The organism is Sphingobium sp., from assembly GCF_036170395.1.
GTDB lineage: Bacteria > Pseudomonadota > Alphaproteobacteria > Sphingomonadales > Sphingomonadaceae > Sphingobium.
Genome location: NZ_JAVHPD010000005.1, coordinates 55,939 through 105,334 on the forward strand (window position 1 = coordinate 55,939; position 49,396 = coordinate 105,334).

The following is a 49,396-nucleotide window of genomic DNA, read 5'->3' on the forward strand; positions in this document are numbered from 1 at the left end:
CGTCCGCGCTGTGACGGCAGGTATTGCAGGCCACGATGGCGGGGCCATCCTCCACTTGTTTCAGCATGGTCTTCTTGTCCTTCGGTAGGGGGTCATCGCTCGAACACCCGGTCGCTCCACGGTTCGCGGGACTGCCATCCGCGCCGTTCCAGTTCGGGTGTGTCGGATTCTGCTGCCGGGTAGCCGATGCACAGCAGCGCGATCAGCGACCATTCGGCGGGCACGTCCAGCAGGGCCTGGACGGTCCGCGGATCGAGGATCGACACCCAGCCGAGGCCAATGCCCCGCAGGCGCGCGGCCAGCCACAGATTGTGGATCGCCAGCACACAGGAGTAGCGGAGCATCTCGGGCATGGTGGCAATGCCGAGGCCGTGCCCGGCGCCAGTTCGTTCGTCACAGAACACCGTCAGCAGTTCGGGAGCCTCGCGCAAACCGTGCAGCTTGAGCGAAACATAGTGATCGTACCGGGCCTGCCCGGCGTAGCGCTCCGCAGCGCGCGCGCCCTGCGTATCGACATGGGCGGCGAGCGCATCGCGAATACCGGGCGAGCGCAGGCGCACGAAGCGCCACGGCTGCGCATTGCCGACCGACGGCGCGAAAGAGGCGCAGGCCAGCAGCGCGCGCATGTCCTCCTCCGCCACGGTGCGGCAATCGAAATGCCGGACATCGCGGCGCCAGCGCAGCAATTGCGTGAAACCCGCCGCGAATTCCGCATCGAACAGAGGGGGGGCCTCGCTCAGAATTCGATCCCCTTCTGCGCCTTGACCCCAGAGCGGAAGGGGTGCTTGACCATGGTCATCTCGGTGACGAGGTCGGCCGCCTCGATCAGCGCCTCGGGCGCGTTGCGGCCGGTAACGATGACATGCTTCATCTCGTCGCGCGTGGTCAGAACGCTGAGAACTTCGTCGAGCGGCAGATACTCATAGCGCAGGGCGATATTCAGCTCATCGGCCAGCACCATGTGGTAGGCCGGGTCCGCAATCATGCGCCGGACCTCATCGAGCGCGGCGCGCGCCGCCCCGATGTCACGCGCACGATCCTGTGTGTCCCAGGTGAAACCCTCGCCCATCGGCTTAAATTCGACATTGCCAGGAAAGGCGTCGAACACGGTCTTTTCGCCCGTCGACATCGCGCCCTTGACGAATTGGACCACGCCCACCTTCATGCCATGGCCGATCGCGCGGATCACCATGCCGAGCGCCGCGCTGGTCTTGCCCTTGCCCTTGCCGGTATGAACGATCAGCAAACCCTGTTCGCGGGTCTTGTTGGCCATGATCTTGGCCTGCGCCGCTTGTTTCTTCCGCATCTTTTCGGCGTGGCGGGCATCGCCGGCCAACGCTTCCACTTCGCTGTCAGCTTCCATCGATTTGCTCCCTTCGCATGAGATAGACATCCATGATCCAGCCGTGGCGCTCGCGCAGTTCGGCCCGGTGCGCGGCGATCCTGGGGCCGGCTTCGGCCAGCGGCCCCTGGTCCAGCGCTTCCTGAGCCATGCCCAGATATGCGCCCCACCAGATGGTGATGCCCTCCGGCTCCAGCACCTCGAAGGCGCAGCCGCTGTCGAGCATGACGACGAGCGTGTCCGCTCCATCGGGCCAGCCATGCGCGCGCAGCATCCGTCCGGTGGTGACCGTCACCGGCCCGGCCAGCGGGTTCAATGGTATGGCATGGGCCGCGGTCAGCGCCTGGATACTGGTGATGCCGGGCACGACCCGGACCCGAATATCCATGCCTCCGTCCTTCAGCCGTCCGGCGATCCGCAAGCTGCTGTCGTAGAGCGAGGGATCGCCCCAGACGAGCAGCGCCAGCCTGCCGCCATCCGGCAGATGCATGGCGATCTGCGTGGCCAAGGCGGCGGCTATGGCCGCGTGCCAGTCATTGACGGCATCCAGATAGACCGCATCCGCATCACGAACGGGCAGATCGAACTCGACGATCCGGACGGGCCCGGTCAGCGCCTCCGCACAGATGGCGCGGCGCAGGTCGATCAGGTCGGACTTGGCGCGACCCTTGCGCGGCAGCAAGATGAGGTCGGCGCTGTTCATCGCCCGAACCGCCTCGGCCGTCAGGTGGTCGGGGTTACCCGTGCCGATGCCAATGAGGTGCAGGTCGATCATTGAGACTCTCCCCTCGAAACGGGGGCGATCAGGTGAAAATAGGTTCCGGTCACCTGGCCGCGATGCGATCCGGTTTCGGCGACCTCCGAGCCGTCGGCATCGGTCACGCGGGCAAGCGGCGCGTCGGTCTGTTCGACAATGGTCGAATAGTGGAACTCGTGGCCGCGCAGCCTTGTCCCGGCGGCAAGGCCCGATACCGGCGCCAGCAGCTCGGCATGACGATAGCCGAGATGCATCCGGCGCTGGGCATGGCTGGTGACGAGCCCGAGCAGGCCCGCCATGCGGTGCCGCTCGCCGTTCTTGTCGACCAACGCTTCGCCCAGCACCATATAACCGCCGCACTCGCCATGGACGGGCCGCGTCTCGGCATGATGGCGCAGGCCGGACAGGAAGTTCTCCGCGGCGGCGATGGTCCCGGCGTGGAGTTCCGGATAGCCGCCCGGGAGCCAGACCAGATCCGCGTGCGCCGCAGGCGCTTCATCCGCCAGCGGCGAAAACGGCAATATCTCCGCCCCGGCGCGCCGCCAGCCTTCGAGCAGATGTGGATAGACAAAAGAAAAAGCGGCATCGCGGGCAATGGCGATGCGCTGGGCTGGAGGGAGAGGGAGCCGCCCGCCGCCGGACAAGACCGCCGGCGCACTCCCGCCGGCCGCGCTGCGGATCGCATCGAGATCGGCATGGGCGCGAAGGAACGCCGCATAGTCGGCAATCGCCCGGTCGAGGTGCGGGTGCTCGACCGCCTGCACCAGCCCCAGATGCCGTTCGGGCAAGGTCAGATCTCCCCGCCTGGGCAGCGCACCCAGCACGGGGATACCGGCCGTCTCCAGCCCCTTGCGCACCAGCCGCTCATGGCGCGGACTGGCCACGCGGTTGAGGATCACCCCCGCGAACGGCACGTGCGGATCCAGGCTCCTGAACCCCAGCGCGGTGGCGGCGGCGGACTGCGCCTGGCCCGACACGTCCAGCACAAGCACCACGGGCCAGCCCATGCGGCGAGCCATGTCGGCGCTGGCGCCATTGCCCGAGGCGCCCATGCTGGCAACGCCATCGTAGAGCCCCATCGACCCTTCGGCGAGCACCATGTCCGCTCCTGCCGCCTCGGCCACGATAGCGTCGAGCAGCCCGCCGTCCATCGCCCAGCTGTCGAGGTTGAACGAAGCCCGGCCGCAGGCGGCACGGTGAAAGGCCGGATCGATATAGTCCGGCCCACTCTTGAACGGCTGCACCGTCAATCCGTCCTCGCTCAGCGCGCGGAGTAGGCCCAGCATCACGGTGGTCTTGCCTGTCCCCGATGCCGGGGCGGCAATGATCAAGCCCAAAGTCGAATTGCGCACGCTCATTCGGAGACCTCCGAAAAGCGTGAAGTGGCGTCCTGGGGCCGGAAGCGGCGGTCATAGCCGGGTGCGTAGAGGCTGCTTTCGGCAAAATCCTGGGCCGCCAGCACGCGCCCAACAAGGATCAGGGCGGTGCGCTCCATGCTGCCCGCGACGGCTTGCTCGCAGGTTTCGAGTGTGGCGCGGACGATCCGCTGGTCGGGCCAGCTGGCTCGCCAGACCACGGCGACGGGGCAATCCGCGCCATAGGCCGGGGTCAGGTCCGCCACCACGCGCGCTAGATTGTGGACCGAGAGGTGAATGGCCAGCGTCGCGCCGGTGACGGCGAAATTGGCGAGGCTTTCGGCTGGCGGCATGGTGCTTGCGCGGCCAGGTGTACGGGTGAGCACCAGCGATTGCGCCAGCTCCGGCAAGGTCAGTTCTGCTTCAAGCGCTGCGGCGGCGGCAGCGAAGGCAGGAACGCCGGGCGTGATCGTGAAGGGAATATCCATCGCACGCAGGCGGCGCAGTTGCTCCCCCATCGCCGACCAGACCGAAAGATCGCCCGAATGGAGCCGCACCACGTCCTGGCCAGCGGCATGAGCCGCCGCAATCTCGGCCATGATCTCATCCAGTTCCAGCGGCGCTGTGTTGACGATCCGGGCGCCGGGCGGACAATGCTCGAGCACCGCCGCCGGGATCAGCGACCCGGCATAGAGGCACACCGGGCTATCCGCGATCAGATCGCGCCCGCGCAGGGTCAGAAGGTCGGGCGCGCCGGGGCCGGCACCGATGAAATGGACGGTCATGTCGAAGATCCTTGGGCGATGGCGCAGGTCGCCATGCGATCGGGGGAGATGTGGCGCGGCCCCAGCAGGCGCCCGCCCGCGCCAGCGCCCGCCAGGGCGGACGCTTCCGCGACGCTGCCGACATCGCGCGCCGCCAGACTGGCGACGGAGCGCGTGGCGGTTGGGACCGCGGCCAATGCCTCGGGCGCCACGCCGGTCAGCGGCAGGCCCAGTGCTTCGGCGAGCGGAACCAGCGCCGCAACCTTGTCCTGCACCGTGGCAAGATGCGTGACCGGAGGTTGGCCCTGCTGCGCCCGGGCGAGAGCCCCACGCAGCGAGGACAGGCCGGCGCCCGACCGAAAGCCGAAACCCGCGACGATCACAGCACCGCGCTCCATTGCACCACGGGATAGCGTGCGCGCCAGCCATGCCGGTTCCCCAGCGGCGCGGCGTCGGCCAGTTCGATGCGGAGGAGACTGCCTCCTTTTTGACCATGCCAACGCGTCAGCAAGGCTTCCGATTCCAGCGTCACTGCATTGGCGACCAGCCGCGTTCCGGCGGGCAACCGCGCCCACAGCGTTTCCAGCAAGGCATCCGATAGTCCACCGCCGATGAACACGGCATCGGGCAGGGGCACTCCCGGCAAGACATCCGGGGCGATCCCGACGACGACCTCCAGCCGATCAACGCCCAACGCGGCGGCGTTGGCACACGCGCGATCAGCACGCACCGGATCGGCCTCGACCGCGCAGGCCCGGTTCGCCGGATGGGCCAGCAGCCATTCGATCCCGATCGATCCCGACCCCGCGCCAATGTCCCACAGCAGTTCGCCCGGACGCGGGGCGAGCGCCGCCAGCGTGAGCGCACGGACCGGGCGCTTGGTGATCTGCCCGTCGGAGGCAAACCAGTCATCCGGTAGCCCCGCCGTGACGGGCAATGTTCTGCCCTGTCCGGCGCAGTCGATCCCGACCGCTACCGGATGGACGATGTCGGTCAATGCCAGCGCGTCAGCGGGTACACGGCGCACGCGTTCGCGCGGACCGCCCAGCGCCTCCATCACATGCAGCGTCGAGGGGCCGAAGCCCTCCCGCACCAGATAGTGCGCTAGCGTAGTGACCGCCTCGCCGTCACGCAGCAGTGCCAGCACACGCCGACCCGGTACGAGATGGGGCCTCAACCGTTCCAGCGGTGCGGCATGGAGCCCGAGGCAGGGCGTCTCCTGCAGGGGCCAACCCAGTCGCGCGGCGGCCAGGGCGAAAGTCGACGACGCGGGATACGCCAGCCACTCGCCCGGATCGAGAAGCTGCGTCACGCTGGTCCCCGCGCCGAACCAGAAGGGATCTCCCGAAGCCAGCATCACCACGCGCCGCCCGCGATGTTCCATCAGGGGCGCGATCCCGTCGGTGAAGGGTACTGGCCATTCGATGGTGGGGCAGGTAATCGCGGGCAGCAGAGTGAGGTGCCGGGCCGGTCCCATGACCAGTTCGGCCTCAGCCAGCGCGGCGCGCGCAGCGGGGCCGAGGCCATCCGCCCCGTCCTCGCCGACGCCGATGATCGTCAACCACGGCCTATGCCGAAACTGGGGAGCCGCGTCAGCCATGCCGAATGTCCTCCTGCTGGGCGGCACGACCGAGGCGAGCGCCCTCGCCCGCCTGCTCGCGGCACAGGGCGTCGCGGCGACGCTCAGCTATGCGGGCCGCACGGAGACTCCCCGCGCGCAGCCGGTGCCGGTGCGTGTCGGAGGCTTCGGCGGCGTTACGGGGCTGGCCGATTATCTGCGCCGCCATCGCGTGACCCATCTGGTTGACGCGACACACCCCTTCGCCGCGACGATGAGCGTTCATGCCGTGGATGCGGCCCGGCTGGCCGGCGTCGCCCATGTCGCGCTGACCCGTCCGGCCTGGGAGCCGGTCACCGGTGACAGTTGGATGCATGTTCCGGACATCGACGGCGCGGTGGCGGCGCTGAACGGGCCGGCCCGCCGCATCATGCTGGCGCTGGGGCGGATGCATGTGGAAATGTTCGCTGCCCAGCCGCAGCACCATTATCTGTTGCGCTTCGTGGACACTCCGGAACGCCCGCCCGCTCTTCCCCATCATAGCCTGATCGTCGATCGCGGTCCCTTCACGGTCGTAGGGGACAGCAACCTGATGCAGCGCCATGCCATCGACCTGGTGGTGTGCAAGAACTCCGGCGGTCAGGGGGCCGAAGCCAAAGTGCTCGCCGCGCGACAACTCGGCTTGCCGGTGCTGATGATAGATCGCCCCGCCATTCCAGACCGGACAGAGGTCTCTCGCCCTGAGGATGTCCTCGCATGGTTGGTCCATGGACTCGGTCACGATGCCGGCCCGGACGCTGAACGCGGCGTATAGAGGATCGGGCCGATCGCCCGTTCGATCACGCGGGTCAGGCTCGATCCGACGATGACCATGGTGCGCATGTCGGCCATGTCGGCAGTGGCCTGGCCCAACGGCACGATCCGCAATTGCTCTTCCGGCGTCGACACGGCGCGCGCGAACAGGACCGGGCGATCATCGCCGCACACCCCGCGCAGCAGGTCCAGCACCCGCGCGAAACCCTCCGGCCGCGCTTTCGACCTCGGGTTGTAGAAAGCCATGGCGAAATCGGCCTCCGCCGCCAGTCGCAACCGCTTTTCGATCAGGGACCAGGGCTTGAGGTTGTCCGACAAATTGATGGCGCAGAAATCATGCCCCAGCGGCGCACCCGCCCGGGCGCTGGCCGCCAGCATGGCGGTAATGCCGGGCAGCACCCGGATGTCGATATCGCGCCAATTGGTCGGACCGGCCTCCAGTGCCTCGAAGACGGCTGCCGCCATCGCGAAAACGCCAGGATCGCCGGAGGACACCACGACCACGTGCCGCCCCCGCGCCGCCAGTTCGAGCGCATGGGCCGCCCGGTCCAGTTCCACGCGGTTGTCAGACGGGTGAAGCGTCAGCCCCTCGCGCGGAGCAACACGGGCGACATAGGGGATATATCCGATGACATCGCTCGCCCCGGCCAGAGCGGTGGTGACTTCGGGCGTGACCAGTGCCTCGTCCCCCGGCCCCAGACCGGCGATGGCAATCCAGCCGCTCATGGCCGGCGGCCCTGGCCATGGATCAGCAGGATCGAGAAATAAGGCGTGACGCTTGTCGCTTCGACGAGCCGGGTGACACGCTGGCCGGGCATGGCGGCATGTTCGACCAGCCAGGCCGCGTCCTCGCGTCCTGCCGTCGCCACTGCGCGGCGCAGTTTGGGCAGGTTGCGGCCGATCTTCATAACCACCAGCGCATCGGTGTCACGGATGCGCCGGGCCAGTTCCTCCTCGGGAAGGGTAGCCATCGCCACCGTCAGCACGTCGTCGCCCCAGGTAATGGGGACACCCGTCGCGTTCCAGGCTCCGGCCATGCCGGTGATGCCCGGCACCACCGCCACCGGGACCATGCCCGCCAAACGGGCATGAAGATGCATGAACGAGCCGTAGAAGAACGGATCGCCTTCACATAGGACGACGACATCCTCGCCGGCCTGCGCCAGCTCGGCCAATCGCTCCGTGCATTCGGCGTAAAAGGCGGACAGACAGGCGTTGTAACGCGGATCGGATACCGGGATCTCGGTCGTCACCGGGTATTCCATCGGGATTTCGATCGCGTCGGCGCGCAGCATTCCTTCGGCAATGCGCCGGGCCTGCCCCGGGCGCCCCACCTTGCGGAAATAGGCGACATGACGGGCGCCGCGCACCAGCCGGTCGGCGCGCACGCTCAGCAGATCGGGCGCGCCGGGGCCCAGACCAACGCCATGAATCGTTCCGCAAGACATGACCGTGCTCATTCGGCGCGGCTCGCCAAAGCGTTGATCGCGGCGACCGTGATCGCGCTGCCGCCAAGGCGACCCTCGACGATACAGCAAGGCGCAGGCGGCGCAGCCCACAGCGCGGCTTTGGATTCGGCCGCACCGACGAAGCCCACCGGACAGCCGATGATCGCCGCCGGGTGCGGACAATCGGGATCTTCCAGCATATCGAGCAGATGGAAAAGAGCGGTCGGCGCATTGCCGATAGCCACCACCGCGCCCGCCAGATGCGGCCGCCACAGTTCCAGCGCGGCGGCGGAACGGGTGTTGCCCATCGTCCGCGCCATGGCCGGCACTTGGGTATCGCCCAGGGTGCAGATAATCGGATTGGCGGCGGGCAGACGCGCGCGCGTGATCCCTTCCGACACCATCCGGGCATCGCAGAGGATCGGAGCGCCATCGGCGAGCGCCGCACGCGCCGCGCCTGCGAAACCGGGCGAGAAGCGGATATGCGCCGCCAGGTCCACCATCCCGGCGGCGTGGATCATGCGGACCGCCACCGGCTCCTCATCGAGCGAAAAGTTCGCAAGATCGGCCTCGGCGCGGATCGTGGCAAAGGACTGGCGATAGATTGCCGCACCATCGGTTTCATAAACATGGGGCATCAGGCAGCTCCGAAATGGGCAAGTATCTCGGCCGGGCCGAGGGCAGAACGAAGCGAAGGCCCGCCAGCGGGGGCATTCCGGCACAGATCGAACAGGCCTTCCCGGCCGGTCAGCGTGACATCGGCGGCGCGCGGGTGGGCGCAGCCCTTGGCGCAGCCGGAGACATGCAGCCGTCCCTCGACATGCGGGGCAAGGCGCCAGGCAAGGTCGCGGGTTTCGACCGTAGCCTGGGGGCAATAAGGTGCGCCGGGACAAGCCTCTGCCCGCAGCAGCGGATCGGCAGGATCGCAGAGCAGACCTTCGCGGCGCGCAGCAGGCGCGCCCTCGAGGAGCAGCACGCGCCAGGGTGTGAGCCGTATAGCCCCGGCTGGCGGCGTTTCCATCATCCCGGCCAGAAACCGTGCCTTCACCCGGCCGAACGGCAGGCCATAGGCCGAACCCAAATCGTGCCGGCCTGGCGGGATGCGGGCAATGGGCGGCGCGGGCAGAATATCGCCCTCGGCCCAATCCGGCAGGACAGCCTGGTGCCGAACCATGCGTCCGGCATCTGCGCCGCCGCTTTCGCCGAACCAGTTGGCGAGCGCGATCAGCGCATCCGCTTCCTTGCCCGGTGCGACGGCAACGCCGGCAGGGCGACCGTCAGCGCGCAGGATGAGGTTACCTTTTTCGCCGCGCTCGATACGGAAATCGCCCGCCTCGCCGCAAAGGGCCGTGGCCTGCCCCGCATCGATGACAAATCCGACCTTACTAGACAGACCCGGCAGTTCACCCAACCGTTCCTGCAATTCGCTGGCGATGCGGTGGCTGTCGTCCCCGGTCCGCCAGTCCGGAGCGACCAGAATGTTGCGTCGCTTTTCGATGGCGGGATCGGCGTCCACCAGGTTCAGGGCCAGCAGCCGGTCCAGCACCGCCTGCCAGCCGGCTTCACGCACCCCGCGGATCTGGAGATTGGCGCGGCGGGTCATGTCGATCAGCCCATTGCCATGCGTCATGGCGGCATCGCACAGGCCCAGCACCTGCTCGCGCGTCAGGCGGCCAAGCCGTGGCTTCACCCGAACCAACAGGCCATCGCCCGCCATCATCGGGTGCCATGCATCGGGACACCAACCCTGGACTGCAAAATCGCTCATGCCCCGTCTTTCGGGCCGGAGGAAATCGGCAGTCCGGCGAGGATCGAATTGCGCCGCGTCCGCCACAACCCGGCGGCGTGAAGCGCGGCGAAGCGGCTTTCCATCGCCGCCAGCGCGCCGGGGTTCTCGCGTTCAAGAAACGCGCAGACCTCCGGCTGGCCCAGCGTGGCATCATGATAGAGGTCGAACAGGTGCGCGGACACGCTGCCCGATAGATGCGCGAACATGCCCATATGATCGAGCGTGGCCGCCAGTTCGGCAGCCCCGCGAAAGCCGTGGCGCATCATGCCGGCAACCCAGCCTGGATGCGCGGCGCGGGCGCGAACGACGCGGGCAATCTCTTCGGCAAGGGTGCGAGCCACAGGACTGACCGGATCGCGATTGTCGAGGTGATAGAGCGCCGCCGTGCCGCCCGCGAGCATCTTGGCGGCGGCAAAGCCCGCCTCGTGCGCGGCATAGTCGGCGGCCAGCAGCAGATCGGTTTCGGGCAGGTCCTGAAGATGGACGAAGGCATCGGCCGCCACCACACGCTGGCGCAGGCCCCCAGTGTCTGCGTCGGAGTCGGCAGGGGCGCCGGCCGGATCGCAGATCGTGTCCAGCGCATGGTCCGATGCCGCCAGCCATGCTTCTCCGGCAGCGCGCCGGGCATCGTCGGTATAGACTTCGGCCGTATCGCCCATTCCCAGGCCGTAGCGGCCAGGTCGTGGGCCATAGACGCGCGGGGCCACGGGCTTGCCCGCGAAGGGATTCCAGTCCGCCGGTTCGTCCCGCGCGCCTAGCGCCCGCACCGCCTGCCCGAACAGCGCCGGCAAGGTCGGAAAGGCGTCGCGGAACAGTCCGGAAACGCGCAGAGTTACGTCAATGCGCGGTCGGTCCAGCAGGGCGAGCGGCAGGATCTCGATCCCTATCACCCGTTCGGACGCCATGTCCCACAGCGGTTTGGCGCCCAGCAGGTGCAGCGCCATGGCAAATTCCTCTCCCGCCGTGCGCATCGTTGCCGAGCCCCAGAGATCGACCAGCAGCCCGCGCGGATAGTCGCCATGATCCTGCAAGTGCCGCCGGATCAGTTCCTCCGCCAGGCAAACCCCTTGCGCATAGGCGGCACGGGTCGGCACCGCGCGCGGGTCGATCGTGTAGAGGTTACGCCCCGTCGGCAGCACATCGCTGCGCCCGCGATAGGGTGAACCGGAAGGACCGGGCGCCACGCGCCTCCCGTCCAGCGCCGCCAGCAACCCGGCCCGTTCCGCCGCGCCATGCTCAGTCCGGCCAAAGACATGCAGCCCGTCGCCGAACTGGCTGGCCTTCACATCGCAGACGAAGCGGTCGATGCGCGTGATCGCCTCGACCAATGTGGTCGCGCTATCCAAGCCCAGCTCGGCCTCCAGGCCCAGCGCGCGCGCTTCCTCGCGAATGGCATCCTGGAGCCGGTCGCGGCGGGCCGGATCCAGCCCATCGGCATTGGAAAATTCATCGAGCAGCGCCTCGATGCGGGTAAGGCCCGCACCGCTGCCGGTCTGCGTCAGGGGTGGCGGGACGTGACCGATGGTGACCGCGCCGATGCGGCGCTTGGCCTGCGCCGCCTCGCCCGGGTCATTGACGATGAAGGGGTAGATCACCGGCATGGCGCCCACGAGCGCCTCCGGCCAGCACGCATCCGACAGGGCGACCGCCTTGCCGGGCAGCCACTCCAGCGTGCCGTGCGCGCCGATATGGACCAATGCGTCCACGCCCTGTTCGCGCAGCCACAGGTAGAAGGCGACATAAGCATGGCGCGGACAGCGCGAGAGGTCGTGATAATCCTCCGCGCGGCTGGCGCTGATACCCCGCTCGGGCTGCAAGGCGACGATGGCCTTGCCGGCCGCGACCGCGGGAAAGCAGAATGCGCCGTCCCACACCGCCGGATCGCTTTCCGGATCGCCCCAGGCAGCGGCAAGATCGGCGCGCAGCCCCTCGGGCAAGGCAGCCAGCGCCCTACGATAGTCGGCTAGAGGCCAGCGCAAGTGCTCGCACTGGAGCGCTGTCGGCAAATCCGCGCGGGGAAGCACCTGGTATCCCGCCTGCGCAAGGTCGGCCAGAATCGCCTCGGTGGAGGCAAAAGTGTCCAGCCCCACGGCATGGGCCATCTGGTAGGCCTTGCCGGGATATGTGGAGAGGGCAAGCGCCACGCGCCGATCGCCAAGAGGCTTTCGGGCCAGCGCGGTCCAGCCGGCCACGCGGGCGACGATCGCCTCGATCCGCTGCGGATCGGCGCGATGGAGGCTGCGGGAAAATTCCAGCGCGGGATCGCGCGTCCCCGCTTCCTTGAAACTGGCGACACCGGCAAAGACGCGGCCATCCAGTTCGGGCAACACGACATGCATCGCGAGATCGGCGGGCGACAGCCCACGCGCTGCGCCTGCCCAGGCGGCGCGGCCCGATGTGGCGAGCGCCAGTTGGAACACGGGCACGCCCGCGCCGTCGAGCGGCGTGTCGATCCCATCGCCGCGGGCAGAGAAGGCGGTGGCGTTGATGATGGCGACCGGAGCAAGGGCACGGACCCAATGATCGACCTGGCCGCGCACCAGAGGCGCCTTCAGCGACGGGACGAAAATCGACAATGTGTCGAACCCCCGCTGCTCGAACGCGGCGTGAAGGGCGGCGAAGGGGTCCAGATCGTGGGCCGCCAGGTAGGAGCGATAGAATACCAGCAATACGAGGGGCCGGCCCGAATCGCGCGCGAAGGCTTCCGGGCAGACGACGCCATGTTCGGGATGCCAGCCGCCCGCTTCCGGCAATGCTTCGCTGGCCGACGCGGGCAAATCGACCAGCCGCGCGGCCCGCGCCAGTTCGACCAGCGCCGCCCGTGCCGCTCGCTCGCCGCCGGTATCGCACAGCCGCGCAAGCTCTCGCAGGACAGGCACGGGCAAGGTCGATACCGCATCCAGGCGTTCGTCGGGCCGACCGTCTCCAGGCAGGACGGCCAGCGCGATCCGATGCTCGCGGGCCAACGCCTCGACCTGCTGCAGTCCGTAGCTCCAATAAGGCATGCCGCCGATCAGCCGGATCAGGATCGCCTTGGCGCCGGACAGCGTGCGCTCGACATAAGTATCGACCGACAAGGGATGCATGAGCGCCGACAGATTGGCGAGCCTGAGCGAGGGTACATCTTCATTGACTGCGCGCGCGCCGTGCCATGCGGCCGCGAATGCTCCCAGGTCGCTGTCCGAAAAGGACAGCACCACCAGATCCGCAGGCTGCTGCCCCAGATCCTGCGGGACGGCAGTTTCCTCCATCCCATGGGTTTCGCGGAAGATGACGTGCATCGGCGGCGTTCAGCCTTCCAGCACCGCGCGCAGGACGCCATGATCAATAGCGTCATGCTCGGCGATGGCGACCAGCGTGGTGCGACGCGGCTCGTCCGGCCGCCACGGGCGATCGTAGTGATGACGCACCCGCGCACCCACGGCCTGCACCAGCAGGCGCATCGGCTTGCCGGTCACGGCGGCATAGCCCTTCACCCGCAGGATCCGGTGATCGCGCGCCAGCGTTTCGATCCGGTCCACGAGGTCGGCCGGATCGGCGATCTCACTGAGCGCGATCACCGTGCTGTTGAAATCCTCGTGCTCATGCTCGTCTTCGCCGTCGTGGTGCGAGGGGCGCGCGGCGATATCGTCCTCGGCGGCGGCTCCGAGGCCCAGGATCACACGCGGATCGACCACGCCTTCGGTGAGTTCGATCACCGGCACCGGACGCGGCGCTTCTCGTAGGATTACGGCGCGCGCGGCAGCCACGCCTTCGGGTCCGGCCAGATCGACCTTGGTGAGCAAAACCATGTCGGCGCAGGCCAGTTGATCCTCGAACACCTCCGACAGCGGTGTCTCATGATCGACGCTCGGATCGGCGGCGCGCTGCGCATCCAGCGCGGCTACGTCGGGTGCAAACCGACCGGCAGCGACAGCCTCGGCATCGGCCAGGGCCAGCACGCCATCGACGGTGATCCGGCTGCGGATCGCCGGCCAGTCGAACGCCTTGAGCAGCGGCTTGGGGAGCGCCAGGCCCGATGTCTCGATCAGGATGTGATCCGGGCGCGGATCGAGCGCGAGCAGCTTTTCGACAGTGGGAATGAAATCGTCCGCCACGGTGCAGCAGATGCAGCCATTGGCCAGTTCGATGATGTTTTCAGCCGGGCAATCGGGAATGGCGCAGGCTTGGAGAATGTCGCCATCCACGCCCAGCGTGCCGAATTCGTTGACCACCACTGCCAACCTGCGGCGGCCCGCATTGCGGATCAAGTGGCTGATGAGCGTGGTTTTCCCCGCGCCCAGAAAGCCGGTAACGATGGTGACCGGCACCTTGGAAACATCGGACTTGGACAGGTCGGACACAGTCAACTTCCCCGCGCGCCGGAGCGAGAAAAGCGGGGGCTTGCCGGACATATCCGGTCGGAGCGCGACGACGGGCGGGCGCGACAAGGCGCCCGTGACCACGCAACCCGTGCAGCCCCAGCCGCACAGCTTCGTCGCTCAGACGGAGAGTTACCGTGCCGTGACCATCCCCTGGATCAGGCAAGAGCGACCGGTGCGCCGGCAGGTCTCCTGGCTCGCGGGTCACAGCTTGATGCACGCCTTCCCAGACTGCGTGCATACGCTGTCCAGTGGCCGCTCCTGCATTCAGGAGCATGTGCATCGCGCTATCCGCTTACAGTTGCAGGGACAGCCGCGGATTTGGAAGCAAGCTTCCTCACCGCATTCCCGATTAAGTCCCTTTCGGGACACCGGCGCGATCATCGAAGGGCGGAATCAACCGACCCTTCGCCGCCCGCCCTAACCGAAAATGGGAGCCAAGCCAATTGATGTCTTTGCTGTATCTTCTTCGCGCCACCGACGTATCTCTGCCGGGTGGGCTGCCAGATGCTCGATCGCATCGCATGGATAAGTCCAGAGCGAGATCTCGGTTGTGCCTTTTCTGATCCTGGAGACCCCCGATCGCGGCAAGCGTCCGTCTTTGGCCCACCGTATCCGCTCGCGGGATGTGATGCCGAGAATATTCTCCACTTGCCGTTGGCTGATGGGCTTGTGCGCTATCCGGAAAAGGCGTTCGCGTATGTCGTCGGCGAGAGCTTCAGCAACCTTTCGTGAAGCCGGATCAAAAACGCAGCTCAGGCTCGACTTTAAGAAAGCTCCGGCAGAGCGCTTCATCAACATCCGGATCGCTGCATCGCGTTCACCGTAGTGTACGCGAAGTCCCAGCGGCATGTGGACATCGAGATCGATTGAGACAGTGCAAGCCTGCTTGTCATACCGAAGCATGATGCATCGATTCACACGGGCACGGTCAGGCAACGACCGCAACCTCGATCTCGTCGAAGCGCTTCCAGCGATAGATCGCGAAGCTTGCAAGCCAGCAGAGCACGAACAGGCCGATGATGGCGAAGCCGAGGCTGTTGAAGTTCTCTCCCAATTTCGCGGCAAGGTTCCATGGCCACCCCGTCAATCCGAGTTTGTCGCCGATCAGGGCGAGCGTCTCGATTCCGCCGATAACGATTGCCACGATGGCCGAGATCAGGGTGATGGTGATGTTGTAGTAGAGCTTGCGGATCGGTTTCACGAAGGCCCACTCGTAAGCGCCCAGCATCACCACGCCGTCAGCGGTATCGATCAGCGCCATACCGACCGCGAACAGCGCAGGCAGGACCAAGATCGTGCCGATCGACAGGCCGTTGGCGGCCTGGCTGGCCGACATGCCCAGAATGGCGACTTCGGTGGCGGTATCGAATCCGAGCCCGAACAGAAATCCCAGCGGGGCCATGTGCCAGCTTTTGTTGACCAGGCGGAACATCGGCCTGAACAGCCTTGCAAGCAATCCGCGCGACCCCATCAGCAGATCGAGATCGTCTTCGACATAGTCGCCGCCAGTGCGGACACGGGCGAAGGTACGCCAAACGGAGCGCAGGATTAGAAGGTTCATGCCTGCAATCGTGAACAGGAATAGCGCGGAAACTGCGGTCGCCACTACCCCGCCAATCTCCTTGAACGCGGCAAACTCAGCCAGCGCGCTGGTCGTCAGCGCTATGGCGATTGACGCTATGGCAATGATCCCCGAATGCCCGATCGCAAACCAGAAGCCGACCGCAACCGGGCGCTGGCCATCCTGCATCAGCTTGCGGGTCACATTGTCGATGGCGGCAATATGATCGGCATCGACCGCGTGACGCAGACCCAGCCCCCAGGCCAGCAAGGCGGTGCCCAACATCAGGGGCTGCGCGTGAAAAAGACTATAGGCCCAGACCCAGACCGCAATGTTCGCGGCGATCAATCCCGTGAACAGGGCGCCGATCCGTCGGCGCAAGGATAGCGATGCGGCGGATGAGATCATGACTGGCTCCGTGATCGAAGGAAGAACGAGCGGCGGGACAGCCGCCGGATACGGCGCCGAATACGCCACAGGTCGCGGGCCAGCTTGCGCATGCCCATCCAGGCTCCGGTCCCGCAGACCAGTGTGACGGCTGCGAGCAAGGGCAGGATGATGATGTACCGCAAGCGGCTCTGGCGCAGGCCGGGCAGATCGAAGCTGTGCGGCGCGTTCCACAGCCAGCGTTCGGCACGGCCCGTGCCGTCGACCGCACGCAGCAAGGCGCCGGACGCCGCGTCGATATAGAGGCGTGTGGCTTGCGGATCGGCCAGCACGGCGCGCCACACTGGCAAGCGCACCGGCTCCTTGTGGGCGTAATAATAGCTGTCACCCTCGGACAGCAGGTCAAGCGACACGACGCGGGGGCCGCTGCGCAAGGCTGCCGCGACATCGGCCCGCGTCAGGACCGCGGGTCTGCCCGAACTGTTCAGCCGCACCATGCGGCCGTCGGCCGCAATGGCGACAAGCGCCATTTTCCCGCCGAGCGGCGCGCTTTCCACACGGACTGTATCGATGGGGAACTGGTTCATATTGGCCAGCGCGGCCCGCATGTCGGTCCAGCACATCGGTCCCGCAAGGCGCTGACGCTCGACAGGTCCGGCGTCGCTGTCGAACAGGCCCCAGGGGCTCATCGAGAACAGGCCGCTGCCGACCCAGGTGAGGGCGAACACCCCAAAGACCAGCCCCGCCATATGATGCCACCACCACAGGCCTCGATAGGGCGAGCCGATGGTTCCATCCTTGCCCCGCCTTAGCCGGCTGATGCCGACCCAGATGCCGGTGAGGGTGAGGAAGCAACCGATCAGCGACGTCCAGATGACCACCTGGCTCCATGCGGCGGGGTTCTGGCGAAGCACCGTCGGGTAAAGCCAGTGCGGCACGGCGCCTAGCCAGCCCCAGAACCGCTCAAATCGGGTCGTTCGCTGGACGACTTCTCCGGTCTGGCCGGCGATATAGGCCGCCGAGCCCGCGGCGTCGGCATAGTCGATACGATAGAGCGGGCGGTTGGCGGCAAAGGCCTGGACGGTCCATTGATCGACGGAAATCGGCGTGATCGCTGCCACGGGTCCGTCGATCCCGACATTGCGCCCGAATTGCGCCCCGACCTTGCCGAGGTCTTCGCGGGACAGCGGCGCCAGCAGCGCGCCGGACCCCAGATCATAGCTCTGCGGTGTGGCGCGCATCTGCCAGATCGCGCGTCCATCATTCTTTTCAGGCACGACTCGCAGCACGGGCTTGCCTGCGGCCATCTCGAGGCGGGCGGAGGCCAGACCGGTGTCAGGTGGCAGGGCGATCCGTGCCAGGCTGCCGCCGGCCGGCAAGTGCAGGGGAGACAAGCCCCGCACCTGCTCGGCCGGCAGCAGCCGGGGGTAGTCGACATAGAGCATCACGAACCCGGTGAGGCACCACAGCGTCATCAGCGTACCGACGATGACGCCCGTCCAGCGGTGCAGGACGAGCAGCGCCCAGAGCAGCCTGCCTCGGCTGCGTGGGCGTGGCGCCGCCACGGGTTTCGTGACGCCGTGCATCGTCAGTACCGGGCGCTGATCGAAAAATCGATCGAGCGTGGCCGGCCGAGCAGCCATTGCTCGTCATTGTAGGTGGTGGTCGCGTAATCCTTGTCGAACAGGTTGTAGACCCGCAGGTTGGCCGCGACATTCTTCGTCACGGCGAACGAAACGCCGCCATCCACTACGGCGTAGCCGGGCACGCGGAACTGGTTGGCGTTGTCGGAATAGGTTTTCCCGACGTAGCGCAGGCCAAGGCGGGTCTGGAACCGCGGGGTGACGTCGTAACGCAACCAGAGATTGGCGGTCGTCTCGGGCACACCCGGCGGGGTCTTGCCATTGTATGACGTGCCGCCACTCAGGAACTCGTCGAAACGCGCGTCGAGGATCGTGCCGTTGGCATCGATCCCGAAGCCCCCCGGAAGGTCCAGCGTCAGCGAAGCCTCCAGTCCTTTCGCCGAACGCTGTCCAACCTGATCCTGCCTTGGTGGAAGGCTGCCCGGAACCGTGGCGAGCAGGTTCTTCTTCACGATCCGGTAGGCCGCGAAGGTCGCCAAGCCGCGGCCGCCGAGGAAGCTGGCCTTGATGCCCGCCTCAATCTGGTCGCCCGTGGTGTTCTTGAACGCGGCCTGCCCGATGGAGAAGGTGATCAGCGAACCGAGCGGATCGACCGCCGTCGCATACTGACCGTAGAGCGATAGTGCAGGGCTCGGTTGGTAAACCGCTCCCACCCGCCAGGTGACGTTGTGCAGCGTCTTGTCGAGTCGCAACGTCTCGGTCGCCACGCCGGCGGTATCGTAGCTGTTGACGTAGCGTTTGACGTTGGCGTGGTCGTAGTTGATCCCGACCGACACCGACAATTGGTCGCTGAGCGTCAGGCGATCTTCCGCGAAGAAGGAATATTGCCGCGTCCGGCTGCGATGCTGGGGCCGCACACCGAACGTGTTGTAATAGAGACCCGGGTCAAACACGAATGGATCGACCGGATCGGCGAAGCCGGCCGGCGCCGGATCAGAATCGAAATCGTTCGCGTGCCTGAAACTGATTGCGTTGACGTCGAAGCCAACCAGCACCTCGTTCTTCAGGCCACCCCATTCGCTGCGGATCGTGACGTCGGCCTGATTGCCGATCTGCGTCTGATCGTGATCGATGCCGAAGAAGTCGAACCGGTCGATCTTCCCCGTGGCGCCGTTCCAGAAATAGCTTTCGAGATTGCGCCACTTGCGATGCGTGGTCAGACGGTAGGCGGTATTGCGGACGCTGATGGAATCGCTCGGCGTCCATTCCACCCGGATCGTCGTCCGGTTGTCCTTGAAGCGCATCAGCGCGTCGGTGACGTTGTAGTTCCGGCGCTTGTTGCGATCATCGATCCTGCCATTGATCAGCGGTGTGCCGAAATAGAGCATCGGCTCCTGGTCGCTGTAATCGTCGGACAGGGTGATGGTCAGCCTATCGCTGGGGCGCAGCTGTACCGAGCCGGATATGGCCAACCCCTTCGAATTCCCGCGATCGACCCAGCCGTCCGACTGTGTGCGGCTGATGTCGAAACGATAGGCGGTCAGCTCGTTGACCGGCCCACCGACACCGGCGGCGATGCGCCAGCTATTCTGGGAACCGAAACCGGCTTCTGCTTCGAACTCGGTGCGGGTAGTGTTCGGCTTCTTGGAGATGACGTTGACGGCGCCACCGATCGCGCCTTGCCCATAGAGGACCGAAGCAGGCCCGCGCAGCACTTCGATCCGGTCGACAGTCCAGGGGTCGGTCGGAAACGTCACGGTGCCCGCGCCGGGATAGAGGCGAACACCGTCATAGAGCTGCATGACGGAGCCGGGTCCGCTAAAGCCCCGCGCGGCAAGACCGGTGCCCCCGTTGCCCGGATTGGCCACCGAGCTGATGCCCGTCGCGCGCGTGACGGCATCGACGATCGACAGGTCACCGCGTGCGCGGATAACATCGCCCGACAGCGTCTCGACGCTGGCCGGCGTCTCAAGGATGGTCAGGCCCAGACGGCTGCCCGTCTGCGTAGGAGCGTTGGCATCGCCGGTGCGAGTGCCCAGCACGAGGATATCGGACTTGTCGGCTGCCTCCGATGCATCTTCGGCATGAGCAAAGGCAGGCAAAAGGAGCGCGGCGAGCGCGGTGCTGGAAAGGATGGTCTTGATCACGAAATAGTCCTCCGGCGTCTTGCGACATGGCCGGGGCAAACCCGCGTGAACGGGCGGCATGCGCGGCGGCCGGACGCCATGGGCGGCCGACGCACGTCTCCGATGCGGCCCCAGCCGCTTGTTCGTCGCTCAGACGGAGTTCACCGTGCCGCGGCCATCCCCTGGACCAAGGCAAGAGCGACCAGACGCCGGCAGGTCTCCTGGCTCGCGGGTCACAGCTTGATGCACGCCTTCCCAGGCCTCGCATGATTTAGCGTCCGGCCCAGTGGCTGCCCCTTCAAGGAGGAGCGATGTGCATCGCGCTATCCGCTTACAGTTGCAGGGACAGCCGCGGATTTGGAGGAAACCCCTCCGCACCGCATTCCCGATTAAGCCCCTTTCGGGGGGCACCGGCGCGATCAATGAAAGCCGGAATAGTCCAACTCTCGCCGCAGCGCCTAGTCGAAGTGAACGGAAAAGCCAACAACCCATGCCGCGTGTTTGGCGAAGGGCTGGCCCTTCACATGGGGCAAGTGATGATAGTCGCGCTGGAACTTGCCTCGGAGCATCTTGTGCTGCCCGAACGGGGATGAGCCGAATCGGCGGTCACCGCCTCCGCCCAGCACAAGATGCTTCATCGCGCTCGATCCAGAAATCGCGTGAGACATAATCCTGCCAAAAGAACAGCCTTCCCCGCTGCTCCTCGATTATCTGAACCGCCCGTCATCCGCCGGCGAGGCTACATGACGATGACACTCGCATCCAGCCGGACGCCCGTGCGGCTCGCTTAAGCGGGATAGATGTAGCTGGCTGGGCCTTTGCGACCGTGCAACGGCAAGCGCCGCATCATTTTGATAATGATTTGCACAAGCAAGATAGTTTCAGTACTTTACTCGGGCGCTAAGCGGCGAAGGCCCGCAAAGCCACTTCACCCGCAGATCGCATTCACTTCATGATGACGCTTATCGATACATTGCATCGCTGGACTGGAGGTCTCGTTGGCCTGCTGCTGGCGATGCTTGGTCTGTCCGGCGCAATTCTCGTTCACAAGGATGCGTGGGTAGTGCTTCCCCATGCAACCGACGCGCAAATGCAAGGCACTGCGCATCTGGCTGAATTCACGCAGCGGATCATGGATGATCCCACAACCCGGCCCGAATCCATCCTCTTCGCAACCAGGGGTTTCGGGCTGGATCGGCTGACCTACAAGGGCGGCGCGGGCGCCTATCTCGATCAGAACGGCGGACTCGTGACGCGATGGACCAGCCAGTGGGAACGGCCGGAGATCTGGTTGTTCGACTTCCATCACCATCTCTTCGCCGGTGATTGGGGGGAAGTCATCATCGGCGTCGCCGCCATCTGCGGCCTGTTCTTCGTAGTGACTGGCGCGCTTCTATGGTTGCGGACACGCAAGACGTTCTCATTTCGCCTGTGGCCGGCGCGCATGAGCCGGCCGGCAATCATGCGGCATCACCGCGATCTCGGCATCGTGATGGCGCCGCTGCTGGTTCTGTCACTCGTCACCGGAGTGGTACTGGTATTCCGGCCAATGGCTGCGCTGCTCTTCGGGCCTGGCGCTCCCGTGCGAATCGACCGTTCGCTGGCCGAACCACCGCCACGCACGGGAAAGATCGCCGAGCGGTTAAATTGGTCGGCGATGATCGAAATGGGGCGACAGCGCTTTCCGGAAGCCGAGGTTCGCAGCCTCACTCTGCCACGTAGCGGCAACGGTCTCATCACCCTGCGCATGCGAAGCCCGGAAGAATGGCTGCCGAACGGGCGCACGACATTGTGGTTCGCGGCGGACAGCGGCGCGCTGGTGGCCACGCGCGATGCCAAGCATCTGCCACCTGAGGCACGCGGATATAATCTTCTCTATCCGCTTCATGCGGCCAAGGTTGGAGGATTTCTGTACCGGCTCGTGATGACGCTGTCTGGGCTGTCCCTGGCATTGTTGGGAACGCTAGCCGTGTGGGTTTTCTGGTTCAGGCGCCTTGTGTCGCCCCGTGGCTCCGGCTGAAGAAGCGCGTTCACTCGACTTCGGGGCGCTCACGGCGCGCGGTCTTGTTCTGCCAAGGCCGCCACCGTGAAGCACATCACGATTCACGATAACTAACCTTCGGGATCAATATCCCAAACCAGCGCTGCGCTCGCCTCCTTCAACGCATTCTCCAGCATGGCGTTGTCAGGCGCACTTACGCTCAGAGCGCCCAGATAGTCCTTGTTGGAGTTCGTTACGGCCACATGTTCGCCAAGGCTACGGAGCGAACGATATTCGACGCGCAATTCGTTATCCCTGCGAAGAAAACCCCCTGGCGCCGAGGCAATCCGTCCCGACCTGTCGGCTGGAAAATATCGGATCGTGGCTGCCCTGCCTGCCAAAGGGGTCGCACCGAGTCGCTCGCCGAGATGAAGGCGTAGAATTTTTTCGAACAGCGCGAGGTCGAGGGTGTGCTCCAGCATGAACTCCATATGGTCGCCGACCGTCCGGTAGTTGATTTCAATGAGTCGTGGCCCCTTTTCCGTCAGCACGAACTCGGTGTGGCAGGATCCGAAGCCGACCCCAACCGCCTTGATCTGACGTAGCACCTCGGCCCTCTGGGAAGGGGTGAGCCAGTTGCCCCAGCGTCCCTCCATCTCGACGAAATTTGGCGGCGGCCCCAACGCGACATGAAATCCCCCAAGAACGAGGATGTCCGCTCCATCGCCCAAGGTTTCGAGCGTGTAGAGTTCCCCCGCGATATATTCCTCGATCAGCATGGCGCGGCCTGCTTCCATGCTCCAGACATGCCGGCTGTGCGAGACGAGCGCGTCCTCGTTCTCGCACAACCGCACGAGTTGGCTACCAACGCCTTCGCGAGGTTTGAGCACGCAAGGAAAGGGAATCGCGGAAAGACGAGCGATTTCGTCTTCGTTCGTCACCACAGCGTGCCACAGCAGATCCACCCCCTGATCTTGTAAGCATTCGCGCATCGCTGCCTTGTTTTTGGCCCGGTAGGTGACTTTCCAGCCCTTGCCGGGCAGCCCAAAATAATCCGCCGCCAGTGCGGTGCTGGTTTGCAGATGATCGCTGTTCGAGAAGATGGCGGCGGGCCGCTCGGCATGGCGGCTGATTTCGCTGATGACCGCGACCGGATTGAAAACATCGCATTCGATGATGCTGTCAGGATAGGCCGGCCGGTCGTCGGTTGAGAAGTAGTGTCGATGTGCTTCCGCCTGGTCGGTAAGCAGGGTCACGCTGAGGCCGAGACGTCGCGCCGCCGGGAGAAAGCCCTCGTTGACCGCATCTGTCGGCACATGGGCCAGCAATATCAGGGTCTGCATCGACAGTCCTTTCGTCCGTGTTTTTGCGAGCGCTGCTCGTCGGCAAGTGATCTGCTATTATTGCAATTGACTCGCAATAGCGATTCATTTTATGTCATTGGAGCGGGCCGGAAAATCACGAGCTGGCCTGACTACCCGCAGCGGCTACGACGCCGCACGCCCATCCGATTGGAAGGAGCCGCAATGCAATCTTCAGCAGAACTGTCCGTCGGCAACACGCCGCTTGTTGCTCTGGACCGCATGTTTCCGCCGGACGAGGTTCCGGTCTTCGCAAAGCTCGAAATGCTGAATGTCGGCGGCAGCGTGAAGGATCGCACCGCGCACTACATGGTGTCGCAGGCATTGGCCGCGGGCAGGATCACATCAGAAAGCCACCTTGTGGAGAGTTCATCCGGCAATCTCGCCATAGCGCTCGCCATGATCGCCAAGCGGGAGGGCATTCCCTTCACCGCCGTGGTCGATCCCAACCTTGCCCCCGCCAATCGCTGCCTCATCGAAGCCTTTGGCGGGCAGATCGATCTGGTGACGGAGAAGGACGAGGGCGGCGGTTATCTGCACACCCGCATCCGGCGGGTGGATGAACTGGTGCGCACCATTCCGGGCGCGGTTTGGCTCAACCAATATGCCAATCCTGATAATTGGCGCGCCCATTACAACGGGATCGGTGAGGAGATCGTCCGCGAGATGCCCGTCGAGCCCACGCAAGTGGTCGCGGCCGTCTCAACCTGCGGGACATTGATGGGCCTGGCGCGTCGTCTGCGCGAGCGTTGGCCGAATATCGAGGTCGTGGCGGTCGATCTGGAAGGGTCCGTCATCTTCGGAGGGACGGGCGGGAACAGGCAGATCCCGGGCATCGGCGCGAGCCGCGTGCCGGAGCAGCTCGCCCTGCCAGAGGTGGACGCCGTCATCTATGCGACGGACTGGGAGTCGACGCTAGCCTGCCGCCGCCTCGCGGAAAGCCAGGGCATATTGGCTGGCGGTTCGTCGGGCACGGTCATGGCGGCGATCGCCAAGCTGATCCCAAACCTTCGCAAAGGATCATGTATCGTCACCCTGCTGCCCGATCGCGGCGAACGCTATCTCGATACGGTCTATGATCCCGACTGGCCGGCCCAGGAACGCCGCCTCACGCGGCCTTTCGCAGCGTCCTTCCGCCGGCTGGGTGAACGACCATCGATCGTGCGGCAGTCCCGGAGCACAAGCGGGGCCGCGTCTTCATGGATGCCAACAGCCCATGTTCTGCCCGTCCCGATGCTGTCGGAGGGGGCAGCGATATGACAACGGCTACTCTGCGATACTTGTCCCGTTCGGACGTCGCTGCGCTCGGTGGGGACCATTCGGATCTCTATATGAGAGCGATCGAGGCGGGCTTCCGCAGCCATGCCGCCGGCGACTTCGTACAGCCGCTCAAACCCTATCTGCGCAGCCCCAGTACCCAGCATATCGCGGATCGCATCATTGCCATGCCGGCCTGGATCGGCGGCGCGCAACCCGTTGCGGGGCTCAAATGGATTGGCTCCAAGCACGACAACCCGGCCAGAAGAGGGATGGAGCGGGCGAGTGCCGTCATCGTGCTCAACGATCCGGAGACCAACTATCCCATAGCGATCATGGAAGGCGGACTTCTAAGCGCGATGCGGACCGCGGCCGTCACCGGCGTCGCGACACGGCACCTGGCGCGAAAGAACTTCGAGGAAGCCGCGATCATCGGCTGCGGGCCGATTGCCGAACGGCAGGCCCAGATGTTGCTCCAGCAGTTCGCGGGCGTGAAGACACTGCGGCTGTTCGATCTACGCGAAGAGGCCGCGCACGCGCTTGCCGCCCGGCTTAGCCAGCGCTTCGGCGACCTCGTCATTGCCGTCACGAAAAGCGCGGAAGCAGCAGTTCGCGACTGTCCGGTGGTGATCACCTGCACCGTGACCGACAAGCCCTATCTCGCTTTCGACTGGCTCAGCAAAGGCACGTTCCTGGCCAACGTTTCGATCATGGATGTGGAACGCGATGTGTTCCTCAAGGTCGACAAGGTCGTTGTCGATGACTGGGACCAGTCCAACCGCGAAAAGAAGATCATCAACCTGCTGGTCGAAGCAGGCGAGTTTTCGCGCGAGCAACTGCATGCAGAACTTGGCGAGATCATCGTCGGGTCCAAGCCCGGTCGCGAGACGGATGATGAAATCATTCTGCTGAATCCGATGGGCATGGCGATCGATGATATCGCCTGCGCAAAGGCGATCCTCAACAGGGCTGAGGACAGGAACATCGGTACGGTCTTACCCCTCTTCTAGGGGCGATGCCTCGTCGCCGCCCTGTATGCGCGGGCCGTCGCTTCCCTTTCTTCACCCCATCGAGAGATCCGTCTGATGACGTTGCCCCTACCTGTGGAGAGAACAGCCGAAGATGCCGCCGCCATCCGCGCCGGTATCGCGATGGAGCGGCTGCTCAATACATGGCTGCGAGAACGCATGACCGAATCCGTGCCGGTCGAGGGTGAGGCCTGCATCTTGAACATGGGCGCGAACAGGCTGCGCGCCTCGTGCCTGCGGGCATCGCCGGGAGGCTTCCATCGCTGGCGGCTACCCGTGTTGGTCGAACAAGCCGATGGGTCCGCAACGGCGACGAATGACCCTGTTCTCATCGCAAGCCTGATGGCGGATACGCTCGCACAGGAAAATGGCTCTATCTCGCCGGCGATCAAGGAGCGCCTCATCAAGGCGCTCGATGGTGCGGAGGAGCACGCTCTGGTCTGCGCGGCGCGTCCTTTCGATCCATCCCCAATGGGACTGGAGCAGAGTCTCTGGCACGGGCATCCATTCCATCCATTTGCCAAAAGCATAGATGGCTTTTCGGCGGACGATATCGACTGTTATGCGCCGGAGCGCGCCCGTGGTTTCCAGTTGCGCTGGATCATCGCCGAGACCGAAGTCGGGGCTGCGCTGTGGCGTGACGGGCAGGCCCAGGAGCGGGTGAACCGCATCCTCACCGATCTTTCCGGTCTGCCGGAAAAAGCGATCGGAGGCCGCCTTCTGATTCCGAGCCACCCCTGGCAGGCCGCGCGCCTCGAAACCGATCCATCATTCGCTGATCTCGTCGCGCGGGGACGCGCGATCCTCACCCTGCCCACCGGCGCGACGATGCAGCCGACGTCATCGGTCCGCACCGTGTTCGCACCCAGCGCCAATATGTTCCTCAAGCTCCCGATTGCGGCCCGGATCACCAATTTCGCGCGCACCAACCCGCGCGACCAGATCGCCCGAAGCATGGCGGCAGAGCAGGCGCTTGCGGCGATTGCGAAACAGGTCGCCGCCTGCGGCCTCGACGTGCTCGATGAGCCCGGCGCCGTCTGGATTGATCGTCCCGACCTCGAAGCAATTACGGCCGTCGTCCTGCGCGATGCGCCTCGGCGAGAAGCATTTGTACTGGCTGGCCTGCTCGAACCATCGCCGAACGATGGCCGCCCGATGCTAGAGGCCATGGGCTGCGGCTTTTCCGGTCTCGCCGCGGCGCAAGCCTGGCTACACGCTTACGTCCAGACGGCCATACTCCCGCCGCTGCGCCTGTTCGCCAGAACGGGCGTCAGCCTCGAAGCGCACAGCCAAAACAGCCTTCTGGAGTTGGACCGTGGAACTCCAACCCGCCTGATCGTGCGCGACCTGGAAGGGGTCAGCATAGATCGCGAGCGCTTCGAACGCATCGCGCCGAAGCTAGAACTCGATCCATCAGTATTCTTCCTCGCCGAGGAAGCGCGCCGGCGCCTAGTCTACTACCTGATCAGCAATCAGTTGAACCATGTGGTCGCGGCAGTCTCGCGTCTGGCTGATGCGCCGGAAGGCGACCTCTGGCGCTCCATTGCCGAGGCATTGTCCACCGCCGCCGAGGACAGCCCCACCGCCAGCCTCGTCGCCTGGCTTCTCGAAGCGGAAACCCTGCCTGCCAAAGCGAATTTCACGAGCTGTTTCGGCGGTCGCGGGGAACGGCCCGATTATGTCGAGATACCCAATCCCCTCCGACCTGCGCTGCGGAATGGATATGCACTGCAGCAATCGACGGTGGCGCTATCATGACGCTGTTGAGGCCAAGCGCCGCGCAAGTCGTCGCCGTGGTGGACAGCGAACGGCCGATCTGCGCCTTCCTGCACGATCTCGATGCGCTGCGGCGGCACGTGCTGGAAGTGGTGAGGTCGCTGCCGCCCCGGGCGGAACTGTTCTATGCCGTCAAGGCCAACAACGACCCCCGCATATTGCGAACGCTCGCGCCGCACGTTGCCGGGTTCGAGGTCGCCTCGTCGGGCGAAATCCTGAAAGTGCGCGATGCGGTCGGCTCCGGAGCCCGGATCATCATGGGCGGACCCGCGCGCACGCGCGAGGATATCGAACTGATCCTGGCACAGGGTGTCGAACGGCTCCATGTGGAAAGCCTGCACACGGTGCGCCTCGCGAACGCCGTTGCGGCACAGGCGGGTGCGGTCCTGCCCATATTGCTGCGTGTGAACCTTGCCGGCCCAGTGCCGGGAGCAACCCTCACCATGGGAGGAGCGGCAACCCAGTTCGGTATCGCGCAATCCGATATCCCCGACGTCCTGGATCTGCTGGCGCATTGTCCGGCGCTGCGGTTCGAGGGATTCCATTTCCACACGGTCTCGAACAATCGCGATGCTGCCGGACATGCCGCGCTCTGCGCGATGGAACTCGATCTCGCCCGGTCCTGGGCGAACAAGCATGGTCTGGACTTGGCGGTAGTCAATCTCGGCGGTGGCTGGGGTGTCGACTATGGCGATCCGGACTGGCGGTTCGACGTGGAAGGCTTCACCCGCGCGCTCGCACCACATGTAGCTGGTGATCTGCGCCTGCAATTCGAATGCGGCCGGATTCTCGCCGCCTATCATGCCGTCTATGTCTGCGAGATTCTCGACATTAAGGCAGTCCATGGACGTGTCTTCGCCTTGCTGCGAGGTGGCACCCATCATTTCCGGCTGCCGAGTTCCTGGGTGCACAATCATCCTTTCGTGATTCTGCCCCGCGATGCCTGGCTTCATCCCTGGCCCCGGCCCGAATGCTCCGATACAAACCTGACGCTCGCCGGCGAGCTATGCACCCCCAAGGATGTGTTGGCCCGCGATGTGCCCGTCACGCGGGCGCGGATCGGCGATCTCGTCTGCTTCCTCATGGCGGGTGCCTATGGCTGGGATATCTCCCATCATGACTTCCTGTGCCACGCCCATCCCGAGCGCATCTATCTGAACGAGGCGGGGGCATGAGCACGGCAATCCGCTCACCTTTTCAACTATTTGGGGGACGCGAAACGCAGCGCGGCCTCACCGCCGTCCTTGACTTCGATCGCAACGCTACTCTAACAGCCCAAATATGCGAACGATTCGCATTAGCAAATATTTGGGGGCAACACATGCTTGCGACTACTATGAATACCCGTGTCGTTCGGAAACACGGCACCGTCTCGATACTGGCTTTGCTTGCGGCGATGGCGTCATCACCGGCCTTTGGCGCGGAGAACGCGGACGGCGAAGCTGCGGCAGCCGGTTCAGGACGCGACGACATCGTGGTAACGGCCACGAACCCGGAATATCGCACCCCCGACACCACGGCGTTGAAGATCGACGCGCCACTGCGCGACATCCCGCAGACGATCGACGTCATCCCCAGTCAGGTGATGCGCGATCAGCGTGCCTTGTCGTTACAGGATGCAGTCAAGAACGTGGCCGGCATCGGCATGGCCACCGGAGACGGCCAGCGCGATCAGTTCGTGATCCGCGGCAATATCGCTTATGGCGACCTCTTCATCGATGGCGTGCGCGACGACGCCCTCTATTTCCGCGACCTGTCGAACATCGAGCGGATCGAGATCCTGAAAGGGCCGGCGTCCGTACTCTACGGACGCGGCTCCTCCGGCGGCCTCATCAACCGCGTTTCCAAGAAGCCGGGCACCGAGGGCGGGGAGATCGTCCTGAGCTATGGTAGCTGGGACGACAAGCGCGGCGAGATCGATCTTGGCCATGTCTTTACCGACAATGATGTTGCCGTTCGCCTGACCAGCGCGATCGAACGGTCGGACAGCTATCGGGATCAGGGCTTTCTCAAGCGCGAAGCCATCGCGCCCTCGGTATTGTTCGCGCCGAGCGAACGCACACGGATACTTCTTCAGGCCGATTATCTGCGTGACCGCCGCTTGACCGACAACGGCATTCCGGCCTTCCAGGGACGCCCGGTCGATGTCCCGGCCTCGACCTATTATGGCGCGGCCAACGGCAGGGACGTGGATTTCAGCCAGTCGGAAGTCTGGTCCACGACCGCGACGCTTGACCATGAGTTCAGCGATACGCTTCGGCTGCACAACGCCTTCCGCTACTATGACTATACGCTCGATCGGCAGAACACGATTCCGAACATCGTCAACGAAGCCGCGCGGACGGTAACGCTCAATCGCCAGAGCACCGATCGCGCCGAGCATGGCTGGTTCAACCAACTGGAACTATCCGGCACATTTTCCACCGGGCCGTTGGAGCACAAGCTGTTGCTGGGCTTCGAAGCGGGCCGTCAGTCCAAATATGAGCTGCGCATCGATCGGGCGAACATCGCCACGGTCGATCTGTTCAACCCGGTTCTGCCGGTCCTGCCCCTGGCAGTCTCCGGTAATCCCAGCACGAACCGGACCGGCGTCTACAAGACCCTCGGTTTCTATGCCCAGGACATGATCGCCCTCGGGGAACACTGGAAGGTGCTTGCCGGTCTGCGCTATGACCGCTTCCGTCAGGAAGTCCACCAGCGCATAGCGGGACAGCCCGACCTTGCGCGGACGGACACATTCTGGAGCCCGCGCATTGGCCTCGTCTGGCAGCCGACGCCGACCCAGTCCTACTACGCCTCCTGGAACAAGTCCTATCAGCCTTCCGGTGAGACTTTCGCTCTCTCGGCGAGCAGCGCGGACATCGCACCGGAAAAGACGATCAACCGCGAAATCGGGGCCAAGTTCGATCTGCTCGACGGCAAGCTTTCGGCGACGATCTCGGCCTTCAACCTCAAGCGCTCGGATATCAAGGCGACCGATCCGGTTCTGCTCAGGGTCGTGCCGGTGGGCGTGCAGCGCACGCGCGGTATTGAAGCTTCGGCGCAGCTGGAACTGGCGGAAGGATGGCAGGCCATCGCCAGCTATGCCTATCTCGATGCCCGTATCACCAAATCGCCGGCGCTAGATTCCGGTGTTCCCATCCAGGGCAACCGGCCCACGCTGACGCCAACCCACAGCGCGAGCCTCTGGCTGATGCGGAACTTCGGAGACCGCTTCGGCCTCGGCGGTGGCGTCAACTATGTCGGCGATCGTCAGGCCAACCTCGCGAACACCGTCGTTCTGCCCGAATATCTTACGGCTGATGCGATGGCGTGGGCGCGTCTGGGCAAGTTCAAGGCGCAACTCAACATCCGCAACATCTTCGACCGCGACTACATCGTGTCGGCTCACGGCACCGTGGGGAACCTCAACATGCCCGGCGCTCCGCGGTCCGCGATGCTCACGCTGCGATACGCGATCGACTAGCCGCTTCCAGCCACCCGTCCTCAGGAGAATAACGATGAACATCGCCACTGCCGTCAAGCCCGCGCCATCGGTCCGCGATCACAGCCGTTATATCCTGAGGCGCGTGGCCGATTGCCTCGTGCGCGAAAACTATCGGGAAATCGCGCTTGGTACGGTCATTCCGGCCGAGAGAGCGCCCTTCGACAGGCTGATCGCACCCACGGATCACTATCTCGCCTACGAGACCGCGGATGGCGGCACGCTTTTCATGCCGGTCGAGCCTGACGGGTTCATGCAGACGTGGCGTGTCTGCGCACCGCCCTTCGTTCATGTCGCGCGGCAGGGCGCGCGGCTCATCGACAGCGTCACTGAGTTCATCGAGATATTGAAGGCCGGGCTCGAAGGCGAGGACAGCGGCAACGTTTCCGCCTTTCTCGATGAGTGCCAAGCCGCGATCGAACAGGGCGCTATCTGCGACGCGGCCCGCGATACCGCCCCGCCTGCCGCCGCACGCCTGGCCGACCATCCCGAATGGCACAAGCAGATGCTTGCCAACGACAGGTTGGCATCCTTCATCGATCATCCATTCTATCCTACAGCGCGGGCGAAGCACGGTTTTGCCGCCGACGATCTCATCGCTTATGGTCCGGAATATCAGCAGTCGTTCCGCCTAGCCTGGCTCGCCCTCCCCAAGGACAGTCTGTCCGTGCAAGGTGAAGTGCCTGCCCGTTGGCCGTCGTTCGCCGATGTAGGGCTCGATCCAGCGCTGGAGCAGACGCACGCGCTCCTGCCCGTCCATCCGTTCATGCGCGGCGAGAGAATGGACGTGATCCTGGCCGAGGCGGGGATGGCCGATCGCGCCTATATGGCGCCACGGGACTATCTGGAAGTCGCGCCTACGCTCTCGGTGCGGGCCTTGGCAGTCGTCGAGGAACCCGGCCTCCATATCAAGCTTCCGCTGGCGATTAGCACGCTCGGACGCCTCAACTTGCGGGCGATCAAGCCGGTCACGATCAACGACGGCCATGTCGTCCATTCGCTGTTGGAGGCGATACGGGCCGATGACGCGGCGCTCCGGGCAAAGCTTCTTCTCACCGACGAAAGCGGCGGGGCGCATCACGCCGGGGAGCGATTCCTCGCCTACATCGTCCGCCGCTATCCCGAAGGGCTCGATGGCTGCGAGCCGGTGCCGGTCGCGGCCTTGATGGCGCCAATGCCTGATGGCCGTCCCTACGCGCTGCATCTGGCAGATCGGTATTATGGGGGCGATGTTGAGCGGTTCCTCAGCGAGTTTTGTGACCTGCTCCTGAGCGTCCATCTTCGCCTGGCGGCGCATTACGGCATCGAACTCGAGGCCAATCAGCAGAACTCCGTGGTACTCTTTAGTCGGGGCGAGGGTGGCTTGCGCCTGCTGCTCAAAGATAACGACTCCCCCCGGATCGATGCTTCCGCCCTGCTTGTGGCTTTTCCAGGGGCGAACGTCTGGATCGGAAGGCTGCAAGATTCGCGTATCACCCAAACCGACACAGCGGCCATCGCGCAGATGCTGATCACCATCACGATCCAGCTCAATCTGGGTGCCGTCATCGAAGGGCTAGGCCGTCATCTGGGCAGGCCCGGCGCCTATCGAAGCCTGTTGCGCGCGTCCGTCGAGCGGCAACTCGACCGGCTGGATGGCGAAGGCATCGTGTCCGGGCCGCTGCGCGCCGCGCTGCTGGACGCGCGCCATTTCCCGATCAAATATCTCCTGCGCGCCGCAACGCTGGAAACCCGCGAGGCGATCGGCGCTGCCGATGTCAACAAGGCCTATGGGCATACAGCGCCCAACTTTCTCCTTGGCGAGACGGGGCGGTGAGCCCGGGCCGCATCAAGGCCACCGTTCTCGCCTGTCATTTCGCGGGTGCGTTCGGCCCCATGGGTTTGCCGCCCTTCCTGGGCCTCATCCTGGTCGGGCTCGCGCCCGATGCCAGCGAGCGCCTGATCGGCTGGCTCTACATTGTGCCGACCGCATGCCTTGCCATCTCCGCACCGCTGTGGGGTCGCATGGCCGACCGATGGGGCCGCAAGCCACTGCTAATTCGCGCGCAGATCGGTCTAGCCGTCAGTTTCGTCATCGCGGGCCTCGCCGGATCGTTGCCGCTGTTCGTGATCGCGCTTTGCCTCCAAGGCCTCCTTGGCGGCACCTTCTCGGCCAGCAACGCCTATCTCTCGGAAGCCTTGCCGCGCAAGGAACTGTCGCAGGCGCTGAACCTGACCCAGGCGAGTGCGCGTCTCGCGCTCATCCTGGCGCCGGCGGCCGTGGGTTTCCTGATCGATCGGCATATCGTTCCGCAGAATGTCTATCTGGTCATAGCACTCCTGCCGGTGGTCGCCGTCCTGATGCTGCTCCCCCTTCCTGCGAAGAGCCGCTCCAAAATCGAAGCGGCGGCGGATAGCGCGGTCCCGTTGCCCCACGGTCGGCAAGTGCTCTCGCGCGGCGCGATCATGGCCGGCCAGACCGGGTTTACGCTGGCCATGATCTCCACCTTCCCGTTCCTCGTGCCTTACAGCATGAAAGCGTTCGGCATCGGTGCCGGCACCGCCGGATGGCTCTTCGGCTTGCCCCATATCGTCTATCTGTTCGCCTGCCTTCCGCTCGGCCGGCACTTGCGTGATCGCGATCCCGTGCCCTGGTTCGCCGCCGGAAGCCTGATCGTGGGCGGTATGCTCGCGGTGCAGGCAGTCACCACGTCGCTGCTCGTCTTTGCGATGGCGCGGGTCGCGCTGGGGGCGGGCATGACGCTCGGCTATGTCGCGCTCAATGCCCTGATCACCGACACGATAGAAGACGCCAGCGCCGGCCGGACTTTTGGCTGGTTCGATAGCGGCGCCAAACTGGCGACGATCGCCGCCAGCGTAGGGGGAGGCATGATCGCGGCCAGCGGCGGGATTGGCCCGCTGTTCTTCGCCGCCGCGCTCTGCGGGGCGCTTACCGCAGCCATGGTCATGCTGCTGCGCGGATCGACGGCGTTCACCCGCTCAGCCGCCCTCAAATAACGCTCAGCTTGTAGCAAGGAGAATACCGATGCTGATGTCCGAACTCGTTGCGCCCGCTCATGGGCAGCGAGGCGACAGCCGCCGCCCGATCAAGCTGAACCTCTATCGCGACTATGAGGTCGAGGCGGTCGCGAAAGCCATGGCCGACAGCCCTGTCCTCCAGATGGGTATTCGGCTCGATTGCCTGATGGTCTCGGATTCCTACCTGATGACGCACCTGGGGCGGGACAGCACCCGCTTGGCGAAGGGCGAGCAGGCCCTGTTCCTCGAGATCATGGCCGGATTGGTCAAAGAAGTTGCGTATCGGGCAAAACAGCTTTTTCCCTACGAAGCTCCCTATATCGTCGGCGACATGCCGGATGGATCGGTCGTCAATGGCGAGATTGCGGTCCGCAGCGCCGACCGAATGCGCCGTGCCGGCGCCGACGTCGTTAAGCTGGAGGTTCATTCGGAAGCGGTCATTGCCATAGTCGAGCGGCTGACGCGGGAAGGTTTCCGGGTCATGGCCCATTTGGGCTACACCCCACAGGGAGGCAATGGCGGCCGGGTCGGCGGATCGCTGGACGGCGCGTATGCACTGTTCGCTTCAGCCCGGCAGGTTCGAGACGCGGGGGCCGAGAGCATCGTTCTGGAGAAGGTCGACGAGTTCGTGCATCGCACGCTTGTCGATCGGCCCGAAGCCTTGCCGAGCTATGCAATCTTCAGCGGTAAGTCGGAAACCGGGGGGCAATCACTCAATATCTGGGATTCCGTTTTCAAGCCGGGCTTCCGCGCACGCTATTTTCCACCTACCGCGCGGGAGACCGTCGATGCGTTCCCTATGGCCTATTCTGCCATTGCCATCGCAGAGCATATCGGCGCCTTGCTATCCCTCACGGCCGCGGGCGAATTTCCACTGTCTCCGCCAACTTTACTCTCCATTGACGATGTTGTGGCGCTGGCCTCGTCTGATCCTTGGGCAGATTGATAGCTCTTCGATCAGAGGCCTGCTGAACAGCCATGATCGAATTGCGCCAGCTTCGCTATCTGATCGCAGCGGCCGAGGCTGGCAGCTTCAGCCGGGCGGCGCGCAGTATGAACATCAAGCAGGCGACACTCAGCCGGCACATCATTGAGGTCGAAAAACGACTGGGCATGGCCCTGTTCGATCGCGGTACGCGCGGCGCGGCGCTGACCCACAATGGAGATGCCTATCTGCGGACGGCGCGACGCATCGTGCGAGAATTCGAGGAACTGAACGCTTGGGTGCGCGCCACGCAAAACGGTCATGTCGGCAGGCTGGCAATAGGCTTCTACACCTCTCGCTCTGCCGGCAACCTGCACGCGACTCTCAGCGAGTTCGACGAGCGCTATCCGGAGGTGAAACTGCGCGCATTCGAGCGGGACCGCGAGATGCTGCTGGCGGGAATCGAAAGCGGTTTGCTCGACATCGCGATCATGATCGGCGAGGCACCCTACCCAGGCCTCACGAGTCGGCCGTTATGGAGCGAGCGCATCCTGGTAGCGATGCCAGAAAGTCATCCGCTAACCGAGCGCGAACGCATCCACTGGACCGACCTGAACGGCGAACGCTTCCTGCTGACCGAACGAGATCCCGGCCCGGAAACACGCAACATGCTCGTGGGCAAGCTTGGAATGCCCGGTTACACGCCAGAGATCGACATGGACGACATCGGACGCGACACGGTACTCAGTGCTATTGCACTCGGCGGGCGTCTCTCAATCGTCGTGGAATCCGCGCTCGGCATCCAGGTTCCGGGAGTGGCATTCCGGGAGGTCCACGAGACCAACGGGCATATGCGGGTCGGATTCTCGGGTTATTGGCGGGAGGACAATGAGAACGCCGTGCTGCGGCGCTTTCTCGATTTCGTGGCCGTCCGCTATTCTCTGCCACCTATGCCGGGGCCGCAACCATCGACAGAGCAATCGGGAAAGGAACCGTCATGACGCGTGGCAGGACGCTCATCATCGCGCTTGTCACGCTGACCCTCGGGTTTGGGGTTGGCTTCGTGCTGCGCCCGGTAATCGTGCCGGTCGGTCTATCGGCAACTGCTGCGAGTCCGTCCGCCGCAGCGGTGGCGCCGGCCGCACTGCGCGGAACACAGTATTTCGCAGTGCATCTCGACGAGGCGCGGCAGATCGTAACGCAATGCGCGGAAGGCTCGGTAAGGGGCGACGAATGCGCCAATGCTGAGCAGGCCGTCGTCGAGGCGGAAGGCCGAGGCCGCTTCAAGCGATTCATGGGCAACTGAGGACGGCGACCGCGCCTTTACTTGTCTTGCGCGCGATGCCGACGAAAAGCCCGGTCGGTTTCCATGAATCGGGTGAGCATGGGCGCAATCAATTTTTCGGGCGAGACCGGCGCTGCCCCGGTCTCGGCGGCGAGCGCCGCAGCGTAGGCAACGAGATCACGGTGAACCGGCGCGGGCAGCTCCACGGAGAGTTTGACCGGGCGGTCGTCGGCCAGCGGCCCCAGCTTCAGCTTCGTCATCGCATCGCTCCGATGGGTTCGAGCACCAGGTCGCGTGTAATGATCACGCGCAAGGGGTGCCCCGGCCGGATGGTGAGCGTCGGCTGCACATTGAGTTGTCGACGAACGATCTGCTGGCCGGTCTGATTGATGGTGTCCTGCGATCCCCGCCGCAGCGCACGGGTTAGATCGTCCTCGCTGTCGGCGCCCAACTCGGCGCCTACGCCGAGCAGCGTCGAGACGGCCGCCGCCTTGAGCAGATTGCCCCAATGCTGGTTCACGCGATCCTGGAGGCCCACAAAGCCGGCTCCGTCCGCGCCGGGCTGACGCTCGAGAACGATCGAGCGGCCATCCGGCATGATGAGCCGGTCCCAGGCCAGCAGAACGCGGGTCTGCCCGGCGGCGATCTCGCTGTCATACTCGCCGATCAGCCGCGCGCCCTGCGGGATGAGCAGGATGCGCCCCGTGGGGCTGTCATAGATATTCTGCGTCACCTGCGCGGTGATCTGGCCGGGAAGGTCCGACCGGATGCCGGTGATAAGCGCAGCCGGGATGATGCTGCCGGCCTGAACGATGTTGGGCGACGCGGGCTGGGCCAGCCGCTCGACGCTCACCGTGCGCTGGTTTGACGCCTGCGCCATGAAGGCCCGCTTAGCGGCTTGGTCGCCCTGAGCGGCGCTCGCCTGCTGCGGCTGCGGCGCGGCTTGCCCTGGCAGGACCAGCGACGACGCTGGCGTCGTTCTGACGTTGGCAGCATTCCCGCCGAGGAACACGCCGCTCATACGGGCAGCATCGCGCTCCTGTTGGGCGCGCTGGCGGGCCGCCTCTGCGGCCTGGGCGCGGGGATCGGGCTGGGCCGGCTGCACACCGACCGGAGGACCCAGGACATTCTCGCCGCGCCGCTGGGCGGAGACGATGGGACCGCCGAGGTCGCCGGGGAGCGGCGGCCCGAGCTTCGGCGCCTGGGCATAGTCCCTCGGTCCAGAGGTGATGGTCTCGGACGTGGCGCGGCTGTCGGTGCTGTAGAGTTCCTTCGCTTCCTTCTCGCCTGCTGGTCTGAGCGCATAGATCAGCGAGCCGCCGATACCGAGGCCGGCGGCGACGCCGACGACGGCGAGCGCCTTGCGCGACAGGCGCATGACGCGCGGCGGGTCGCCGCGAAGCTGGAAGGCTTGGGGATCGGAGCGCGGCGCGGCCGGCTCGGCGGCGGGCGTATCGGTCGGGTCGCTCACGGCCGCCCCCTCCGGCGCGCGTCCGCGCCGTCGCGCACGATGCGGACACGCTGTTCGCTACGCTTGTCGCCCAGACGCAGCTCGGCGGCGGCGAACAGGCGATCGACCACCATGTAGCGGCCCTGCACGCGGTAATTGATCAGCTCGGCACCGCCGGCCGCGCCAGTCACGAACAACGGCGGCATCTCGCCCTGCGCGATCCTGCCCGGAAACTCGATGAAGACCTGGCGACCATCGTCGAAGGCGCGAACCGGCTTCCACGGCGCGCGGTCGCCCTCGATGCGGTAGCGAAAATTGAGCGCAGACACTTCTACGCCGCTTGCCACCGGCGCGGTGTTTGCCGCCGCGGCGTTGCGGCTTTGTAAGGCGATCAGCGCGTCATGGGGATAGGTCCAGGAGACCGACGCCATGTAGGTCGAAGCCGTCGCGCGCAGCTCCAAATGATAGGTGCGCCGGTCGGTGTTGATGACGAGGTTGGTGCCGATGTCGGGGCGCGTCGGCTTTACCAGGATATGCACCCGCGCCGTAGGACCGCTGCCGCTCACCGTGTCGCCAATGATCCAGCGCACAGTATCGCCCGCCGCGACCGGCCCCGGCCCAACGAGCTGCTCGCCTTCCTGCAAGGCGATGTCCGTCACCTGGCCGGGCGCGGCATAGACCTGATAGAGCGCGCCGTCGGTCCAGGGATATTGCTGGATCGCATTGAGGAAGCCGTCGCGCGCAGGCTGCACGCGGGCGGCGGTGTTGGCCGCTCCGACGCGGCGCCGGGGATCGGCGGGCTCAGGCGGCGGGGCGCTCCTCGCCAGTGGCTTCAACTGGCCGGGGAGCGGCAGCGGCTCGGGGATCATCACCACGGCGACGGGCGTAGGCGGCTTGGGCGCCGGCGTAGCCGCGATTTCGGGAGGCGGTTCGTCGTAGGCGACCGTCGGCGTCTTGGCGGAGGTGGTGGCGCAGCCGGCGAGCGCGGCGGCCGACAGCAGCAACGCCGCCGAAGCGGAGGGACGGAAAGGCGTTTGCGTCATTGCGAGAGCTCCTTTGACCAGTTGAGGGCGTTGACGAAGACACCGAGCGGATTGCGACGCAGCGCGTCGGGGGTGCGCGGGGGCTGGACGACGACGGTGAGGATCGCGGACCAGCGTTCGGTCGCGGCGAGGCTGCCGTCCTGATAGCGGCGCTCGGTCCAGGCGACCCGGAAGCTGTCGGGTGAGGCGCGGATGACGCTCGACACGTCCACAGCGACCTGAACCTTGCCAACATTGGCGAACGGGTCGTTGGCGCGGGCATAGTCATTGAGCGCGAGCGCGCCTTTGTCGGTGGTGAAATCATAGGCCCTGAGCCAGTTCTGGCGGACGATGACCGGATCGGCCGGGATGGCGCGGACCTGCTCGATGAAGCGGGCGAGATGGAATGCGATCTGCGGATCGGTCGGTCGATAGCCGGTCTCGGCCGGCGCAACTGCCTGTGCCTCGCCCAGCCGATCGACCTGCACCACCCAGGGCACGATATGGCCGCGCGCCGACTGCCACACCAGGCCACCCGCAAGCCCGCCCGATAGCGTCAGCGCACCGAAGAAGGCGAGCCGCCAGTTCTTCGCCTGCACGCGGGCGGAGCCGATGCGGTCATCCCACACCTGAGCGGCGCGCTGATAGGGTGTCGTGGGTTCTGGTGTCTGGCCGTAGCGGATGGTTGGGCGTCGAAACATGGATCAGTCCTTCTCTTTGATGTCGGGACCGGGACCGCCACCGTGGCTGTCGCCACCCTTCATCGTGTGGGCGAGCACGGTCGCGCCGTGTGTCACGGACTGGCGGCGCTTCATCGCGGCCGCCCAGGCAGGCGCACCGCCGCCGCTAGTGGCCGGGGAAGCGGCTGCGGTACTCGCCGTCGAAACCGTGGCCGCCGCTGGTCCGCCGGTGATCGTACCGCCGCTGGTGGTGAACCCAGCACGGGCGCCGGAGCGGAAGCTGGCCTTCATCGCCTCGCCGCCCTTGGCGGCCGCCTTACGCAACGGCGAGAGGGCGGCGTTTGCAGCGCTCCCCGCTGCGGCGTGACCAACTGCGGACATGCCGCTGACCACGGCGCTTGCACCGCTCTTGCCGAACGAGCCGAGGCTGTAGGCGCTGGCGGCTCCACCTGCGGCCTGAGCACCGCCACGCGCGGCAGCGCCGGTCATCCGGCCGGTCGCACCAATGGCGGAACCGGCGGCTCCGACACCGAGCCGTGCAGCGGCTGCACCGCCGACCAGCGCACCACCGGCTGCAAGGGTGGTTCCGGCCGCCGAGCCCGCCCCGAGCTGCGGCCCGCCCGAGACGATGCCATTGGCGATGCTGGGACCGAAGATCGCGAGCCCGAACAGTGACAGCGCGGCGAGCGCAATCGCCATGACCTGATTGATGTCTGGCTCGACGCCGAGGCCGGCGCTCGTGAACTGGCTGAACAGAGTCGTGCCGATGCCCGTGATGACGGCGAGAACCAGCACCTTGATGCCGGTCGAGACAACATGGCCCAGCACGCGCTCGGCCATGAAGGAGGTCTTGTTGAAGAAGGCGAACGGCAGCAGCACAAAGCCGGCCAGCGTCACCAGCTTGAACTCGATCAGCGTGATGAAGACTTGCACCGCGATGATGAAAAAGGCGAGCACCACGATCAGCCAGGCGATCAGCAACACGAGGATCAGCGCGGCATTGGCGAAGAAGGCCCAGAGGCTGGAAAATTGACCCGCCGCGTCGAGCAACGGCTTGCCGGCTTGAAGGCCGGTCGCAGCGATCGTGCCCGGCTTCATAAAATCGGCGATCGACATCGCCCCGCCGCTGGCTTGGAGGCCGAGCCCGGCGAAGGACTGGAACACGATATTGGCGAGCGACGAGAAATTGCCGATGATGAAGGCGAAAGTGCCGATGTAGAGCGTCTTCTTGACGAGGCGTTGAAGCACGTCCTCGTCCGCACCCCAGGCCCAGAACAGACCGGCGAGTGTCACATCGATGGCAATGAGTGTGGTCGAGAGGAACCCAACCTCGCCGCCAAGCAGGCCAAACCCGCTGTCGATGTAACTGGTAAAGACGGCCAGGAAGGTGTCGATGATACTGGTATCGTTCATGGCGCGTCGCCTTTGGCGGATGGCGAAACGTCGCCATCGCGCCCGGTTTCGATGGCAGGCTCGTCCTGGCGGAAGAAGCGGCGGCGGTTCTCGGCCCAGGCCGCTTCGCAGCCCGAGTCTGGCATGGTGAGCGTTGCGCAGCGATCCAGCTCGCGGGCGAGCCGGTCCCCGCCGCCCTCTGCCGACATGGTGAGACGTGGCGATGGCGCGGGCGCCTCCGGCCGCACAGCAGCGATGATCGCCACCGTCATCATCAGCCCCGCCAGCCCTGCCACCCCCGCGATCTTCGCCGTGCGCGACATGGCTTGCCTCAGTTGCCCATGAAGCGGCGGAACCGCTCGCGGCCTTCGGCTTCCTCGGCCGCCTGCCGAGCCGATTGCAGTGCTTGTGCACGGCCCTGCGCCGCGACTGCGGCGGTGAGGTCGGCGAGTTGTTGCGATTGCAGGGCGAGAAGCTGGTTTCCGGCCTGTGTCGCCTGAAGCGCGCCGGTCGCGGACTGGCTGGCCGAGACCAGGTTATTCATGGTTGTGCGGGCGCCGTCGATGTTGCCGACAACGCCCGCCTGCACCTTCAGCACGTCCTCGAACGCGCCGACGCTATCCTCCCAGCGGGCATTGGCGTTGGCCACCATCCGGGCGTGATCGCCCGTTAGCGCTGCGCCCTTGTAGCGGTCGGTGAACGCCTGCTGGACGTTCTGGACGTCGTAGGCGATGCGCTGCGCCTCTCCGAGAAGCTGCTGGGTGCGCTGCACCTGCTGCTGCAACTGCTGAAGCGAACTGAACGGCAGCGACGCCAGATTGCGCGCCTCGTTGATGAGGCTGGTCGCCTGGTTCTGGATTTGCTGGATCTGGTTGTTGATCTGCTGGAGCGACCGGGCGGCCGTCAGCACATTCTGCGCATAGTTGGTCGGGTCATAGACGATCCCGCCGAACTGAGCATAAGCCGGGCTGGCAACGGTGATGCCGATGACGCCCGACGCAGCGAGAACGCCGGCCACGATGGCGCGGCGCAGAATTTTCGTCTTCATAGCGGTAACTCCTGCTGGCTGGGGGGAAGAAGTTCGACGGCCCAGGCGCAGCCGCGATGCCGCAGCCATTCGGCGGCGAAGGCGGATGCCCCGTGGGTTTCAGTGATCTCGGCGATGCGGAGCTGGTCGGTCTTCGACGATGCCGCGGCGAACGCCAGCGCCACTTCGCCTAGCCCCAGCTCGAACAGTCGGTTGCCGCGCCGGGACTGGCAGTAATAGTCGCGCTTGGGCATCGCGCGGCTGAGTATTTCGATCTGGCGGGCGTTGAGCCCGAACCGCTCGTAGATCGCCGCGATCTGCGGTTCGGCCGCGCGCTCGTTCGGCAGGAATATGCGGGTCGGGCAGCTTTCAATGATGGCCGGCGCGATGCTCGACGATTCGATGTCCGCGAGGCTCTGCGTGGCGAAAACGACGCTCGCGTTCTTTTTCCGAAGCGTCTTCAACCACTCGCGGAGCTGCGCGGCAAAGTCCGGGCTGTCGAGAACCAGCCAGCCCTCGTCGATGATGATGAGGGTCGGCGAGCCATCGAGCCGACCCTCGATCCGGTGGAACAGATAGGACAACACCGCGGCTGCCGAGCCGGCGCCGATTAGGCCCTCTGTCTCGAAGGCTTGCACATCGGCTTCGCCGAGCCGCTCGGCCTCGGCGTCGAGCAGCCGGCCCCACGGCCCGCCGATGCAGTACGGCGCGAGCGCCTGCTTGAGCTGCTGGCTCTGGAGAAGCACGGCCAGGCCGGTCAGTGTCCGTTCCGCAACGGGCGCGGACGCCAGCGAGCCGAGCGCCGACCAGATATGCTCCTTGGCCTGTGGATCGACCGCCACGCCTTCGCTGGTCAGGATCGCCGCCAGCCATTCCGCCGCCCAAGCACGCTCCGCAGGATCGTGGATGCCCGCGAGCGGTTGAAGCTGCACGCCGTCGCCGGCCTCATCGGCGAGCATCCCGCCGAGATCCTGCCAGTCCCCGCCCATGCCGATCGCGGCGGCGCGGATGCTGCCGCCGAAGTCGAAGGCGAAGACCCGGGCATTCTTGTAGCGGCGGAACTGCATCGCCATCAGCGCGAGCAGCACGGACTTGCCGGCGCCGGTCGGCCCGACGATCAGCGTGTGGCCGACGTCGCTGCCATCGGCGTGAAGGGAAAACCGGAACGGGGTCGAGCCTTCGGTCTTGCCGTAAAGCAAGGGGGGAGCGCCGAAGTGCTCGTCCCGTTCCGGCCCCGCCCACACCGCTGAGAGAGGGATCAGGTGGGCGAGATTGATGGTGGAGATCGGGGGTTGGCGGACATTGGCGTAGGTGTGGCCGGGCAGGCTCCCCAGCCATGCCTCGATTGCGTTCATCCCTTCGGGGATGACGGTGAAATCGCGGCCCTGGATGACCTTCTCCACCAGCCGCAGCTTCTCGGTGGCGATGGCGGGATCGCGGTCCCACACCGTCACCGTCGCGGTGACATAGGCCATGCCCGCATAGTCTGCGCCCAACTCCTGCAGGGCGGTGTCGGCGTCGGCAGCCTTGTTCGAGGCGTCGCTGTCGAGCAATGTGCTCGCCTCGTTGGTCATCACCTCTTTCAAGATGGCGGCGACGGATTTGCGCTTGGCGAACCACTGGCGGCGAATGCGGGTCAGCAGCTTGGTCGCGTCGGTCTTGTCGAGCATGATCGCGCGAGTGGACCAGCGATACTCAAAGGCGAGCCGGTTCAGCTCGTCGGGCAGTCCGGGGAAGGTGACACTCGGGAAGCCCGTGATTGTCAGCGTGCGAAGATGATGCTCGCCCAGGCGCGGTTCAAGTCCCCCGGTCAGCGGCTCGTCGGCCAGCAGCGCGTCGAGGTGCATCGGGGTTTCCGGCACGCGGACGCGCTGGCGGCGTGTCGAGATCGTGCTGTGCAGGTAGGTCAGTGTCTCGGCGTCATCGAGCCAGCGGACCTCGGGCATGAAGCCTTCGACTAGATTGAGCACACGGTCGCTGCGATCGGTGAAGCCCTTGAGCAGCTCCCACGGATCGACACCGTTGGTTGCGCGGCCTTCGTAGAGCCAGCCTTCGGCGCGAGCGGCTTCTTCGGCCGGCGGCATCCACAATAGCGTCAGGTAATAGGCGCTCTCGAAGTGGGCGCCTTCCTCGCGGAATTGTTCACGGCGTTCCATGTCCACGAGCGCGGACACCGGATCGGGAAATTCGGATTCCGGGTAGTCGAGCGCGGGCGTGCGCTGCGCCTCGACGAAAATCGCCCAGCCCGATCCGAGCCGGCGGAGCGCGCTGTTCAATCGTGCGCTCGTCGCGACCAGCTCGGCGGGTGTTGCGCTGTCGAGATCGGGGCCGCGAAACCGCGCCGTGCGCTGGAACGACCCGTCCTTGTTGAGCACCACGCCTTCGCCGACCAGGGCGGCCCATGGCAGGAAGTCGGCAAGGCGCGCGGCCGTGCTGCGGTATTCACGCAAGCTCATCATGGCTGCATCCATGTCGGGTAACGGAGGTGGCGGCGGGCGACGTCGACGAACTGCGGGTCGCGCCGCGCCGCCCAGACCGCGATCGCGTGGCCGATCGCCCAGATGACTAGGCCGGCGATCCAGAGCCGTAGGCCAAGGCCGATGGCGCCGGCCAGCGTGCCGTTGACGATGGCGAGCGCCCGCGGCGCGCCGCCGAGCAATATCGGCTCGGTCAACGCCCGGTGGACGGGGGCATGAAAGCCCGCGATCTGCTCGCCGGCTTCCATCAGACGAGCGCTCCGCCGCCGAACGAGAAGAACGACAGGAAGAAACTCGACGCGGCGAAGGCGATCGAAAGGCCGAATACGATCTGGATCAGCCTGCGGAAGCCGCCCGACGTGTCGCCGAAGGCGAGCGTCAGGCCGGTCACGATAATGATGATGACCGCGATGATCTTGGCCACCGGCCCTTCGATGCTTTCGAGGATCGACTGGAGCGGCGCTTCCCACGGCATCGACGATCCGCCCGCGTAAGCCGGAAAGGCGAATGTCAGCGCAATCACGCTGGCGGATGCGGTGAGCATGGCGCGGTGTGCGCCATGCCGAAGGGCATGGATCATGGCAGGTCTCCCGGTTGGGCGGTGGAAAGCGAGGTGAGGCGGTAGTCGCCGGTGGCGGGGTCGAGTCCTTGGACTCGGGCCAGCTCGGCAAGGCGGCGCCCGTGTCCGTCGCGGACAAGCACGGCGATCAGGTCGATGGTCTCGGCGAGCAGCGCGCGGGGGACCGTCACGACGGCCTCCTGAATGAGCTGCTCCATGCGGCGCAGCGCGCCGAGCGTGGTCCCGGCATGGATGGTGCCGATGCCACCGGGGTGTCCGGTGCCCCAGGCTTTCAGGAGGTCGAGGGCTTCCGCGCCGCGAACCTCGCCGATGGGGATGCGGTCGGGGCGCAGGCGTAGGCTGGACCGGACTAGATCGGACAGCGAGACGACGCCATCCTTGGTCCGCATGGCGACGAGGTTGGGCGCGGCGCATTGCAGCTCGCGCGTGTCTTCGATCAAGACGACGCGATCGGCGGTCTTGGCGACTTCCGCCAGCAGAGCATTGACCAGGGTGGTCTTGCCACTGCCGGTGCCGCCGGCGACGAGGATGTTGGCGCGGGCGACGACGCCATCGCGGAGTGCTGCGGCCTCGGCGGCTGACATGATTCCGGCCGCCGCATAGTCGTCGAGCGTGAAGACGGCGACGGCGGGCTTGCGGATGGCGAAGGCCGGAGCTGCGACGACGGGCGGCAACAGCCCCTCGAACCGCTCGCCGCCTTCCGGCAGTTCGGCCGAGACGCGCGGAGACCGCGCATGGACCTCGACGCCGACATGGTGCGCGACCAGGCGGATGATCCGTTCGCCGTCGGCGGCGGCCAGCATCATGCCGGTATCGGAAATCCCCTCTCTCAGCCGATCGACCCATAGCCGGCCGTCCGGGTTCAGCATCACCTCGATAACCGCGGCATCATCGAGCCAGGCCGTGATCGACGGGCCGAGCGCCGTGCGCAGCATCCGCGCGCCGCGTGTGTTAGCTTCGGATCTGATCGGCTGAACGGACAAGAAACGGCCCCTGCGATGGGCCGGGCGAACCGCCGCCCGGCGTCAGGGGTCCATCAAAAGAGCTGGAAAAATCCGCGATTCAACAAGGAAATACTCGCGTCGAAGCGTAGCGAAGAAATACAGGGAATGGCGTAGCGCGCCGCTTGGGGTTCGCTGGCTCCGCCTGTCCGAAACAATCTGCCCACAACCCCGTCGTGCCAGCGCGATTCCAAATATCCCCGACCCAGTCTTGGAACATCGTGAGAACAAACTTGTTCTCTGGGAATCCTTCTGCCAATGTGGCGAAAATCGACACAGTGAGGGCGAGCAATGAGAAAATCAGCGGTGCGGCAGAACGAATTTAACCAGCTCTGCGATCGCGCCGGGCTGACGCATGGAGAGGCCGCGTCGCTGCTGTCCGTATCAGAACGCACGGTTGCCCGCTATGCCAATGGTACAGGTCGACCGTCTCCCCTTGGAGTGCGCGTCCTTAAGGAAGCGGCGAGGAAATCCGCCCAGCCGCCCCGCCCTGTATCTTTCCGGTTCATCGATCTCTTCGCGGGAATCGGTGGTCTGCGCATCGGCTTTCAGGGGATCGGCGGGCATTGCGTCTTCACGTCCGAATGGGATGAAAATGCGCAGAAAACCTATGCGCAGAACTTTCGCGACAATCATCCGCTTGCCGGCGACATTCGCGAGTATGCGGAGAACCCGGATCGCATTCCCGAGCATGATATCCTGCTAGCCGGCTTCCCCTGCCAGCCCTTCTCGATAGCGGGCGTGTCCAAGAAGAATGCGCTCGGCCGTCCACATGGTTTCCTTTGCGACACGCAGGGCACGCTGTTCTTCGACACCGCCCAGATCATTGCCCATCACCGTCCTGCGGCATTCGTGCTGGAGAACGTCAAGAACCTCGAAAGCCACGACAAAGGCCGCACCTTCGCCACGATCATGAACGTGCTGGAAAACGAGCTGGGCTATCATGTCCAGACGCGCGTCATCAGTTCCGAGCACTGGGTGCCGCAGAAGCGCGAGCGCATCTTCATCGTCGGCTTTCGCGAACCGACCACGTTTGATCTTAAGGGCCTGAAGCTGCCGCAGGGCGGCCCGAAGCTCGGCAGCATCCTCCAGCCGCATGACGAGGTCGATCCCAAATACACGCTGACCGAGCGGCTGTGGGAATATCTGCAGGCCTACAAGGAAAAGCACAACGCGAAGGGCAATGGCTTCGGCTTCAGCCTGTTTGGTCCCGACGATGTGACGCGGACCCTCTCGGCGCGTTACTACAAGGACGGCTCCGAGGTGCTTGTAGCGCAACCTAGCAAGCGTCCACGTCGCTTGACACCGCTCGAATGCGCGCGGCTTATGGGCTTCGACCGGGGTGAGCGTCGGTGGAAGATCCCCGTGTCCGACACGCAGGCCTATCGCCAGTTCGGTAATGCCGTTGTCGTGCCGGTGGTCGAGTTTATCGCCGAAGCCATGAAACCGCATATCGAGGCGGCGCTCTCGAACGGCTCCGATCGTCCGGTTGAAGCGCCGATTGTCGTCACGCGTCCCGACCGGGAGCCGGTTGCCGCGCATGGCTGACATTGTTCCGGCTGACGTGCGCAGCCGGATGATGGCGGGTATTCGGGGGACGAACACAAAACCCGAACTGCTGTTGCGCAAGGGCCTTCACGCACGGGGCTTTCGTTTCCGGCTCCATGACTCGGCCCTGCCGGGAAAACCGGATATCGTCCTGCCGCGCTATCGTGCCGTCATCCTTGCGCACGGCTGCTTCTGGCATGGCCATGATTGCCATCTGTTCAAGTGGCCCTCGACCCGGCCGGAGTTCTGGCAGACCAAGATCGGGCGCAATCGCGAGGTCGATGTGCGCACCGACGCCGCGCTGGCGCAAGCCGGCTGGCGGCAGGGCATCGTATGGGAATGCGCGCTGAAAGGCCGCACCCGGTTGCCGCTTGAGGATGTGATCTCGGCCTGCGCAGAATGGCTCGGATCGGACCGGCAACGAATCGAAATCAGGGGAAGATGAATGCGACGGGGGATGTTGTCGGACCTGTTCACGGGCGTCGTGGCGAAGAAGCTGACGCTGGTCGAAACGATCACCGAGAAATCAAATCAGCACGAGTTTCAGGGCACTCGGCCACTCCGGCGACTGCTGGGCGAAGACGACCGGCGTGGCATTCCGACCCATTTCATCTGGATTTCCGGCGAGCAGGAAGCTCTGGCCGAGGACGGCTTCATGAGCTGGTCCAATGTCCGGAAGGGCAAGCCGAGGGCAGCGGAATATCATCTCTATTATTCCGGCAACACGGTCACCGAACTGATGCAGCCGGGCGACATGCTTTTTCTCGCCCTGCAGCGGGACGGCTCGATCCTCGTTGTCATCACGCCGTCCGGCACCATCCAGAACCAGCTTGTCTGGCTGTTCGGTATCGAGGAGCAGGCGGAATTCGGTTTCACCTTTCAGGAGATTGACGGCAACAATAATGCCGAACTGGATTTTGCGGCACGCTATATCCTCGACGAACTGGGAATCGAGCCGGAGGAGCCGGAGGCGGATCAGCTTGACAGTCTGATCGAGAAATTCGGGCTGGCGTTTCCCACGACCCGGATATTCTCGGAGCTGGCGCGATCGTCCCTGCCGGAAGTGTCCGCCGCCGATGATCCTGATCGCGCGCTCATCGACTGGATGGACCGGGAGGAGCAACTGTTCCGCCGCTTGGAACGGCGCATCGTCGCGGCTAGGATCGGCGATGGTTTCCGCATGCCGGATGGCGCGGATGTGGATGGCTTTCTGTCCTTTTCGCTCAGCGTCCAGAACCGGCGAAAGGCGCGCGCGGGACAAGCACTGGAAAACCATCTGGAGGCGGTATTCGGTGCGCAGGGCATTCGCTATGTGCGCGGCGCCGAAACCGAAAACCGCAACAAGCCCGATTTCCTGTTTCCGGGGCAGCAGGAATATCGTGATCCCGACTTCCCCGCCGCGCGCCTGACCATGCTTGGCGCGAAGTCCACTCTCAAGGATCGCTGGCGTCAGGTGCTTTCCGAGGCCGTGCGGATCGAGGACAAGCATCTGTTGACGCTGGAACCAGGCGTTTCGGAAAACCAGACCGACGAAATGCAGGCTAAAAAGCTTCAGCTCATCGTGCCACAGCGACTGCACACAACCTATCGCCTGACACAGCAGGCTTGGCTGATGGATGTGGCCAGTTTCCTGTCGGTTGTGCGTGATCGACAGGATGGATGATCTGCTCCGGGGTGACGTTGAGAAAACCTTATTTCTTTTTATGGAATTCTGGAGAAGGAATAAGTTGCCGCAATTTAGGCGTCACTGGTGATCTGGATCATTAGTTCGTTGACCCGTGGCGCGCCCTGCGTCCAGGTTTGATTGAGGAAGTTGCGTGTTCTTGGGGGGCAATTGAAGCTAATTCGGATCCAGATGGCCAAGAGCGCTTGGCGATGCTGACGGCAGCCGCCACGTCGTCTGGCGACTGGGACCCGTCGCAAAAGGCCGTGATCCTAGCTGCGGCAGATCGCCGGCTGATCGTTGATGCGGGGCCGGGCACCGGGAAGACCGCTGTCGCCTGCGCACGCCTTGGCCATCTTGTTCTCGCGGAGGATGTCCGTCCGTCCCAGACGTGGATGATCAGCTTTACGCGGACAGCGATCGCGGAGATCCGGGCCAGACTTCACAGCTATATCGGCGATGCAGCCTTCGCCGTGAAGGTGGCCACCGTGGACGCCCACGCGTGGGCCATCCATTCCGGCTATGATCCTGCGGCAAGTCTTATACCAACGCGCATTGATCAGAACTCATGTGCCCACTGTCGCAGTCCGAGCG

Annotated in this window: 46 protein-coding genes and 2 riboswitches (1 of these 48 cut by a window edge); of the genes, 16 read left to right on the forward strand and 30 right to left on the reverse strand. The window is 65.1% G+C overall.

The features are described from left to right. The 8 genes in view from V2B31_RS01270 to cbiE are tightly spaced (at most 25 nt apart) and all read right to left on the reverse strand, a layout consistent with a single transcriptional unit that may run on beyond the window. On the reverse strand, positions 1-67 hold the beginning of the coding sequence (locus V2B31_RS01270) for a DUF1636 domain-containing protein (RefSeq protein WP_328274514.1). Its footprint begins 341 nt before the window's first position; 67 of the gene's 408 nt are visible here — the first part of the coding sequence; it begins with the start codon at positions 65-67; its stop codon lies beyond the left edge, outside the window. 25 nt (positions 68-92) lie between these two features. Beyond that, positions 93-740 carry a 5,6-dimethylbenzimidazole synthase gene (gene bluB, locus V2B31_RS01275; protein ID WP_328274596.1) on the reverse strand — a complete coding sequence of 216 codons (648 nt, stop codon included), beginning with the start codon at positions 738-740 and terminating at the stop codon, positions 93-95. Next, the gene (cobO, locus tag V2B31_RS01280) at positions 737-1,363 is read right to left on the reverse strand and encodes a cob(I)yrinic acid a,c-diamide adenosyltransferase (protein ID WP_328274515.1); all 627 of its coding nucleotides are present in this window, start codon (positions 1,361-1,363) and stop codon (positions 737-739) included. The genes bluB and cobO overlap by 4 nt, the downstream gene beginning before the upstream one ends. Then, on the reverse strand, positions 1,353-2,117 hold the full coding sequence (gene cobF, locus V2B31_RS01285) for a precorrin-6A synthase (deacetylating) (RefSeq protein ID WP_328274517.1): 765 nt from the start codon (positions 2,115-2,117) through the stop codon (positions 1,353-1,355). Before cobF ends, cobO begins: the two co-directional genes overlap by 11 nt. Beyond that, positions 2,114-3,457: a cobyrinate a,c-diamide synthase gene (locus V2B31_RS01290; RefSeq protein WP_328274519.1), complete on the reverse strand. Its 1,344-nt coding sequence runs from the start codon at positions 3,455-3,457 to the stop codon at positions 2,114-2,116. Before V2B31_RS01290 ends, cobF begins: the two co-directional genes overlap by 4 nt. Further along, complete coding sequence (cobM, locus tag V2B31_RS01295) at positions 3,454-4,239, reverse strand: precorrin-4 C(11)-methyltransferase (RefSeq protein WP_328274521.1); 786 nt, start codon at positions 4,237-4,239, stop codon at positions 3,454-3,456. The genes V2B31_RS01290 and cobM overlap by 4 nt, the downstream gene beginning before the upstream one ends. Continuing rightward, the gene (locus V2B31_RS01300) at positions 4,236-4,616 is read right to left on the reverse strand and encodes a cobalamin biosynthesis protein (protein WP_328274523.1); all 381 of its coding nucleotides are present in this window, start codon (positions 4,614-4,616) and stop codon (positions 4,236-4,238) included. The genes cobM and V2B31_RS01300 overlap by 4 nt, the downstream gene beginning before the upstream one ends. Then, positions 4,598-5,818 (reverse strand): precorrin-6y C5,15-methyltransferase (decarboxylating) subunit CbiE, encoded by a 1,221-nt coding sequence (gene cbiE, locus V2B31_RS01305; protein ID WP_328274524.1) that lies wholly within the window; start codon positions 5,816-5,818, stop codon positions 4,598-4,600. Before cbiE ends, V2B31_RS01300 begins: the two co-directional genes overlap by 19 nt. On the opposite strand from cbiE, the gene V2B31_RS01310 reads away from it, so the two are divergent. Beyond that, positions 5,817-6,590, forward strand: a complete 774-nt coding sequence (locus V2B31_RS01310; protein WP_062062719.1) for a cobalt-precorrin-6A reductase — start codon at positions 5,817-5,819, stop codon at positions 6,588-6,590. The genes cbiE and V2B31_RS01310 overlap by 2 nt on opposite strands. Here the strand turns inward: V2B31_RS01310 and cobJ are convergent. The 10 genes from cobJ to V2B31_RS01360 form a co-directional block, all read right to left on the reverse strand. Further along, positions 6,554-7,315, reverse strand: coding sequence for a precorrin-3B C(17)-methyltransferase (gene cobJ, locus V2B31_RS01315; protein WP_062062716.1), 762 nt, complete (start codon positions 7,313-7,315; stop codon positions 6,554-6,556). The genes V2B31_RS01310 and cobJ overlap by 37 nt on opposite strands. Further along, a complete protein-coding gene (cobI, locus tag V2B31_RS01320; RefSeq protein WP_156415218.1) occupies positions 7,312-8,037 on the reverse strand; it encodes a precorrin-2 C(20)-methyltransferase in 726 nt (241 codons plus the stop codon). Before cobI ends, cobJ begins: the two co-directional genes overlap by 4 nt. An 8-nt stretch (positions 8,038-8,045) precedes the next feature. Continuing rightward, positions 8,046-8,675, reverse strand: a complete 630-nt coding sequence (locus V2B31_RS01325; RefSeq protein ID WP_062062710.1) for a precorrin-8X methylmutase — start codon at positions 8,673-8,675, stop codon at positions 8,046-8,048. Continuing rightward, positions 8,675-9,805 carry a precorrin-3B synthase gene (cobG, locus tag V2B31_RS01330; RefSeq protein WP_257539522.1) on the reverse strand — a complete coding sequence of 377 codons (1,131 nt, stop codon included), beginning with the start codon at positions 9,803-9,805 and terminating at the stop codon, positions 8,675-8,677. Before cobG ends, V2B31_RS01325 begins: the two co-directional genes overlap by 1 nt. Then, positions 9,802-13,107 (reverse strand): cobaltochelatase subunit CobN, encoded by a 3,306-nt coding sequence (cobN, locus tag V2B31_RS01335; protein ID WP_328274531.1) that lies wholly within the window; start codon positions 13,105-13,107, stop codon positions 9,802-9,804. Before cobN ends, cobG begins: the two co-directional genes overlap by 4 nt. A 9-nt stretch (positions 13,108-13,116) precedes the next feature. Continuing rightward, positions 13,117-14,169, reverse strand: a complete 1,053-nt coding sequence (gene cobW, locus V2B31_RS01340) for a cobalamin biosynthesis protein CobW (protein ID WP_231746382.1) — start codon at positions 14,167-14,169, stop codon at positions 13,117-13,119. A gap of 183 nt (positions 14,170-14,352) precedes the next feature. Beyond that, positions 14,353-14,578, reverse strand: a riboswitch (cobalamin riboswitch). Between the two features lie 29 nt (positions 14,579-14,607). After that, entirely contained in the window at positions 14,608-15,093 is a 486-nt protein-coding gene (locus V2B31_RS01345; RefSeq protein WP_328274536.1) for a hypothetical protein, read from the reverse strand. 25 nt (positions 15,094-15,118) lie between these two features. Continuing rightward, positions 15,119-16,159: a HoxN/HupN/NixA family nickel/cobalt transporter gene (locus V2B31_RS01350; RefSeq protein ID WP_328274538.1), complete on the reverse strand. Its 1,041-nt coding sequence runs from the start codon at positions 16,157-16,159 to the stop codon at positions 15,119-15,121. Continuing rightward, complete coding sequence (locus tag V2B31_RS01355; protein ID WP_328274539.1) at positions 16,156-17,781, reverse strand: peptidase; 1,626 nt, start codon at positions 17,779-17,781, stop codon at positions 16,156-16,158. The genes V2B31_RS01350 and V2B31_RS01355 overlap by 4 nt, the downstream gene beginning before the upstream one ends. After that, complete coding sequence (locus tag V2B31_RS01360; RefSeq protein ID WP_231746381.1) at positions 17,727-19,868, reverse strand: TonB-dependent receptor; 2,142 nt, start codon at positions 19,866-19,868, stop codon at positions 17,727-17,729. Before V2B31_RS01360 ends, V2B31_RS01355 begins: the two co-directional genes overlap by 55 nt. A 173-nt stretch (positions 19,869-20,041) precedes the next feature. Beyond that, positions 20,042-20,277: riboswitch (cobalamin riboswitch) on the reverse strand. A 525-nt stretch (positions 20,278-20,802) separates the two neighbouring features. Here V2B31_RS01360 and V2B31_RS01365 point away from each other — a divergent pair. Beyond that, positions 20,803-21,867, forward strand: a complete 1,065-nt coding sequence (locus tag V2B31_RS01365; protein ID WP_328274598.1) for a PepSY-associated TM helix domain-containing protein — start codon at positions 20,803-20,805, stop codon at positions 21,865-21,867. 92 nt (positions 21,868-21,959) lie between these two features. On the opposite strand, the gene V2B31_RS01370 is transcribed toward V2B31_RS01365, so the two are convergent. Next, the gene (locus tag V2B31_RS01370) at positions 21,960-23,171 is read right to left on the reverse strand and encodes an ATP-grasp domain-containing protein (RefSeq protein ID WP_328274541.1); all 1,212 of its coding nucleotides are present in this window, start codon (positions 23,169-23,171) and stop codon (positions 21,960-21,962) included. On the opposite strand from V2B31_RS01370, the gene sbnA reads away from it, so the two are divergent. From sbnA to V2B31_RS01420, 10 genes are all read left to right on the forward strand, one after another. After that, positions 23,145-24,449 (forward strand): 2,3-diaminopropionate biosynthesis protein SbnA, encoded by a 1,305-nt coding sequence (sbnA, locus tag V2B31_RS01375; RefSeq protein WP_328274543.1) that lies wholly within the window; start codon positions 23,145-23,147, stop codon positions 24,447-24,449. The two genes, V2B31_RS01370 and sbnA, sit on opposite strands and share 27 nt — an antisense overlap. After that, positions 24,446-25,456 (forward strand): 2,3-diaminopropionate biosynthesis protein SbnB, encoded by a 1,011-nt coding sequence (gene sbnB / locus V2B31_RS01380; RefSeq protein WP_328274545.1) that lies wholly within the window; start codon positions 24,446-24,448, stop codon positions 25,454-25,456. The genes sbnA and sbnB overlap by 4 nt, the downstream gene beginning before the upstream one ends. 75 nt (positions 25,457-25,531) lie before the next feature. Next, positions 25,532-27,232, forward strand: coding sequence for an IucA/IucC family protein (locus V2B31_RS01385; protein WP_328274547.1), 1,701 nt, complete (start codon positions 25,532-25,534; stop codon positions 27,230-27,232). Between the two features lie 35 nt (positions 27,233-27,267). Next, complete coding sequence (locus V2B31_RS01390) at positions 27,268-28,425, forward strand: type III PLP-dependent enzyme (RefSeq protein WP_328274549.1); 1,158 nt, start codon at positions 27,268-27,270, stop codon at positions 28,423-28,425. Beyond that, the gene (locus V2B31_RS01395) at positions 28,422-30,716 is read left to right on the forward strand and encodes a TonB-dependent receptor (RefSeq protein WP_328274551.1); all 2,295 of its coding nucleotides are present in this window, start codon (positions 28,422-28,424) and stop codon (positions 30,714-30,716) included. The genes V2B31_RS01390 and V2B31_RS01395 overlap by 4 nt, the downstream gene beginning before the upstream one ends. A 34-nt stretch (positions 30,717-30,750) precedes the next feature. Continuing rightward, the gene (locus V2B31_RS01400) at positions 30,751-32,550 is read left to right on the forward strand and encodes an IucA/IucC family protein (protein WP_328274553.1); all 1,800 of its coding nucleotides are present in this window, start codon (positions 30,751-30,753) and stop codon (positions 32,548-32,550) included. Next, positions 32,547-33,731, forward strand: a complete 1,185-nt coding sequence (locus V2B31_RS01405) for an MFS transporter (RefSeq protein WP_328274554.1) — start codon at positions 32,547-32,549, stop codon at positions 33,729-33,731. Before V2B31_RS01400 ends, V2B31_RS01405 begins: the two co-directional genes overlap by 4 nt. A 28-nt stretch (positions 33,732-33,759) precedes the next feature. After that, a complete protein-coding gene (locus tag V2B31_RS01410; protein ID WP_328274555.1) occupies positions 33,760-34,698 on the forward strand; it encodes a 3-methyl-2-oxobutanoate hydroxymethyltransferase in 939 nt (312 codons plus the stop codon). 32 nt (positions 34,699-34,730) lie between these two features. Further along, entirely contained in the window at positions 34,731-35,678 is a 948-nt protein-coding gene (locus V2B31_RS01415; protein ID WP_328274557.1) for a LysR family transcriptional regulator, read from the forward strand. Further along, positions 35,675-35,983 (forward strand): hypothetical protein, encoded by a 309-nt coding sequence (locus tag V2B31_RS01420; protein ID WP_328274559.1) that lies wholly within the window; start codon positions 35,675-35,677, stop codon positions 35,981-35,983. Before V2B31_RS01415 ends, V2B31_RS01420 begins: the two co-directional genes overlap by 4 nt. 17 nt (positions 35,984-36,000) lie before the next feature. Here V2B31_RS01420 and V2B31_RS01425 read toward each other — a convergent pair whose 3' ends face one another. From V2B31_RS01425 to trbB, 11 genes are read right to left on the reverse strand one after another with little or no spacing between them, the layout of a single operon-like run. Continuing rightward, positions 36,001-36,222, reverse strand: coding sequence for a DUF2274 domain-containing protein (locus V2B31_RS01425; protein ID WP_328274561.1), 222 nt, complete (start codon positions 36,220-36,222; stop codon positions 36,001-36,003). Beyond that, positions 36,219-37,433, reverse strand: coding sequence for a TrbI/VirB10 family protein (locus V2B31_RS01430; protein ID WP_328274563.1), 1,215 nt, complete (start codon positions 37,431-37,433; stop codon positions 36,219-36,221). Before V2B31_RS01430 ends, V2B31_RS01425 begins: the two co-directional genes overlap by 4 nt. Next, positions 37,430-38,455 (reverse strand): P-type conjugative transfer protein TrbG, encoded by a 1,026-nt coding sequence (gene trbG, locus V2B31_RS01435; RefSeq protein ID WP_328274565.1) that lies wholly within the window; start codon positions 38,453-38,455, stop codon positions 37,430-37,432. The genes V2B31_RS01430 and trbG overlap by 4 nt, the downstream gene beginning before the upstream one ends. Continuing rightward, the gene (gene trbF, locus V2B31_RS01440) at positions 38,452-39,135 is read right to left on the reverse strand and encodes a conjugal transfer protein TrbF (RefSeq protein ID WP_328274567.1); all 684 of its coding nucleotides are present in this window, start codon (positions 39,133-39,135) and stop codon (positions 38,452-38,454) included. The genes trbG and trbF overlap by 4 nt, the downstream gene beginning before the upstream one ends. Positions 39,136-39,138: 3 nt before the next feature. After that, entirely contained in the window at positions 39,139-40,527 is a 1,389-nt protein-coding gene (gene trbL, locus V2B31_RS01445) for a P-type conjugative transfer protein TrbL (RefSeq protein ID WP_328274568.1), read from the reverse strand. After that, the gene (gene trbK-alt, locus V2B31_RS01450) at positions 40,524-40,829 is read right to left on the reverse strand and encodes a putative entry exclusion protein TrbK-alt (RefSeq protein WP_328274570.1); all 306 of its coding nucleotides are present in this window, start codon (positions 40,827-40,829) and stop codon (positions 40,524-40,526) included. Before trbK-alt ends, trbL begins: the two co-directional genes overlap by 4 nt. A gap of 8 nt (positions 40,830-40,837) precedes the next feature. After that, positions 40,838-41,554: a P-type conjugative transfer protein TrbJ gene (trbJ, locus tag V2B31_RS01455; protein WP_328274572.1), complete on the reverse strand. Its 717-nt coding sequence runs from the start codon at positions 41,552-41,554 to the stop codon at positions 40,838-40,840. Then, on the reverse strand, positions 41,551-43,992 hold the full coding sequence (trbE, locus tag V2B31_RS01460) for a conjugal transfer protein TrbE (RefSeq protein WP_328274574.1): 2,442 nt from the start codon (positions 43,990-43,992) through the stop codon (positions 41,551-41,553). The genes trbJ and trbE overlap by 4 nt, the downstream gene beginning before the upstream one ends. Next, complete coding sequence (locus V2B31_RS01465; protein ID WP_328274576.1) at positions 43,989-44,258, reverse strand: VirB3 family type IV secretion system protein; 270 nt, start codon at positions 44,256-44,258, stop codon at positions 43,989-43,991. The genes trbE and V2B31_RS01465 overlap by 4 nt, the downstream gene beginning before the upstream one ends. Next, positions 44,258-44,590, reverse strand: a complete 333-nt coding sequence (locus V2B31_RS01470) for a TrbC/VirB2 family protein (protein WP_443021794.1) — start codon at positions 44,588-44,590, stop codon at positions 44,258-44,260. Before V2B31_RS01470 ends, V2B31_RS01465 begins: the two co-directional genes overlap by 1 nt. Next, positions 44,587-45,573, reverse strand: a complete 987-nt coding sequence (gene trbB / locus V2B31_RS01475; protein WP_328274578.1) for a P-type conjugative transfer ATPase TrbB — start codon at positions 45,571-45,573, stop codon at positions 44,587-44,589. The genes V2B31_RS01470 and trbB overlap by 4 nt, the downstream gene beginning before the upstream one ends. A 324-nt stretch (positions 45,574-45,897) precedes the next feature. Between trbB and dcm the strand changes: the two genes are divergently transcribed. The 4 genes from dcm to V2B31_RS01495 all read left to right on the forward strand — a co-directional run. Next, positions 45,898-47,139, forward strand: a complete 1,242-nt coding sequence (gene dcm, locus V2B31_RS01480; protein ID WP_328274580.1) for a DNA (cytosine-5-)-methyltransferase — start codon at positions 45,898-45,900, stop codon at positions 47,137-47,139. After that, positions 47,132-47,584 (forward strand): very short patch repair endonuclease, encoded by a 453-nt coding sequence (locus tag V2B31_RS01485; protein ID WP_328274582.1) that lies wholly within the window; start codon positions 47,132-47,134, stop codon positions 47,582-47,584. Before dcm ends, V2B31_RS01485 begins: the two co-directional genes overlap by 8 nt. Positions 47,585-47,623: 39 nt before the next feature. Beyond that, the gene (locus V2B31_RS01490) at positions 47,624-48,802 is read left to right on the forward strand and encodes a type II restriction endonuclease (protein WP_328274584.1); all 1,179 of its coding nucleotides are present in this window, start codon (positions 47,624-47,626) and stop codon (positions 48,800-48,802) included. A gap of 212 nt (positions 48,803-49,014) precedes the next feature. Further along, positions 49,015-49,396 (forward strand): UvrD-helicase domain-containing protein (locus V2B31_RS01495; protein ID WP_328274602.1); only part of this gene is annotated, 382 nt, incomplete at its 3' end.

Bases quoted from the DNA above. Each gene is read 5' to 3' on its own strand.
- V2B31_RS01350 (WP_328274538.1), bottom strand. From the start codon at position 16,159: ATGATCTCATCCGCCGCATCGCTATCCTTGCGCCGACGGATCGGCGCC.
- V2B31_RS01290 (WP_328274519.1), bottom strand. From the start codon at position 3,457: ATGAGCGTGCGCAATTCGACTTTGGGCTTGATCATTGCCGCCCCGGCA.
- V2B31_RS01385 (WP_328274547.1), top strand. From the start codon at position 25,532: ATGACGTTGCCCCTACCTGTGGAGAGAACAGCCGAAGATGCCGCCGCC.
- V2B31_RS01485 (WP_328274582.1), top strand. From the start codon at position 47,132: ATGGCTGACATTGTTCCGGCTGACGTGCGCAGCCGGATGATGGCGGGT.
- V2B31_RS01300 (WP_328274523.1), bottom strand. From the start codon at position 4,616: ATGGAGCGCGGTGCTGTGATCGTCGCGGGTTTCGGCTTTCGGTCGGGC.
- V2B31_RS01310 (WP_062062719.1), top strand. From the start codon at position 5,817: ATGCCGAATGTCCTCCTGCTGGGCGGCACGACCGAGGCGAGCGCCCTC.
- V2B31_RS01345 (WP_328274536.1), bottom strand. From the start codon at position 15,093: ATGCTTCGGTATGACAAGCAGGCTTGCACTGTCTCAATCGATCTCGAT.
- cobG (WP_257539522.1), bottom strand. From the start codon at position 9,805: ATGAGCGATTTTGCAGTCCAGGGTTGGTGTCCCGATGCATGGCACCCG.
- V2B31_RS01395 (WP_328274551.1), top strand. From the start codon at position 28,422: ATGAGCACGGCAATCCGCTCACCTTTTCAACTATTTGGGGGACGCGAA.
- V2B31_RS01400 (WP_328274553.1), top strand. From the start codon at position 30,751: ATGAACATCGCCACTGCCGTCAAGCCCGCGCCATCGGTCCGCGATCAC.
- trbG (WP_328274565.1), bottom strand. From the start codon at position 38,455: ATGACGCAAACGCCTTTCCGTCCCTCCGCTTCGGCGGCGTTGCTGCTG.
- trbE (WP_328274574.1), bottom strand. From the start codon at position 43,992: ATGATGAGCTTGCGTGAATACCGCAGCACGGCCGCGCGCCTTGCCGAC.
- trbJ (WP_328274572.1), bottom strand. From the start codon at position 41,554: ATGAAGACGAAAATTCTGCGCCGCGCCATCGTGGCCGGCGTTCTCGCT.
- V2B31_RS01355 (WP_328274539.1), bottom strand. From the start codon at position 17,781: ATGGCTGCTCGGCCGGCCACGCTCGATCGATTTTTCGATCAGCGCCCG.
- sbnA (WP_328274543.1), top strand. From the start codon at position 23,145: ATGGGCCAGCAATATCAGGGTCTGCATCGACAGTCCTTTCGTCCGTGT.
- V2B31_RS01325 (WP_062062710.1), bottom strand. From the start codon at position 8,675: ATGCCCCATGTTTATGAAACCGATGGTGCGGCAATCTATCGCCAGTCC.
- trbK-alt (WP_328274570.1), bottom strand. From the start codon at position 40,829: ATGTCGCGCACGGCGAAGATCGCGGGGGTGGCAGGGCTGGCGGGGCTG.
- V2B31_RS01365 (WP_328274598.1), top strand. From the start codon at position 20,803: ATGACGCTTATCGATACATTGCATCGCTGGACTGGAGGTCTCGTTGGC.
- V2B31_RS01465 (WP_328274576.1), bottom strand. From the start codon at position 44,258: ATGGAAGCCGGCGAGCAGATCGCGGGCTTTCATGCCCCCGTCCACCGG.
- cobJ (WP_062062716.1), bottom strand. From the start codon at position 7,315: ATGAGCGGCTGGATTGCCATCGCCGGTCTGGGGCCGGGGGACGAGGCA.
- cobO (WP_328274515.1), bottom strand. From the start codon at position 1,363: ATGGAAGCTGACAGCGAAGTGGAAGCGTTGGCCGGCGATGCCCGCCAC.
- cobF (WP_328274517.1), bottom strand. From the start codon at position 2,117: ATGATCGACCTGCACCTCATTGGCATCGGCACGGGTAACCCCGACCAC.
- trbF (WP_328274567.1), bottom strand. From the start codon at position 39,135: ATGTTTCGACGCCCAACCATCCGCTACGGCCAGACACCAGAACCCACG.
- sbnB (WP_328274545.1), top strand. From the start codon at position 24,446: ATGACAACGGCTACTCTGCGATACTTGTCCCGTTCGGACGTCGCTGCG.
- cbiE (WP_328274524.1), bottom strand. From the start codon at position 5,818: ATGGCTGACGCGGCTCCCCAGTTTCGGCATAGGCCGTGGTTGACGATC.
- V2B31_RS01420 (WP_328274559.1), top strand. From the start codon at position 35,675: ATGACGCGTGGCAGGACGCTCATCATCGCGCTTGTCACGCTGACCCTC.
- V2B31_RS01415 (WP_328274557.1), top strand. From the start codon at position 34,731: ATGATCGAATTGCGCCAGCTTCGCTATCTGATCGCAGCGGCCGAGGCT.
- V2B31_RS01410 (WP_328274555.1), top strand. From the start codon at position 33,760: ATGCTGATGTCCGAACTCGTTGCGCCCGCTCATGGGCAGCGAGGCGAC.
- cobI (WP_156415218.1), bottom strand. From the start codon at position 8,037: ATGTCTTGCGGAACGATTCATGGCGTTGGTCTGGGCCCCGGCGCGCCC.
- V2B31_RS01370 (WP_328274541.1), bottom strand. From the start codon at position 23,171: ATGCAGACCCTGATATTGCTGGCCCATGTGCCGACAGATGCGGTCAAC.
- V2B31_RS01425 (WP_328274561.1), bottom strand. From the start codon at position 36,222: ATGACGAAGCTGAAGCTGGGGCCGCTGGCCGACGACCGCCCGGTCAAA.
- cobM (WP_328274521.1), bottom strand. From the start codon at position 4,239: ATGACCGTCCATTTCATCGGTGCCGGCCCCGGCGCGCCCGACCTTCTG.
- trbL (WP_328274568.1), bottom strand. From the start codon at position 40,527: ATGAACGATACCAGTATCATCGACACCTTCCTGGCCGTCTTTACCAGT.
- V2B31_RS01470 (WP_443021794.1), bottom strand. From the start codon at position 44,590: ATGATCCATGCCCTTCGGCATGGCGCACACCGCGCCATGCTCACCGCA.
- cobN (WP_328274531.1), bottom strand. From the start codon at position 13,107: ATGCACGTCATCTTCCGCGAAACCCATGGGATGGAGGAAACTGCCGTC.